The 53,054-nt window shown below is 58.2% G+C and carries 71 protein-coding genes and 1 tRNA gene (1 of these 72 running past the window's edge); 49 read left to right on the plus strand and 23 right to left on the minus strand.

Annotated features, from left to right (window positions below; genetic code table 11):
• Positions 1-2 precede the first annotated feature (2 nt).
• A complete protein-coding gene (tuf, locus tag B8783_RS03195; protein WP_084417748.1) occupies positions 3-1,193 on the plus strand; it encodes an elongation factor Tu in 1,191 nt (396 codons plus the stop codon).
• 133 nt (positions 1,194-1,326) lie between these two features.
• The gene (locus B8783_RS03200) at positions 1,327-1,863 is read left to right on the plus strand and encodes a DUF2059 domain-containing protein (RefSeq protein WP_084418351.1); all 537 of its coding nucleotides are present in this window, start codon (positions 1,327-1,329) and stop codon (positions 1,861-1,863) included.
• A gap of 36 nt (positions 1,864-1,899) precedes the next feature.
• On the opposite strand, the gene B8783_RS03205 is transcribed toward B8783_RS03200, so the two are convergent.
• Positions 1,900-2,295, minus strand: a complete 396-nt coding sequence (locus B8783_RS03205) for a cytidine deaminase (RefSeq protein WP_084418352.1) — start codon at positions 2,293-2,295, stop codon at positions 1,900-1,902.
• Between the two features lie 296 nt (positions 2,296-2,591).
• Between B8783_RS03205 and rpsJ the strand changes: the two genes are divergently transcribed.
• From rpsJ to B8783_RS03345, 28 genes are all read left to right on the plus strand, one after another.
• Positions 2,592-2,912, plus strand: a complete 321-nt coding sequence (gene rpsJ, locus B8783_RS03210) for a 30S ribosomal protein S10 (protein ID WP_018146788.1) — start codon at positions 2,592-2,594, stop codon at positions 2,910-2,912.
• A gap of 1 nt (position 2,913) precedes the next feature.
• Positions 2,914-3,696 carry a 50S ribosomal protein L3 gene (gene rplC / locus B8783_RS03215; RefSeq protein ID WP_084418353.1) on the plus strand — a complete coding sequence of 261 codons (783 nt, stop codon included), beginning with the start codon at positions 2,914-2,916 and terminating at the stop codon, positions 3,694-3,696.
• Complete coding sequence (gene rplD, locus B8783_RS03220; protein ID WP_084418354.1) at positions 3,696-4,340, plus strand: 50S ribosomal protein L4; 645 nt, start codon at positions 3,696-3,698, stop codon at positions 4,338-4,340. The genes rplC and rplD overlap by 1 nt, the downstream gene beginning before the upstream one ends.
• 3 nt (positions 4,341-4,343) lie before the next feature.
• Entirely contained in the window at positions 4,344-4,643 is a 300-nt protein-coding gene (locus tag B8783_RS03225) for a 50S ribosomal protein L23 (RefSeq protein ID WP_084418355.1), read from the plus strand.
• A 9-nt stretch (positions 4,644-4,652) separates the two neighbouring features.
• Positions 4,653-5,483 carry a 50S ribosomal protein L2 gene (rplB, locus tag B8783_RS03230; RefSeq protein ID WP_084418356.1) on the plus strand — a complete coding sequence of 277 codons (831 nt, stop codon included), beginning with the start codon at positions 4,653-4,655 and terminating at the stop codon, positions 5,481-5,483.
• Between the two features lie 14 nt (positions 5,484-5,497).
• Positions 5,498-5,776, plus strand: coding sequence for a 30S ribosomal protein S19 (gene rpsS, locus B8783_RS03235; RefSeq protein WP_084418357.1), 279 nt, complete (start codon positions 5,498-5,500; stop codon positions 5,774-5,776).
• A 3-nt stretch (positions 5,777-5,779) separates the two neighbouring features.
• Positions 5,780-6,169 carry a 50S ribosomal protein L22 gene (gene rplV / locus B8783_RS03240; protein WP_084418358.1) on the plus strand — a complete coding sequence of 130 codons (390 nt, stop codon included), beginning with the start codon at positions 5,780-5,782 and terminating at the stop codon, positions 6,167-6,169.
• Complete coding sequence (gene rpsC, locus B8783_RS03245) at positions 6,169-6,903, plus strand: 30S ribosomal protein S3 (protein ID WP_084418359.1); 735 nt, start codon at positions 6,169-6,171, stop codon at positions 6,901-6,903. Before rplV ends, rpsC begins: the two co-directional genes overlap by 1 nt.
• A 3-nt stretch (positions 6,904-6,906) precedes the next feature.
• Positions 6,907-7,323, plus strand: a complete 417-nt coding sequence (gene rplP, locus B8783_RS03250) for a 50S ribosomal protein L16 (protein WP_084418360.1) — start codon at positions 6,907-6,909, stop codon at positions 7,321-7,323.
• 2 nt (positions 7,324-7,325) lie between these two features.
• Positions 7,326-7,529, plus strand: coding sequence for a 50S ribosomal protein L29 (gene rpmC, locus B8783_RS03255; RefSeq protein WP_084418361.1), 204 nt, complete (start codon positions 7,326-7,328; stop codon positions 7,527-7,529).
• A 9-nt stretch (positions 7,530-7,538) separates the two neighbouring features.
• A complete protein-coding gene (gene rpsQ / locus B8783_RS03260) occupies positions 7,539-7,784 on the plus strand; it encodes a 30S ribosomal protein S17 (protein WP_084418362.1) in 246 nt (81 codons plus the stop codon).
• On the plus strand, positions 7,781-8,149 hold the full coding sequence (rplN, locus tag B8783_RS03265) for a 50S ribosomal protein L14 (protein ID WP_084418363.1): 369 nt from the start codon (positions 7,781-7,783) through the stop codon (positions 8,147-8,149). Before rpsQ ends, rplN begins: the two co-directional genes overlap by 4 nt.
• 2 nt (positions 8,150-8,151) lie before the next feature.
• Entirely contained in the window at positions 8,152-8,469 is a 318-nt protein-coding gene (gene rplX, locus B8783_RS03270) for a 50S ribosomal protein L24 (protein ID WP_084418364.1), read from the plus strand.
• On the plus strand, positions 8,462-9,016 hold the full coding sequence (gene rplE / locus B8783_RS03275; protein ID WP_084418365.1) for a 50S ribosomal protein L5: 555 nt from the start codon (positions 8,462-8,464) through the stop codon (positions 9,014-9,016). Before rplX ends, rplE begins: the two co-directional genes overlap by 8 nt.
• Positions 9,017-9,035: 19 nt before the next feature.
• Positions 9,036-9,341: a 30S ribosomal protein S14 gene (gene rpsN, locus B8783_RS03280; RefSeq protein WP_084418366.1), complete on the plus strand. Its 306-nt coding sequence runs from the start codon at positions 9,036-9,038 to the stop codon at positions 9,339-9,341.
• A 15-nt stretch (positions 9,342-9,356) separates the two neighbouring features.
• Positions 9,357-9,752, plus strand: coding sequence for a 30S ribosomal protein S8 (gene rpsH, locus B8783_RS03285; RefSeq protein ID WP_084418367.1), 396 nt, complete (start codon positions 9,357-9,359; stop codon positions 9,750-9,752).
• 17 nt (positions 9,753-9,769) lie between these two features.
• Positions 9,770-10,381: a 50S ribosomal protein L6 gene (rplF, locus tag B8783_RS03290; protein ID WP_084418368.1), complete on the plus strand. Its 612-nt coding sequence runs from the start codon at positions 9,770-9,772 to the stop codon at positions 10,379-10,381.
• Between the two features lie 5 nt (positions 10,382-10,386).
• Positions 10,387-10,749, plus strand: coding sequence for a 50S ribosomal protein L18 (gene rplR / locus B8783_RS03295; RefSeq protein ID WP_084418369.1), 363 nt, complete (start codon positions 10,387-10,389; stop codon positions 10,747-10,749).
• A gap of 9 nt (positions 10,750-10,758) precedes the next feature.
• The gene (rpsE, locus tag B8783_RS03300; protein WP_084418370.1) at positions 10,759-11,349 is read left to right on the plus strand and encodes a 30S ribosomal protein S5; all 591 of its coding nucleotides are present in this window, start codon (positions 10,759-10,761) and stop codon (positions 11,347-11,349) included.
• 20 nt (positions 11,350-11,369) lie between these two features.
• Positions 11,370-11,564: a 50S ribosomal protein L30 gene (rpmD, locus tag B8783_RS03305; RefSeq protein ID WP_084418429.1), complete on the plus strand. Its 195-nt coding sequence runs from the start codon at positions 11,370-11,372 to the stop codon at positions 11,562-11,564.
• 44 nt (positions 11,565-11,608) lie between these two features.
• The gene (gene rplO, locus B8783_RS03310) at positions 11,609-12,088 is read left to right on the plus strand and encodes a 50S ribosomal protein L15 (protein ID WP_084418371.1); all 480 of its coding nucleotides are present in this window, start codon (positions 11,609-11,611) and stop codon (positions 12,086-12,088) included.
• Between the two features lie 85 nt (positions 12,089-12,173).
• Positions 12,174-13,541 (plus strand): preprotein translocase subunit SecY, encoded by a 1,368-nt coding sequence (secY, locus tag B8783_RS03315; protein WP_084418372.1) that lies wholly within the window; start codon positions 12,174-12,176, stop codon positions 13,539-13,541.
• Positions 13,538-14,107, plus strand: a complete 570-nt coding sequence (locus B8783_RS03320; RefSeq protein ID WP_084418373.1) for an adenylate kinase — start codon at positions 13,538-13,540, stop codon at positions 14,105-14,107. Before secY ends, B8783_RS03320 begins: the two co-directional genes overlap by 4 nt.
• 136 nt (positions 14,108-14,243) lie before the next feature.
• A complete protein-coding gene (gene rpsM / locus B8783_RS03325; RefSeq protein ID WP_084418374.1) occupies positions 14,244-14,612 on the plus strand; it encodes a 30S ribosomal protein S13 in 369 nt (122 codons plus the stop codon).
• A gap of 12 nt (positions 14,613-14,624) precedes the next feature.
• On the plus strand, positions 14,625-15,014 hold the full coding sequence (rpsK, locus tag B8783_RS03330; protein WP_084418375.1) for a 30S ribosomal protein S11: 390 nt from the start codon (positions 14,625-14,627) through the stop codon (positions 15,012-15,014).
• 62 nt (positions 15,015-15,076) lie between these two features.
• A complete protein-coding gene (locus B8783_RS03335) occupies positions 15,077-16,096 on the plus strand; it encodes a DNA-directed RNA polymerase subunit alpha (protein ID WP_084418430.1) in 1,020 nt (339 codons plus the stop codon).
• A 33-nt stretch (positions 16,097-16,129) separates the two neighbouring features.
• Entirely contained in the window at positions 16,130-16,552 is a 423-nt protein-coding gene (gene rplQ, locus B8783_RS03340; protein ID WP_084418376.1) for a 50S ribosomal protein L17, read from the plus strand.
• A 99-nt stretch (positions 16,553-16,651) separates the two neighbouring features.
• A complete protein-coding gene (locus B8783_RS03345; protein ID WP_139792226.1) occupies positions 16,652-18,091 on the plus strand; it encodes a hypothetical protein in 1,440 nt (479 codons plus the stop codon).
• Positions 18,092-18,106: 15 nt separating this feature from the next.
• On the opposite strand, the gene B8783_RS03350 is transcribed toward B8783_RS03345, so the two are convergent.
• A complete protein-coding gene (locus tag B8783_RS03350; protein WP_084418378.1) occupies positions 18,107-19,315 on the minus strand; it encodes an acyl-CoA dehydrogenase family protein in 1,209 nt (402 codons plus the stop codon).
• Positions 19,316-19,402: 87 nt separating this feature from the next.
• Complete coding sequence (locus B8783_RS03355) at positions 19,403-20,131, minus strand: alpha/beta fold hydrolase (protein ID WP_084418379.1); 729 nt, start codon at positions 20,129-20,131, stop codon at positions 19,403-19,405.
• Between the two features lie 167 nt (positions 20,132-20,298).
• Between B8783_RS03355 and B8783_RS03360 the strand changes: the two genes are divergently transcribed.
• Complete coding sequence (locus B8783_RS03360; protein ID WP_084418380.1) at positions 20,299-21,279, plus strand: NAD(P)H-dependent flavin oxidoreductase; 981 nt, start codon at positions 20,299-20,301, stop codon at positions 21,277-21,279.
• 35 nt (positions 21,280-21,314) lie between these two features.
• The gene (locus B8783_RS03365; protein WP_084418381.1) at positions 21,315-21,665 is read left to right on the plus strand and encodes an MmcQ/YjbR family DNA-binding protein; all 351 of its coding nucleotides are present in this window, start codon (positions 21,315-21,317) and stop codon (positions 21,663-21,665) included.
• A 6-nt stretch (positions 21,666-21,671) separates the two neighbouring features.
• On the opposite strand, the gene rnhA is transcribed toward B8783_RS03365, so the two are convergent.
• From rnhA to map, 11 genes are all read right to left on the minus strand, one after another.
• Complete coding sequence (rnhA, locus tag B8783_RS03370) at positions 21,672-22,115, minus strand: ribonuclease HI (RefSeq protein WP_084418382.1); 444 nt, start codon at positions 22,113-22,115, stop codon at positions 21,672-21,674.
• Positions 22,116-22,159: 44 nt separating this feature from the next.
• Positions 22,160-22,741 carry a hypothetical protein gene (locus tag B8783_RS03375; protein ID WP_084418383.1) on the minus strand — a complete coding sequence of 194 codons (582 nt, stop codon included), beginning with the start codon at positions 22,739-22,741 and terminating at the stop codon, positions 22,160-22,162.
• Between the two features lie 28 nt (positions 22,742-22,769).
• Positions 22,770-23,735, minus strand: a complete 966-nt coding sequence (locus B8783_RS03380) for a homoserine kinase (RefSeq protein ID WP_084418384.1) — start codon at positions 23,733-23,735, stop codon at positions 22,770-22,772.
• Positions 23,736-23,744: 9 nt separating this feature from the next.
• Positions 23,745-25,229: a spinster family MFS transporter gene (locus tag B8783_RS03385; RefSeq protein ID WP_084418385.1), complete on the minus strand. Its 1,485-nt coding sequence runs from the start codon at positions 25,227-25,229 to the stop codon at positions 23,745-23,747.
• Positions 25,230-25,440: 211 nt separating this feature from the next.
• Positions 25,441-26,934 (minus strand): spinster family MFS transporter, encoded by a 1,494-nt coding sequence (locus B8783_RS03390; protein ID WP_084418386.1) that lies wholly within the window; start codon positions 26,932-26,934, stop codon positions 25,441-25,443.
• Positions 26,935-27,074: 140 nt separating this feature from the next.
• Positions 27,075-28,010 carry a cyclase family protein gene (locus tag B8783_RS03395; protein WP_084418387.1) on the minus strand — a complete coding sequence of 312 codons (936 nt, stop codon included), beginning with the start codon at positions 28,008-28,010 and terminating at the stop codon, positions 27,075-27,077.
• A 77-nt stretch (positions 28,011-28,087) separates the two neighbouring features.
• Entirely contained in the window at positions 28,088-29,062 is a 975-nt protein-coding gene (locus B8783_RS03400) for a glutathione S-transferase family protein (protein ID WP_084418388.1), read from the minus strand.
• Between the two features lie 101 nt (positions 29,063-29,163).
• A complete protein-coding gene (locus B8783_RS03405) occupies positions 29,164-29,622 on the minus strand; it encodes a hypothetical protein (RefSeq protein WP_084418389.1) in 459 nt (152 codons plus the stop codon).
• Positions 29,623-29,734: 112 nt separating this feature from the next.
• The gene (locus B8783_RS03410) at positions 29,735-31,675 is read right to left on the minus strand and encodes a DEAD/DEAH box helicase (RefSeq protein ID WP_084418390.1); all 1,941 of its coding nucleotides are present in this window, start codon (positions 31,673-31,675) and stop codon (positions 29,735-29,737) included.
• A 152-nt stretch (positions 31,676-31,827) separates the two neighbouring features.
• Positions 31,828-32,562 carry a RadC family protein gene (gene radC / locus B8783_RS03415; protein WP_084418391.1) on the minus strand — a complete coding sequence of 245 codons (735 nt, stop codon included), beginning with the start codon at positions 32,560-32,562 and terminating at the stop codon, positions 31,828-31,830.
• Between the two features lie 168 nt (positions 32,563-32,730).
• Positions 32,731-33,558, minus strand: a complete 828-nt coding sequence (gene map / locus B8783_RS03420) for a type I methionyl aminopeptidase (protein WP_084418392.1) — start codon at positions 33,556-33,558, stop codon at positions 32,731-32,733.
• A gap of 156 nt (positions 33,559-33,714) precedes the next feature.
• On the opposite strand from map, the gene B8783_RS03425 reads away from it, so the two are divergent.
• The gene (locus B8783_RS03425; RefSeq protein ID WP_084418393.1) at positions 33,715-34,566 is read left to right on the plus strand and encodes a TauD/TfdA dioxygenase family protein; all 852 of its coding nucleotides are present in this window, start codon (positions 33,715-33,717) and stop codon (positions 34,564-34,566) included.
• Positions 34,567-34,628: 62 nt separating this feature from the next.
• On the opposite strand, the gene B8783_RS03430 is transcribed toward B8783_RS03425, so the two are convergent.
• Both B8783_RS03430 and B8783_RS03435 read right to left on the minus strand, forming a co-directional pair.
• Positions 34,629-35,063 (minus strand): OsmC family protein, encoded by a 435-nt coding sequence (locus B8783_RS03430; RefSeq protein ID WP_084418394.1) that lies wholly within the window; start codon positions 35,061-35,063, stop codon positions 34,629-34,631.
• An 89-nt stretch (positions 35,064-35,152) separates the two neighbouring features.
• Positions 35,153-36,205 (minus strand): alpha/beta fold hydrolase, encoded by a 1,053-nt coding sequence (locus tag B8783_RS03435; protein ID WP_084418395.1) that lies wholly within the window; start codon positions 36,203-36,205, stop codon positions 35,153-35,155.
• 131 nt (positions 36,206-36,336) lie between these two features.
• Here B8783_RS03435 and B8783_RS03440 point away from each other — a divergent pair, with 131 nt between their 5' ends.
• The 5 genes from B8783_RS03440 to B8783_RS03460 all read left to right on the plus strand — a co-directional run bounded on the left by B8783_RS03440 (position 36,337) and on the right by B8783_RS03460 (position 40,169).
• Complete coding sequence (locus B8783_RS03440; protein WP_139792227.1) at positions 36,337-36,780, plus strand: hypothetical protein; 444 nt, start codon at positions 36,337-36,339, stop codon at positions 36,778-36,780.
• Between the two features lie 209 nt (positions 36,781-36,989).
• Complete coding sequence (locus tag B8783_RS03445; protein WP_169711688.1) at positions 36,990-38,339, plus strand: serine hydrolase domain-containing protein; 1,350 nt, start codon at positions 36,990-36,992, stop codon at positions 38,337-38,339.
• A gap of 24 nt (positions 38,340-38,363) precedes the next feature.
• Positions 38,364-39,137, plus strand: coding sequence for a competence/damage-inducible protein A (locus tag B8783_RS03450; protein WP_084418431.1), 774 nt, complete (start codon positions 38,364-38,366; stop codon positions 39,135-39,137).
• Positions 39,134-39,625, plus strand: coding sequence for a hypothetical protein (locus tag B8783_RS03455; protein ID WP_139792228.1), 492 nt, complete (start codon positions 39,134-39,136; stop codon positions 39,623-39,625). The genes B8783_RS03450 and B8783_RS03455 overlap by 4 nt, the downstream gene beginning before the upstream one ends.
• 106 nt (positions 39,626-39,731) lie before the next feature.
• The gene (locus B8783_RS03460) at positions 39,732-40,169 is read left to right on the plus strand and encodes a hypothetical protein (protein ID WP_084418399.1); all 438 of its coding nucleotides are present in this window, start codon (positions 39,732-39,734) and stop codon (positions 40,167-40,169) included.
• A 5-nt stretch (positions 40,170-40,174) separates the two neighbouring features.
• Here the strand turns inward: B8783_RS03460 and B8783_RS03465 are convergent, their stop codons facing one another.
• On the minus strand, positions 40,175-41,842 hold the full coding sequence (locus tag B8783_RS03465; RefSeq protein WP_084418400.1) for an FAD-dependent oxidoreductase: 1,668 nt from the start codon (positions 41,840-41,842) through the stop codon (positions 40,175-40,177).
• A gap of 86 nt (positions 41,843-41,928) precedes the next feature.
• Here B8783_RS03465 and B8783_RS03470 point away from each other — a divergent pair, with 86 nt between their 5' ends.
• From B8783_RS03470 to B8783_RS03490, 5 genes are all read left to right on the plus strand, one after another.
• The gene (locus B8783_RS03470) at positions 41,929-42,705 is read left to right on the plus strand and encodes an enoyl-CoA hydratase (protein ID WP_084418401.1); all 777 of its coding nucleotides are present in this window, start codon (positions 41,929-41,931) and stop codon (positions 42,703-42,705) included.
• 86 nt (positions 42,706-42,791) lie between these two features.
• Positions 42,792-43,127 (plus strand): hypothetical protein, encoded by a 336-nt coding sequence (locus tag B8783_RS03475; protein WP_139792229.1) that lies wholly within the window; start codon positions 42,792-42,794, stop codon positions 43,125-43,127.
• Between the two features lie 78 nt (positions 43,128-43,205).
• Positions 43,206-43,742, plus strand: a complete 537-nt coding sequence (locus B8783_RS03480; RefSeq protein WP_084418403.1) for a hypothetical protein — start codon at positions 43,206-43,208, stop codon at positions 43,740-43,742.
• A gap of 87 nt (positions 43,743-43,829) precedes the next feature.
• Complete coding sequence (locus B8783_RS03485; protein WP_084418404.1) at positions 43,830-45,041, plus strand: acetyl-CoA C-acetyltransferase; 1,212 nt, start codon at positions 43,830-43,832, stop codon at positions 45,039-45,041.
• 71 nt (positions 45,042-45,112) lie between these two features.
• Positions 45,113-45,199 (plus strand) — tRNA-Leu (locus tag B8783_RS03490).
• 14 nt (positions 45,200-45,213) lie between these two features.
• On the opposite strand, the gene B8783_RS03495 is transcribed toward B8783_RS03490, so the two are convergent.
• The 4 genes from B8783_RS03495 to B8783_RS03510 form a co-directional block, all read right to left on the minus strand.
• The gene (locus tag B8783_RS03495) at positions 45,214-45,540 is read right to left on the minus strand and encodes a hypothetical protein (protein ID WP_084418405.1); all 327 of its coding nucleotides are present in this window, start codon (positions 45,538-45,540) and stop codon (positions 45,214-45,216) included.
• 126 nt (positions 45,541-45,666) lie between these two features.
• Complete coding sequence (locus B8783_RS03500; protein ID WP_084418406.1) at positions 45,667-46,323, minus strand: hypothetical protein; 657 nt, start codon at positions 46,321-46,323, stop codon at positions 45,667-45,669.
• Positions 46,324-46,392: 69 nt separating this feature from the next.
• Complete coding sequence (locus tag B8783_RS03505) at positions 46,393-46,791, minus strand: hypothetical protein (protein WP_084418407.1); 399 nt, start codon at positions 46,789-46,791, stop codon at positions 46,393-46,395.
• Between the two features lie 9 nt (positions 46,792-46,800).
• Entirely contained in the window at positions 46,801-47,097 is a 297-nt protein-coding gene (locus B8783_RS03510; RefSeq protein ID WP_084418408.1) for a DUF883 family protein, read from the minus strand.
• A 171-nt stretch (positions 47,098-47,268) separates the two neighbouring features.
• Between B8783_RS03510 and B8783_RS03515 the strand changes: the two genes are divergently transcribed.
• The 3 genes from B8783_RS03515 to B8783_RS03525 are packed head-to-tail and all read left to right on the plus strand — an operon-like array spanning position 47,269 to position 48,723.
• On the plus strand, positions 47,269-48,045 hold the full coding sequence (locus B8783_RS03515; RefSeq protein WP_084418409.1) for a Crp/Fnr family transcriptional regulator: 777 nt from the start codon (positions 47,269-47,271) through the stop codon (positions 48,043-48,045).
• A 59-nt stretch (positions 48,046-48,104) separates the two neighbouring features.
• On the plus strand, positions 48,105-48,548 hold the full coding sequence (locus tag B8783_RS03520; RefSeq protein WP_084418410.1) for a hypothetical protein: 444 nt from the start codon (positions 48,105-48,107) through the stop codon (positions 48,546-48,548).
• Positions 48,538-48,723 carry a hypothetical protein gene (locus tag B8783_RS03525; protein WP_084418411.1) on the plus strand — a complete coding sequence of 62 codons (186 nt, stop codon included), beginning with the start codon at positions 48,538-48,540 and terminating at the stop codon, positions 48,721-48,723. The genes B8783_RS03520 and B8783_RS03525 overlap by 11 nt, the downstream gene beginning before the upstream one ends.
• 18 nt (positions 48,724-48,741) lie before the next feature.
• On the opposite strand, the gene B8783_RS03530 is transcribed toward B8783_RS03525, so the two are convergent.
• Positions 48,742-49,968 carry a Glu/Leu/Phe/Val family dehydrogenase gene (locus B8783_RS03530; RefSeq protein ID WP_233355661.1) on the minus strand — a complete coding sequence of 409 codons (1,227 nt, stop codon included), beginning with the start codon at positions 49,966-49,968 and terminating at the stop codon, positions 48,742-48,744.
• Between the two features lie 60 nt (positions 49,969-50,028).
• Positions 50,029-50,820 (minus strand): response regulator, encoded by a 792-nt coding sequence (locus tag B8783_RS03535; protein WP_084418413.1) that lies wholly within the window; start codon positions 50,818-50,820, stop codon positions 50,029-50,031.
• Between the two features lie 147 nt (positions 50,821-50,967).
• Between B8783_RS03535 and B8783_RS03540 the strand changes: the two genes are divergently transcribed.
• The 3 genes in view from B8783_RS03540 to B8783_RS03550 are tightly spaced (at most 40 nt apart) and all read left to right on the plus strand, a layout consistent with a single transcriptional unit that may run on beyond the window.
• Entirely contained in the window at positions 50,968-51,168 is a 201-nt protein-coding gene (locus B8783_RS03540) for a NepR family anti-sigma factor (protein ID WP_084418414.1), read from the plus strand.
• A gap of 8 nt (positions 51,169-51,176) precedes the next feature.
• Positions 51,177-51,779 (plus strand): sigma-70 family RNA polymerase sigma factor, encoded by a 603-nt coding sequence (locus B8783_RS03545; protein WP_084418415.1) that lies wholly within the window; start codon positions 51,177-51,179, stop codon positions 51,777-51,779.
• Positions 51,780-51,819: 40 nt separating this feature from the next.
• Positions 51,820-53,054: the 5' portion of a sensor histidine kinase gene (locus B8783_RS03550; RefSeq protein WP_084418416.1), read on the plus strand. It continues 433 nt past the right edge of the window; 1,235 of the gene's 1,668 nt are visible here — the first part of the coding sequence; the start codon lies at positions 51,820-51,822; the stop codon falls past the right edge of the window.

Consider the following 53,054-nt stretch of genomic DNA (forward strand, 5'->3'; position numbering starts at 1 on the left):
CCATGGGCAAGGCAAAGTTTGAGCGGAACAAGCCGCACGTAAACATCGGCACGATTGGTCACGTTGACCACGGCAAGACGACGCTGACAGCAGCGATCACGATGACGCTTGCAGAAGTTTATGGCGGCGCGGCGAAGTCCTATGCGGACATCGACAACGCCCCTGAAGAAAAAGCACGCGGCATCACCATCAACACCGCACACGTTGAGTATGAGACGGAAAACCGTCACTACGCTCACGTCGACTGCCCGGGTCACGCTGACTATGTGAAGAACATGATCACCGGTGCGGCTCAGATGGACGGCGCGATCCTGGTTGTGAACGCAGCTGACGGCCCAATGCCGCAGACCCGCGAGCACATCCTGCTGGCCAAGCAGGTCGGTGTGCCTGCGATGGTTGTCTTCATGAACAAGGTCGACCAGGTTGACGACGAGGAGCTTCTTGAGCTCGTCGAGATGGAAGTTCGTGAACTTCTGTCGTCCTACGACTTCCCGGGCGACGAGATTCCGATCATTTCCGGCTCTGCACTCGCTGCTGTTGAAGGCCGCGACGAGAAGATCGGCAAGGAGAAGATCCTCGAGCTGATGAAAGCTGTCGACGAGTACATCCCGACCCCTGAGCGTCCACTGGACAAGCCATTCCTGATGCCGGTTGAGGACGTGTTCTCGATCTCCGGCCGTGGTACGGTTGTGACCGGCCGCGTCGAGACGGGCGTCATCAAGGTTGGTGAAGAAGTCGAGATCGTTGGTATCCGCGACACGCAGAAGACGACCGTTACGGGCGTTGAAATGTTCCGCAAGCTGCTCGACCAGGGCCAGGCTGGCGACAACATCGGCGCGCTGATCCGCGGTATCGACCGTGAGGGTGTTGAGCGCGGCCAGGTTCTCTGTAAGCCAGGCTCGATCACGCCGCACACGACGTTCGAAGCTGAAGCCTACATCCTGACCAAGGAAGAGGGTGGCCGTCACACGCCATTCTTCACCAACTACCGTCCACAGTTCTACTTCCGTACGACGGACGTGACGGGTGTTGTCCAGCTTCCAGCGGACAAGGAAATGGTTCTTCCAGGCGACAACGTCAAAATGGACGTTGAGCTGATCGCGCCAATCGCGATGGACCAGGGCCTGCGCTTCGCCATCCGCGAAGGCGGCCGCACCGTCGGTGCCGGCGTCGTCTCTTCGGTCAAGAAGTAAGACACCGCCAGCCAACAGGCTGACGCAAAGATCAAAGGGCCGTCTCGGAAGAGGCGGCCCTTTTTTTTGGCTTCCTAAACAAGCTCAATCGCTTTAGATTTTCAGCTCAATCCTAGATAGTTCGAGGTCATTCATGCGCCACTTGTTTGCAATTGCTGCCGGAGCATTTCTTCTCCAAATTCCCGCACATGCTGATCCTCGAAATGATGCTGAGCGGATCGTCGAACTCACAATGGGCGAAGATATCTTCGCGGCCACAGGTGACCTGATGGCAGAGCTTATGGTGGGCAGTATTCAGAATGCGGTCAGGCAGGAAGGTGGTTCGCTGAGTGATGCGGCGGCGACCAATCTGGTAGAGCTTCTAATGAATGAGATGCTGCCAGTTCTGGAGAAAGGCATGAATGAGCGCTCAGTCGATATCTATCTCGACACGCTCTCCCCGGACACGCTCGCAGTTTATCGAGCGTTTCTGGAAACGCCAGCCGGGTTAGAAGTGATCGAGCAAACTGGAACGATCATGAAGGAGTCTGAAAAGCTCGGCGGCGAAATTGCCAACGAAAATATTCAGACCATCCTCAAGGCTGTCGAGGCCCGGATAGAAGCAGATGATTGGCCGGAAGGTACGTTGCCGTCATCGAAAAAAGAGATTCGCGCCATCTTTGAAGATTAGCATTAGAGCGTGAAGGCCCAGGTGCGGGCCGGTATTCTAATCGCGATCCATTTGATGCGCGCCGAAGGCACCTGGCAGGAGCTCGGCCACTGTCATGCTTGTGGTGATGCCGGAAGTGCCTGCGAGGTGAATGACAATATCCGGCCCTGCAAACTCGGCGAGTTTCTGGCGGCACCCTCCGCATGGGGCAACGGGTGTGTCGGCTTCGGCATAGACAAGCACTTCAAGGATCTCGGTTTCGCCTGCGGCAACCATGGCGCTGATAGCGCCGCCCTCGGCGCAGACGCCTTCTGGAAAGGCGGCGTTCTCGACATTGCAGCCGATATGGATGCCAGACGCGGTGCGAATCGCTGCGCCGACTCGGAAACCGGAATAGGGCGCATGGGCATTTTCGCGGACGTCGCGCGCGGCAGTCAGAAGCTCGTCACTCATAAATATGCGATCCTGATGGCTATTCAGGCCAACTATAGGACGTTATGAAGGGGATAATAGCTATCCGGTGCCGTATTCGAGCGCGTCGCCCCCCTCGCTGACAGCTCGCTGTAAAGAATCCGCGCGCAAGTGTTGACGGCACCCCTGTAATCTCATACACCCCGCCCTTCGAAAGGTCGGCTGTGCCAGTTTCAGGCAAACGCTTCCTACCGAACTGAACAATTCGAGCCGAATGCGTCCGGGCGCTCCATTGCGTGCGCCTTGGCGCGACATTCATGTTGACGGGATACCGTACGATGGAAAAACAAAATATCCGGATCAGGCTGAAAGCCTTCGATCACCGCGCCCTCGACATGTCGGCGAAGGAGATCGTATCCACTGCAAAGCGCACAGGCGCTGATGTTCGTGGACCAATTCCGCTGCCGACACGTATTGAGCGCTTCACTGTGAACCGCTCGCCGCACATCGACAAAAAGTCCCGTGACCAGTTTGAGATCCGGACTCACAAACGCATTCTCGACATTGTCGACCCAACTCCACAGACCGTGGACGCGCTGATGAAGCTCGACCTGTCTGCCGGCGTCGGCATCGAGATCAAACTTGAGGGAGCGCGCTAATATGGCACTTCCGGCTTCCCGTACCGGTGTTGTCGCCCGCAAGCTGGGCATGACCCGTATCTTCAACGAGAACGGCCGCCACATTCCTGTGACGGTCCTGTCGCTTGACGGTTGCCAGGTCGTTGGCCTGCGCACCGACGAAGACCGTGAGGTCAGCGTCAATCGCGGCAAGAAGAAAGAAAAAACCACGGTTACCCGCAATGATGGCTACAAGGCTGTTGTGATGGGTGCTGGCGAGGCGAAAGCCAAGCGCACGGCGAAAGCCCAGCGTGAAGCCTTTGCGAAGGCTGGTGTGGCGCCTAAGCGCAAGCTCGTGGAATTCCGCGTTGCTGCAGACGAGATGCCAGAGATTGGCGCTGAGGTCCTCGCGGACCATTTCGTTGCTGGCCAGCGTGTTGATATTGCCGGCGTCTCGCTCGGTAAGGGTTTCTCTGGTGCGATGAAGCGCTGGAACTTCGGCGGTCTTCGCGCCACTCACGGTGTTTCGATCTCTCACCGTGCCCACGGTTCGACTGGCCAGTGCCAGGACCCGGGCAAGGTGTTCAAGGGCAAGAAGATGGCTGGTCACTACGGTGTCGAGCGCGTCACGGTCCAGAACCTCGAAATCGTTCGCACCGATGCAGAGCGCGGCCTGATCCTGGTCAAGGGCGCGATCCCTGGTCATGACGGCGCCTATGTTGAAGTGCGTGATGCAGTGAAGAAGGCGATCCACGCTGATGCGCCTGCTGCCGGATCATTCCGCGGCAAAGATAGCGCAGCTGACAATGCAGAGGCTGGTGAATAATGGAACTCGACGTCAAAAATCTCGACGGCAAGGCCGCTGGCAAGGCAACTGTTGATGAGGCCATCTTCGGCCTGACCGACATCCGCTCCGACCTGCTTCACCGTACGGTTCGCTGGCAGCTCGCCAAGCGCCAGGCCGGTACGCACAAAACCCAGACCCGTGATGAAGTTTCGGTTACGACCAAAAAGTTCATCCGTCAGAAGGGCTCGGGCGGCGCACGTCACGGCTCCCGCAATGCTGGCATCTTTGTCGGTGGTGCGGTTGCTCACGGCCCACGCGTTCGTAGCCACGCTCACGAGCTTCCAAAGAAGATCCGCAAGCTCGCGCTTGCTCACGCGCTGTCTTCCAAGGTCAAGGACGGTTCGCTGATCGTTCTCGACGATGCGAAGATGGATGCGGCCAAGACCAAGGATCTGCTCGGCAAGTTCAAGGCGCTCGGCGTCGAGAACGCGCTGATCATCGGCGGCACGGAAGTTGATTCGAATTTCGCTCAAGCTGCTCGCAACATCCCGAACATCGACGTGCTGCCAGTTGCTGGCCTGAACGTCTATGACGTGATGCGTCGTCGCCAGCTGGTAGTCACCAAGGATGCCCTCGAAGGCATCGGCGCCCGTTTCGAGGCGAAAGCCGGGAAAGGTAAGTAAGCCATGGCTGACGTGAAAGCACACAATTACGACACGCTGCTTGCTCCGCACATCACGGAAAAAGCAACGCTGCTCGCTGAAGAAAACAAGATTGTCTTCTCGGTTCCTCTTTCGGCTAACAAGAAAGAGATCAAGGAAGCTGTCGAGACCCTGTTCAAGGTGGACGTGACCAAGGTCAATACCATCAAGGTCAAGGGCAAGACGAAGCGCTTCCGCGGCAAGCTCGGCTTCCGCTCCGATACCAAGAAGGCCATCGTGACACTGAAAGACGGTCAGTCCGTCGACATCACGACCGGACTGTAGGAGAGCAAGATGGCACTCAAGACTTTCAATCCAACGTCGCCAGGCCAGCGCCAGCTGGTCATCGTCGACAAGTCGGAGCTTCACAAGGGGCGCCCGGTCAAAGCACTGACCGAAGGTCTCACGAAGTCCGGTGGACGTAACAACCGTGGTCGCGTTACCGTTCGCGGTATCGGTGGCGGCGCCAAACGCCTCTATCGCAAGGTCGACTTCAAGCGTAACCGCTGGGACATCGCTGCGACTGTCGAGCGTCTGGAATATGATCCGAACCGCACCGCTTTCATCGCGCTGATCAAGTACGAAGATGGCCTGCAGTCCTACATCATCGCGCCGCAGCGTCTTGCTGTTGGTGACACGGTGATGACGTCGAAGACGGCAGACATCAAACCGGGCAACACGCTTCCGCTGAAGAACATCCCGGTTGGCACGATCATCCACAATGTTGAGATGAAGCCTCAAAAGGGCGGTCAGATCGCACGTTCGGCAGGCACTTATGTGCAGCTTGTCGGCCGCGATGCAGGCTATGCGCAAATCAAGCTGTCTTCGGGCGAGCTTCGCATGGTTCCTGATAGCTGCCTGGCCACTGTCGGTGCTGTGTCCAACCCGGACAACATGAACAAGGTTCTCTCGAAGGCCGGTCGTTCACGTTATCTTGGTCGCCGCCCGAAAGTTCGCGGCGTTGCCATGAACCCGGTCGATCACCCGCACGGTGGTGGTGAAGGCAAGACGTCCGGTGGACGTCACCCTGTCACCCCATGGGGCAAGAAAACCCGCGGTCCTAAAACCCGCAAGACCCAGGCTTCGGATCGTCTGATCATCCGTCGCCGTAACGCGAAACGCTAAGGAGCGAGAGAGTTATGCCACGTTCCGTCTGGAAAGGCCCGTTCGTCGACGGCTATCTGCTCAAGAAGGCAGAGAAGGCTCAAGCTGCTGAGCGTCGCGAAGTTATCAAGACCTGGTCACGCCGGTCGACCATCATGCCACAATTCGTGGGCCTGAATTTCCAGGTTCACAATGGCAACAAGTTTGTCCCAGTTCTCGTCTCCGAGGAAATGGTGGGTCACAAGTTCGGCGAGTTCGCGCCGACACGTACCTATTATGGCCACGGCGCCGACAAGAAAGCCAAGAGGAAGTAGGCCATGGGAAAGGCAAAGAATCCTCCGAAGCAGGCATCTAACGAGTCACGCGCAGTTCTGCGCATGTACCGTTCCAGCCCGCAAAAGCTGAACCTGCTTGCGCAGCAGATCCGCGGTCTTCCAGTTCAGAAGGCAATGGATGAGATGAAATTCTCGCGCAAGCGTGCCGCGAAAGACGTCTACAAGACGCTCTATTCCGCGATGTCGAATGCCGAGAACAATCACGGCCTCGATATTGACAGCCTTGTGGTCGCAGAAGCGCATGTCGGCAAGAACCTCGTCATGAAGCGCATTCGCGCCCGTGCTCGTGGCCGTGCCGCGCGCATCGTCAAACCTTTCTCGCAGCTCACCATCGTTCTGCGCGATTCATCAGTTGAAGCGGAGGCCGCGTAATGGGTCAGAAGATTAATCCAATCGGGTTTCGTCTGGGCGTTAACCGGACCTGGGACAGCCGTTGGTATGCAGACTCTGCAGACTATGGCCGTCTCGTCCACGAAGACCTGAAGATTCGCAACACGATCAAGAACGAGCTTAAGCAAGCTGGTATCTCGCGCATCATCATCGAGCGTCCGCACAAGAAGTGCATTGTCACGATCCACACAGCCCGTCCGGGCCTCGTGATCGGCAAGAAGGGCGCTGACATCGAAGTGCTTCGCAAGAAGCTCTCGAAGCTGACGCAAGACGAAGTTCGCGTGAACCTTGTCGAGATCCGCAAGCCTGAGATTGACGCGACCCTGGTCGCTGAAGATATCGCCCGCCAACTTGAGCGCCGGGGTTCTTTCCGCCGCGCGATGAAGCGTTCGATCCAGAACTCGATGCGTCTCGGCGCACTTGGTATTCGCGTGATGGTCGCTGGCCGTCTTGGCGGCGCCGAGATCGCGCGGACCGAGCAGTATGCTGAAGGCTCCGTGCCGCTGCACACACTGCGCGCCGACATCGACTATGGCACCGCCGAAGCAGCGACGACCTATGGCATCATTGGTGTGAAGGTCTGGATCTACAAAGGCGAGATCATGGAACACGATCCGATGGCACAGGACAAGAAGGCCGAAGATTCCGGCCAGGCCCGTGCCCGTAGCACCAACCAGCGTGGACCGGCTTCCGGCCCGCAAGGCGCAGGAGCTTAACAGATGCTGCAGCCAAAACGCACCAAATACCGTAAGGCCTTCAAGGGCCGGATCACGGGAACTTCCAAGGGCGGTACCTCGCTCAACTTCGGAAGCTTTGGCCTTAAGGCTCTTGAGCCTGAGCGCGTCACTGCGCGTCAGATCGAAGCCACACGCCGTGCCGTGACCCGCGAAATGAAGCGTCAGGGTAAAGTCTGGATCCGCATCTTCCCGGACACGCCGGTAACGGCAAAGCCGATCGAAGTTCGTATGGGTAAAGGTAAGGGCTCGGTTGACCGTTGGGTTGCCCGCGTTGCACCTGGCCGCATCCTGTTCGAGATCGACGGTGTTCCGGATGCAGTTGCCATCCAGGCCCTGAAGCTCGGCGCTGCGAAGCTGCCGATCAAGACCAAAATCGTTAAGCGCATCGAGGGGATCTAGTCATGAAAACCGCTGATATGCGTTCAAAGAGTGGCGACCAGCTGAAAGATCAGCTCGTTCAGCTCAAGAAAGAACAGTTTAACCTCCGTTTCCAACAGGCCACTGGCCAGCTGGAAAAGACGGCCCGCATGAAGGAAGTCCGCCGCGATATCGCTCGCGTCAAGACGCTTCTTCGTGAGCAGGCCAAAGCGGAAGCAGAGGCGTAGGAGAAAGTCATGCCGAAACGCGTAATGGAAGGCGTTGTGGTGTCCACGAAGCAGGACAAGACGGCTGTGGTCCGCGTTGACCGCACCTTCCTCCACCCTGTGATGAAGAAAATCGTGCGCCGCTCGAAAAAATATCACGCTCACGACGAGGCAAATGTTGCCGTCGAAGGACAGCGTGTAACGATCCAAGAGTGCCCACCGCGCTCGAAACTCAAGACCTGGGAACTGGTCGCAAGCGAAGGGGCTGATTCATGATCCAGATGCAATCCAACCTTCGCGTGGCCGATAACTCCGGTGCTCGCCGCGTCCAGTGCATCAAGGTGCTGGGTGGTGCAGGCCGTCGTTATGCCTCCGTTGGTGACATCATTGTGGTGTCGATCAAGGAAGCGATCCCGACAGGTCGCGTGAAGAAGGGTGACGTTCGCCGCGCTGTCGTCGTTCGCGTCGCCAAAGATATCAACCGCCCCGACGGTTCAACCATTCGTTTCGACACCAACGCTGCTGTGCTGGTGAACAACAATGGCGAGCCGATCGGTACCCGGATCTTCGGACCGGTTCCACGCGAACTTCGCGCCAAGAACCACATGAAGATCGTTTCTCTGGCTCCGGAGGTCCTGTAACCATGGCTGCCAAGGTGAAAAAAGGTGACCGCGTTATCGTCATCGCGGGCCGCAACAAGGGCGCAAAGGGTGAAGTGCTGAAAGTGCTTCCTTCCGAGAACCGTGTTGTTGTCCAGGGTGTCAACGTCGTGAAACGCCACCAGCGTCCAAGTCAAATGGACCCAGGCGGCATCAAGACGTTTGAAGCGCCGATCCACGTATCGAACGTTTCGCTCGTGGATCCCCGCGACGGAAAAGCGGTACGGGTTGGTTTCAAGGTAGACGAGCATGGGCGCAAGACGCGCTATGCCAAACGTTCTGGCGAGTCGATCGATGTCTAAGAATTACGAACCACGTCTGAAGACGAAATACAAAGAGCAGATCCGCGAGAAGTTGCAGGAGCAATTCAGCTACTCCAACGACATGCAGGTTCCCAAGCTCGACAAGGTCGTGATCAACATGGGTGTTGGCGAAGCTGTCGCTGACTCCAAGAAGATCAAGACGGCGCTTGCCGAACTCGAGAAGATCTCAGGCCAAAAGCCTGTGCCTACGAAAGCACGCAAGTCGATTGCCGGCTTCAAGCTTCGTGAAGGCATGATCATCGGTGCAAAGGTCACGCTTCGCCGCGACCGTATGTACGAGTTCCTGGACCGTCTGACCAATATGGCGCTGCCACGCGTGAAAGACTTCCGTGGCCTGAATGGCAAAAGCTTTGATGGCCGTGGCAACTACGCGATGGGCCTGAAGGAACAGATCGTCTTCCCTGAGATCAATTACGACGACATTGAAGACATTCGCGGTATGGACATCATCGTCTGCACCACTGCTAAAACGAACGAAGAAGCCAAGGCACTGCTCTCGCATTGCGGCTTCCCGTTCCGGAACTAGCGCTTGAGGACGAAACACAATGGCTAAGAAAAGCGCAATTGAGAAGAACGAGAAGCGTCGCCGCATGGTCGCAAAGTATGCGGCTCGCCGGGCGAAGCTCAAAGCGATGGCGATGGATGAAGACAAGCCCCTGGAAGAACGTTTCCAGGCACGTCTGAAGCTCGCAGCGCTCCCGCGGAATTCCGCACCGAGCCGCGTTCGCAATCGTTGTCAGGTAACCGGCCGTCCGCGCGGTTACTATCGCAAGATGAAGATGTCGCGTATTGCGCTTCGTCAACTCGGTTCGCTCGGCATGGTGCCGGGTCTCGTAAAGTCCAGCTGGTAGGAAAGGAGGACCAAGATGAACATTTCCGATCCCCTTGGCGATCTCCTGACCCGTATCCGCAATGCGCAGATGCGTGGCATGACGAAAGTCGTCTCCCCATCGTCGAAGCTCCGCATCCGGGTACTCGATGTGCTGCAAAGCGAGGGTTACATCCGTGGTTACACGGAAGTCGAGAAAGACGGCCACAACAACGTCGAGATCGAACTCAAATACTTCGATGGCGCACCTGTCATCTCCGAAATCCGTCGGGTTTCGAAGCCAGGTCGTCGTGTTTATTCATCGGTGAATGATCTGCCGCTGGTCCGTAACGGACTGGGCATCTCCATTCTCTCTACGTCCAAGGGTGTCATCTCTGACGCCGTTGCTCGGAACGAGAATGTGGGCGGCGAGATCCTTTGCCGGGTATTCTAGGACGAGGATGAACTGATATGTCCCGTATTGGAAAACTCCCGATCGCTGTCCCGAACGGCACAACCGTCACTCTGAACGGCAACACGATTGAAGCGAAAGGCCCCAAGGGCAATCTTTCCTTCACGGTGTCCGACCTGATGACGGCTGAGCTGAAGGACGGTGAGGTCACCATCATGCCGCGTGCAGATTACGTCGAAGAGGCGAATGCACGTATCAAGGCAAATGATGAGAAGGGTCGCAAGAAGATGACCTTCGCTGAAGCGCTGGACCCAAAAGTCCGCACGCAGTGGGGTACAGCCCGCGCGAACGCAGCGAACGTTGTTGAAGGCGCCTCGACTGGCTTCACCAAGACGCTTGAACTCGTCGGCGTTGGTTACCGCGCACAGATGCAGGGCAATGACCTGAAACTGTCGCTGGGCTATTCGCATGACGTCATCTTCAAGGCGCCTGAAGGCATCAAGATCGAGTCCTCGAAGCCGACCGAAGTGATCGTGTCGGGTGCAGACAAGCAGGCCGTTGGCCAGGCTGCTGCCGAGATCCGTCAATTCCGCAAACCTGAGCCGTTTAAAGGCAAGGGTGTCCGCTATGCTGGCGAATACGTCCGCCGCAAGGAAGGCAAGAAGAAGTAATCGCCATGAAGACGACACGCGAAAAGACACTCCGCCGCGCACAGCGCAACCGCAACAAGCTGCGTAAGCAGGCCAATGGACGTCCACGTCTGTCGGTTGCTCGCTCGCACAAGAACATTTCTGTCCAGATCATCGATGACGAGAAGGGCCTGACAGTTGCTGCTGCGTCCACGCTCGAAACCGATCTTCGCGGCAAGCTGAAGTCCACAAGCGACATTGCGGCTGCACAGAAAGTTGGCGAACTGATCGCCGAGCGCGCCAAGAAAGCCGGTGTTGAAGACGTTGTCTTCGATCGCGGCGGCTACATGTTCCATGGCCGGGTGAAAGCCCTGGCAGACGCCGCCCGTGAGGGCGGCCTGAAGTTCTAGGAGGCCATTATGGCAGACGAACAGGGCAGAGGTCGTGGCCGCGGACGCGGACGCAACGATCGCCAGGAAGAGCAGAGCGAACTCGTCGACAAGCTCGTCGGGATCAACCGTGTGGCCAAGACGGTGAAGGGCGGCAAGAACTTCGGTTTCGCTGCACTCGTCGTTGTGGGTGACCAGAAGGGCCGTGCAGGCTTCGGCAAGGGCAAGGCCCGCGAAGTGCCAGAAGCGATCCGCAAGGCCACTGAAGAAGCCAAGCGCAACCTGGTTCGCGTTCCACTTCGTGAAGGCCGCACGCTTCATCATGATGGCAAAGGCCGTCACGGTGCAGGCAAGGTCGTCCTGCGCGCAGCGCCTCCCGGTACTGGTGTTATCGCTGGTGGCCCGATGCGCGCCGTTATGGAAGTGCTCGGCATCCAGGACGTGGTCGGCAAGTCGACCGGTTCGTCCAACCCGTACAACATGGTTCGCGCAACCTTCGATGCACTGAAAGAGCAGGCAAGCCCTCGCTCCGTTGCTTCGAAGCGTGGCCTGAAGGTCCAGGATATTGTTGGCCGCCGCACCGATGGTGCGTCCGAAGCCGGCATTTCCGAAACCGCCTGATTTAGAGAAGGGATCTGATGATGGCAAAGAAGCAAGCAGACACGATCAAGGTTCGCCAGACTGGCAGCCCGATCCGCCGCAAGCCCGAGCAGCGCCAGACCCTGGTTGGTCTCGGCCTGAACAAGATCGGCCGTGAGCGTGAGCTCGAGAATACACCGGCCGTGCAGGGCATGATTGCGAAGGTGTCACACCTTATTGAAGTCGTAGAAGAGTAGGCGTATAGGGGCGACCCTTTACTGCGCCAGTCAGGATTAGAGCGATGAAACTCAACGAACTCTCCCCGGTACCGGGTTCAACACACAACCGCCACCGCGTTGGCCGCGGTGTTGGCTCTGGCAAGGGCAAGACTGGCGGACGTGGTGTCAAAGGTCAGAAGGCACGTTCAGGCGTGGCCATCAATGGCTTTGAAGGCGGCCAGATGCCGATCTACATGCGTCTGCCAAAGCGTGGCTTCACAGCGCGCAGCTCCAAGTCACATGCTTGGGTCAACCTTGGTCGTCTGACCAAGGCGATTGAAGCTGGCAAGCTGAAAGCCGACGACATCACCGAAGAGACGCTTCTGTCGTCCGGTGTCGTGCGCCGTGCCAAAGACGGTATCCGTCTTCTGGCGAAAGGTGACGCGCCGAAAAATGCAAACATTACAGTGACGGGTGCCAGCAAGGCAGCGATCGAAGCGATCGAGAAGGCCGGTGGCAAAGTGACGCTCACCGCGCCAGTAGCTGCGGAAAAAGCAGAGTAACACCAGCTTTTTCCTCTACACACCTTCACAAACACGATTTCGCCGCCAATGTTGGCGGCGATTTCATATCTGGTAGGAGGGTCACTTGGCCACAGCCGCAGAGCAAATGGCGCGCAACATGAATTTCGGTACTTTTGCCAAGGCGAAAGATCTTCAGGCCCGAATCCTGTTCACGCTCTTCATCCTCATTCTGTTCCGCCTCGGGACATACATCCCTGTGCCAGGGGTGGACCCGAGCCAGTTCGAGCAAATCTTCGCCAACCAGTCTGGTGGGATGCTCGGGTCGCTGAACATGTTTTCTGGCGGCGCCATTGAGCGGATGAGTGTCTTCGCACTCAACGTCATGCCGTACATCACCGCGTCGATCATCGTGCAGATGATGACGTCGGCCATCCCTTCGCTTGAAAAGTTGAAGAAAGAGGGCGAGGCGGGCCGCAAACAGATCAACCAGTATACGCGTTATCTGACCGTGGCGTTTGCCCTGTTCCAGGGCTTCGGGATCGCCATGAGCCTTTCCAGTGTTGCCTATGATGGCATCGCCAGCTGGTTCTTCGTGGTTACGGCTGTATCGACCTTTGTTGGCGGTACAATGTTCCTGATGTGGATGGGTGAGCAGATCACCGCACGCGGCATTGGTAACGGTATTTCGCTGATCATCTTTGCCGGCATTATTGCCGAGATGCCGAAAGCCATCTTCAACCTGTTTGCCAATTCCCGCTCTGAAGGCGTGAACGTGGTCATGGTTCTTGGTGTGCTGGTGCTCGTGATTGCGCTGGTTCTGTTCATCGTCTTCATCGAGCGGTCGCAGCGCCGGATCCTGATCCAGTATCCGAAGCGCCAGTCCGGCAATCAAATGCAGCAGGGGCAATCGTCCTTCATGCCGCTGAAGCTGAACACATCCGGTGTTATTCCGCCGATCTTCGCCATTGCCATCCTGATGCTGCCGCTGACGGCTGTGGGCCTGATGGGCGGCAATACGATGGCGGACCCGAATCAGACCGCTGAAGCCAGCACAGGCATCCTCCAGTGGCTCGCGCTGAACTTCTCGCCGGGGAGCTGGACCTACATCATGACCTACGGTGTGCTGGTCGCGTTCTTCTGCTTTTTCTACACGTCCATCATGTTCAATCCGCAAGAGACCGCGGACAATCTGCGCAAGTATGGCGGCTTCGTCCCAGGCATCCGTCCGGGTAAGAACACAGCGGCCTATTTCGATTATGTCCTGACGCGTCTGACGACGATTGGCGCCGTCTATCTGGTCTTCGTCTGTCTTCTGCCGGAGATACTGAGACGATATGTTCCGGGAATTCCTTTCTACATCGGTGGTACTTCGCTACTGATCGTTGTATCCGTCACGATGGATACAGTGACACAGATACAGTCCCACCTGATCGCGCATCAGTATGAAGGGCTGATCAAGAAATCCCGCCTGGGAGGAAAGCGCAAGAAATGAACCTGATACTGTTTGGTCCGCCCGCGGCAGGCAAAGGTACGCAAGCCAAGCGTCTGGTCGAAGAGCATGGCTATGTACAACTCTCAACCGGCGACATGCTTCGTGCGGCCCGTGCGTCGGGTTCTGAGCTTGGCAACCGCGTTGCAAAGATCATGGATGAGGGCGGTCTGGTCTCGGACGAGATCGTCATCGACCTGATCGATGAGCAGCTCGACAGCCACAAGGGCGCGGCCGGGTTCATCTATGATGGCTTCCCCCGCACGCTTGGACAGGCCAAGGCGCTCGACCGATTGCTTGAGTCGCGCGGCAGCAAGGTGGACCGTGTGATTCGCCTTGTGGTGGACGAGACCCAGCTGATGGCGCGCGTGACGAAGCGTTTCGCAGAGCAGGGACGTAAGGACGACAATCCAGAGACGTTCGCGTCCCGTCTGGAGAAATACAATCAGGATACAGCCCCGCTTTTGCCGTTTTACGCTGAACGCGGTATCCTTCGCGAAGTCGATGGAATGGCGAGTATCGAACAGGTCACCGAAGGCGTCGAGAAGGCGCTGAAAGAGACCGCATAAAGCCGCATTTCACCAGTTGACGCGGTGATTTGCACGACTATAACGACGCTCTTCGTTAAGAGGTCGGGTTCGCGCGCGCGATGCGTTTGTTTTCGTTTCGCGCCGGGCTCGCTTTCGGCAGTTTAGGAGACAGGCCTTGGCCCGTATTGCAGGCGTAAATATTCCAACGAACAAGCGTGTCGAAATCGCGCTTCGTTACATTCACGGTATCGGGCCTACGAAGGCTCGTGAGATCACCGAAAAGATCGGCATCGAGTCACACCGTCGTGTGGCCGACCTGACCGACGCGGAAGTGATCCAGATCCGTGAGTCGATCGATTCTGACTATCTGGTTGAGGGTGACCTCCGCCGTGAGGTCTCCATGAACATCAAGCGTCTGATGGACCTTGGCTGCTACCGTGGCCTTCGCCACCGCAAGCGCCTGCCGGTCCGCGGTCAGCGCACGCACACCAACGCACGTACCCGCAAGGGTCCAGCGAAACCAATCGCTGGCAAGAAGAAGTAGGACAAGACCGATATGGCTCGTGATACGACCCGCGTTCGCCGCCGCGCCCGCAAGAATATTTCTTCCGGCGTTGCTCATGTGAATTCGAGCTTCAACAACACCATGATCACCATCACCGATGCGCAGGGAAATGCTATTTCCTGGTCTTCGGCTGGCACCATGGGGTTCAAGGGCTCGCGTAAATCCACGCCTTACGCAGCGCAGGTTGCTGCTGAAGATGCGGCGAAGAAGGCTCAGGAGCACGGGCTCCAGACGATCGAAGTCAACGTTCGTGGTCCAGGCTCAGGCCGTGAGAGCGCGCTCCGTGCGCTTCAGGCGGCTGGCCTCACCATCACCTCGATCCGTGACACGACCCCAATTCCGCACAATGGATGCCGCCCACCGAAACGCCGCCGCGTCTAGGTTAGAGCCGTCCATCCATTTCAAGACCAAGGAGGCCATGAATGGCCGATACTGCGACCAGCGTGAATGACCGTAACTGGAAAGAACTGATCCGCCCCAACCGTCCAAAGGTTGAAACGGGCCGGGATCCACGCCGTCATGCCAAGCTCGTTATCGAACCGCTCGAGCGTGGCTTCGGCACGACGCTCGGCAACGCGCTTCGCCGCGTGCTGCTCTCCTCGCTTCAAGGCGCCGCAATTACCGGCGTTCAGATCGATGGTGTTGTTCATGAGTTCTCGTCCATTCCGGGCGTGCGTGAAGACGTCACCACGATTGTGCTGAACCTCAAGCAAATCGCCATCGACATGGTTTCGGATACGCCGAAGCGCATGGTCCTGAAGGCTGATGGCAAGGGCGAAGTCAAAGCCGGTCAGATCGAGACGTCGGGCGATGTGAAAATCCTCAACCCAGACCTCGTCATCTGTACGCTGGATGATGGCGCTTCGGTTCGCATGGAATTCACGGTTGCAACCGGCAAGGGCTATGTGCCTGCCGACCAGAGCCGTCCGGAAGATGCGCCAATTGGGTTCATTCCTGTCGATGCGATCTACTCGCCGGTTCGCCGCGTGGGTTACAGCGTCGAGGACACCCGTGAGGGTACGGTCCTCGACTATGACAAACTGTCCCTGTCGATTGAGACAGACGGTTCGATCACGCCAGAAGATTCGGTCGCTTATGCTGCCCGTATCCTTCAGGACCAGCTTCAGCTGTTCATCACCTTCGATGAGCCAGAAGCCGAAGCCTCCTCGTCCACCGAAGAGACCGATCTGGGCTTCAACCCGGTCCTTCTCAAGAAGGTCGACGAGCTGGAACTGTCCGTGCGTTCGGCAAACTGCCTGAAGAACGACAACATTGTTTACATCGGTGACCTGATCCAGAAGTCCGAGGCGGAAATGCTCCGCACCCCGAACTTCGGCCGCAAGTCGCTGAACGAAATCAAGGAAGTCCTCGCTGGTATGGGGCTACATCTCGGCATGGAAGTGCCGGATTGGCCACCAGAAGACATCGAGGCACTCGCCAAAAAATACGACGACCACCTCTAAGAGTCCGCCCGGGAGGGCGCACAGGAGACCGAAATGGCCCATGGAATTGCACATCGCAAGCTGAACCGCACCTCATCGCACCGTAAGGCGATGTTCGCGAACATGGCATCCTCGCTCATCGAACATGAGCAGATCGTGACCACGCTCCCGAAAGCGAAAGAGCTTAAGCCGATCATGGACAAGCTCGTGACGCTGGCGAAAAAGGGCGATCTCGCCTCGCGCCGTCGGGCGATTGCTCAGATCCGTAACAAGGAAGCCGTCCAGAAACTCTTCGAAGTTTTTGGGGATCGCTACAAGGATCGCAATGGCGGTTACACGCGCGTTCTGAAAGCTGGCTACCGTCACGGTGACAACGCACCTGTCGCTGTCATCGAGCTGGTTGACCGCGACGAAGACGCCAAAGGCGCCAAGGATCGTGCCCGTCACGAAGCTGAACTGGAAGCGATGGACGAATAGGTTCGTCTGCCTTTCCCGAATTGAAGAGCCCCGTTGGTCAAAACCAGCGGGGCTTTTTCTTGCCCGATAGGTAAGTTGGACGTTAAGTAGAAATTGGGGTTGTGGAGACGACTGGGTCAGATGGAAGAGGTCGACAGGTTCCGAAAGCGGGTGCGCAGCTATGCTGGGTTCTTCATGGTGGTCGGCGTCCTGCAGATCGTGATGGGAGCTGCGGGGTATCTTCGTGCCGACTATCTGACAGTGTATGAAGAGATCTTCTACTGGATATCCGGTGCCTTTTTCGTCGCCGGGGCAATCATGGCGTGGAATGGGGCGCGCTCTGGCGCGATCTTTATCCTGCTCTGGATCATCCTGCTATTCGTGAACCTGCTCAGCACTGATGAGGTCACGCTGGTCAGTCTTTTCCGGATTCTCGCTTATCTGACGCTCTCGATCCTGATGTGCGTGAACGCTTTCCGGCATTGGCGCGCGGCCCGGAAGACAGGGGCCATGCCGGTTCGAGGGGCTGCGTGGCTGCGATGGGCCGGTCTTGCCATTGTTTTACCGGTTGGCGCACTCTGCGTGTCACTCCTCGCTTATTCCTTGATGCCCCAATCGGTGAGCGTAGCGATCTTGTCGGGTGAGGACATTCCGGATGATCAGCTCGCCTGGATGCGAAATCAGGAATTTCTATATTCAGGAGAGACGCCGCTTCTATTCTATTCTCATGGTCTGGCCTCCATTGCGGAAGACGGCAACTTATTGACCGACCGATTTGTCGGGTCATGGTCGACGGATGCAGACGGGAATCTTGGGTCAGCCTGGGCATCGCTAGGGACGATCTGCGAGGTCGCGCAAACGCAGGTCGCCGGCGTCTTTGGTATTAAGGCCTACAGTATTGAGGCTGTAGGTCTCGAGGAACCTTTCGATATCTGGTTGCCCGTTGGCGACCCCCTTCACGAAAGCTTCCTACAACGTCTGGACTATCTCAATGATCACAATGGCAATGCAGAACTGAAGGCGGCCTGCGCTGAAGATCGAGCGGTAAACTGGGACGAAGTCTCACGCCAAAACGGACTGCCATTGGGATATGTGGATGGTGCCGACCTCAAGTCGTCAACGCTGAACTGGCTACGTGGGGCGAAGTTTCTCACAACCGATGAAACGCCCCTCTGGATGCTCACACATGCCCGGTTCAGGCTGGAAGAGGATGGCATGCTGATGACGGACATGTATTTCGGTGGTTGGGAAGAAGAAGCCGGTGGCCTTGACGCCATCTGGTTTGAGCATGGAGCACTCTGTTCCATCGAGGAAATTGAGGCAGACTCAGATGAGGCCGATATTGGATACAAGCTTGCGGGGCCTGGCGAGCACCGTACCTTCAAGATCATGCTGCCTCGGGCCGATGAGGATACGCCGCGCAAAATTGCCGAGCTTCGCGAATTCACCGATCGCTACCAAACCGAAGCCCATAAGACCGCCTGCGAAACCGGCATCGACCCGACGGGGAGCTCGGCTTCGACGGAAACTGCCGATGGGCAGGGAGAGGCCGCTCCGTAATCCAGAGACTTTCCGTTAAAGCCCGAGCTGGGCCTTGGCGAGGATGTTGCGCTGGATTTCGTTTGAGCCGGCATAGATGGAGCCAGCCCGGTCATTGAGAGATTTTGGCGCCATCGTCACGAAGGCATCCGGGCCAATAAGGCCCTGATTGGTCGGGTGCCGGGTGACGACCGGGCCGCCGGTCTTGGTATGCTCTGGCTGGAAGGGCTGCACGTAGCGGCCAGCAAGATCCAGCCCGATCTCTGTGAGGCGCTGGCTGAGCTCGGTGCCTCTGATCTTCATCATCGAGGCTTTAAGGCCGGGTGAGCCGCCGCCGGACAGCTCAGACATCATCATAAGCTCTGCCGCTTCCAGTGTCGTGGCATCGACTTCTGCCGCCGTCAGCGATTGATCCAGCTCGGGGGAGAGGGCGCCAAGCTCGCGCGCGGCCTTCCGCAGGCCTGCGATCCGCTGCAACAGGCGAGGGCCATAGGATGAGCCACCGCGCTCGAACTCAAGCAGGTATTTGGCGACCGTCCAGCCCTTGTCGACCTCGCCGACGACGTTTGCTTTCGGCACGCGGACATCATCAAAGAAGACCGCATTCTGAATATGTTCGCCAGACAGCATGATGATGGGGTCAACGCGCACGCCGGGCGACGTCATGTCGATCAGCAGGAAGGTGATGCCGGTCTGCGGCTTACCGCTCGAATCGGTGCGCACCAGGCAGAACATCATGTTCGACTCGTGCGCGTGCGTGGTCCAGATCTTGGAGCCATTGCAGATGAAGTCGTCGCCATCCGGGACGGCAGACATTGAGAGCTGTGCGAGATCAGAGCCCGCATGTGGCTCTGAATAGCCCTGGCACCAATAGTCTTCCCCTGACAGGATGCGTGGGAGGTAATGCGCTTTCTGTTCAGCCGAGCCATGCCCGATCAGGGCAGGGCCACACATGCCGATGCCCATGGGCGAGAGCGGCGGCGCGCCAGCCTTGGCCATCTCGACGTCGAAGATGTAGCGTTGGGCGACAGTCCAGTCACAGCCACCATATTCGACGGGCCATGACGGGGCCGCCCAGCCCTGTTGGACAAGAATAGCTTGCCAGGCGAGGGCGGTTTCCTTGTCTGAATAGACGCTGGTCATTCGCGATGTGTACTGGCGCAGTTCTGGCGTCAGCTTGTCGGACAGGAAGTCCTGCACCTCGATGCGAAAGGCTTCTTCTTCCGAGGTAAAGGAAAGTCTCATCTGGCACGCCTCCTGTTTGGAGAACATGTTCGCTGCCACGGTGCGCCTGACAAGCCATGACGCCGCGTCCGCTCACCTCGATGTTTGCTAGTCGGCCCAGAGCGCCTTCAGCAGATTGGACAGGTGATCAGCGCGCTCGACGATCGACCAGTGGCCTGTCTTGCTGTTGCGATGCAGAGGGATGCGAAGCCGGCTGCAGAAGCGCTCAGCGGTCTCGGTCGGCACGAAAGGGTCGTCATCCCCCCAGAAGACCAGCGCGCGAGATGGCAGACGGTCCAGCTCGTCCGTCCATTCGCTTGAGACATTCCGGGCCGAGCGGTAGAGGCGCAGAATCGCCTTGCGCATATCCGGGCTCCAGTGTGCAGTTTCATGCTTCGCCATTGCTGCGGGCATACCGGCAGCGGTAAGGGCGGCGGCAAGGCGTTTGCGCGGTGTTAGCGCCATGACCAGTTCACCCACGACTGGCGTCTGCCAGAGGCGTGCCGTGCGATGCCAATTATAGCTCGGTTCGGGCAAGGCGTTGGCCACGGCCCAGCTGCGTACAAGGTCCGGGCGGAGCATCGCGATGCGGGTGACGAGAATCGCGCCCCAGTCATGTCCGACAAGATCGACCTGAGCTCCATTTCGATGTTGCTCGATATAATCGATCAGCCAGTCGACATACGCCTCCTTTGTGGCGCTGAACTTGGGCGGCAAAGGCGTGGAGAAGCCGGGCAGGGCGGGCGTCAGAAAGGTATCTGGCGGCAATGACAGGGCGCTTAGCAGCGGGTCCCACATGGCGGGCGTGTCGGGTACTCCGTGAATGAAAATCTTCATATCCGCTGGTCCCTCCAGTCGCATTCAATCAGGCTAGGAGCATAATTCTCAGAGCGCCAGAGATATTCTTGATTCCTTCATCGGTTTACGCCCGGTCAGACTTGCGGAAAACCGTGTTGCTGGCGCACAATGGAGCAAACAAACCTAGTCCTTCCGGGAGATACTTTATGAAGACCGCAATCACCGAAATGTTCGGCATCGAGCACCCCATCATCCAGGGCGGGATGCACTATGTCGGCTTGGCAGAGATGGCTGCGGCTGTATCGAATGCAGGCGGATTGGGCATTATCACGGCGCTGACGCAAAAGACGCCGGCCGACCTTGCCAATGAGATCGCCCGTTGCCGCGACATGACCGACAAGCCGTTTGGTGTGAACCTCACCTTCCTGCCTTCGGTGAATCCGCCGGACTATCCAGGCTATATCAAGGCGATCATCGAAGGCGGCGTGAAAGCCGTGGAGACCGCTGGTAACAATCCGGCACAGGTGCTGCCTGTTCTGAAGGATGCGGGCATCAACGTGATCCACAAATGCACCGCGGTCCGCCATGCGCTGAAAGCTCAATCGATTGGCTGTGATGCGGTCAGCGTTGATGGCTTCGAGTGCGGCGGTCACCCGGGCGAAGATGATGTGCCGAACATGATCCTTCTGCCGCGCGCGGCCGATGAGCTTGAGATTCCGTTTGTCTCATCTGGCGGTCAGGCCGATGGACGCAGCCTCGTCGCATCGCTCGCCATGGGCGCATCCGGCATGAATATGGGCACACGTTTCATCGCGACCAAGGAAGCCCCGGTGCACCAGAATGTGAAGGATGCGATTGTCGCGGCCAGCGAACTCGACACGCGTCTGGTGATGCGTCCGCTGCGCAATACAGAGCGCGTGATGAACAATGCTGGCGTTGAGCGTCTGCTGGAGAAGGAAAGGCGCCTCGGCTCGGACATCAAGTTTGAGGACATCATCGAAGAAGTCGCCGGCATCTATCCGAAGATCATGGTTGAGGGCGAAATGGATGCGGGCGCCTGGTCTTGCGGCATGGTTGCTGGCCTGATCCACGACATTCCAACCTGTAAGGAACTGATCGACCGGATCATGAATGAGGCTCATGAGATCATCGAGAGCCGTCTGCGCGGCTTCCTCGGAACCGCTTGATAGAGCTGTCAGCCTAAGTCATTGAGGAAAGCGCCATGAGCCTGTCAGTCGAAGAGCTGAGGCGACTGGCGCTTTCCCTGCCTTATGCCAGCGAGAAGTCGCACTTTGACCGGGCTGGCTTCCGCGTTGATGTTCCCAAGGGGAAGATGTTTTGCACCTTGCTAGAGGCGCAGGCGACGGCAAATGTCTTTTTAAGCGTTGATGAGCAGATGATGCTCGTCGGGGCCGAGCCCGGCATCTTTTCCAGAGTGCCCAATAAATGGGGCGAAAAGGGCGCAACAACGCTCGCCTTGGGCGCATGTGATCAGCCGACGGCGAAGTCTGCGCTCATCATGTCATGGCGTCATGCTGCGCCAGTGAAACTGCATGATGCTCTGGAGCAATAGCCGGCTTTACTGCTCTCGGACCTGATCGACGCCGAGCCGGGCAAGTTCGTCGGCGCGTTCATTGCCTTCGTCGCCGGCATGGCCCTTCACCCAGACCCATTTGATGTCATGGCGCTCGCAGGCCGCCTCAAGCGCTTGCCATAGATCCTTGTTCTTTACGGGCTTCTTGGCCGCCGTTTTCCAGCCATTGCGCTTCCAGCCATGTATCCACTTGGTCAGGCCGTCCTTTACATAGGTCGAGTCCGTGTGAAGCGTGACCTTCGACGGGCGCTTTAGCGCATTCAGCGCTTCGATGGCGGCCATCAGCTCCATGCGATTATTGGTGGTGTCCGGTTCGCCGGCATATAGCTCACGGTAATGGTCGCCGGCCTTCATCACAGCGCCCCAGCCGCCCGGGCCGGGATTGCCGCTACAGGCGCCATCAGTCCATATTTCGATCAGCTTCGACATGGTGAGGAGGGCTCCTGCGGTTTGCGTGGAAGGTCAAGCCAGCGTCAGAAAACGTCTGTGACATTATCGGTCATTTGCTGTCTTGGGCGCACAACTGCAAGGAAAAGGGCTGCGCAAATAAGGCCTGAGGTGGCGCCGATGGCTCCGCCGGTCAGAACTGCGCCCCAAAACGCGCTGCCGCCCATGGTCAGGCCAAAAAAGCCTGTAGGGAGGCTCACCAATACCCCGCCCCAGATCGCGCCCCAGCGATAATAGACGACGTGCCGGGAAATGCCGCGTCCTGGAAAACGTCCGATCGAAAAGGCGAGAACCAGCCAGGTCACAGGGATGACGATGTAGAACACAAACCAGTTGAAGCACGCCATCATGACCGCGAGAAAACCGCCGGCCATGAAGCCGTCGCGTGAGGAAAACCCCACAGTGGAGACGCCCAGAATTGACGAGACCATGTTTACACTAACCGCCACAACCGCGCCGATGAGCGCCACGATAATTGAGGCTGCGACACCACAGAGCAGAGTTGCGAGCAGCACGCGGCGGATCTTTGGCCGCTCCTGATCGGCGTAGGCCGCCGGCTCGGATGGCTTGTTGTCGATGACGACGCCGTTCGGGCCAAATTCCGGCATGATGTCAGGGCCTCTTTCTCCAGCTCGTTTATGCGCCGTAGTCGGCGGCGTTCTGCGCCTTGCGATGAAAGGCGAGTTTTGCGGCATATTCGAGCGGGTTTTTAGGCCTTACGAGGGCGTCGGCGGGTGTTTCCGTCCAGTCGACCAGGCGGGTCATGAAGAAGCGTAGCGCTGCGCCGCGGCAGAGCAGGGCAAGCGATTCGCGCTCGACAGCCTCGAGGGGGCGGACAGATTCGTAACCGGCAATCAGCGCCGCGCCCTTGGAATAATTATATTCGGCCCCGTCCTCGAAGGCCCAGGCATTGAGACAGATGGCAATGTCGTAGGCGAGGGCGTCTGTGCAGGCAAAATAGAAGTCGATGGCGCCGGTGAACGTATCATGCAGGAAGAAAGCATTGTCGGGGAAGAGGTCCGCATGGATCGTCCCGCGAGGCATGGTACGGCTTTGCGGACGGGCATTGGCAATGGCGGTAAGGTCTTCATTGATCAGGTCAGCCAGGCCTGACTGAAGTTCCTCGGCCGTTTCTGACCGGCCCTTCCAGAGACGCGGCCAGCTCGACGGGCCAAGCGCATTGGCGCGGGTGAGTGGAAAGTCCGACAATGCCAGATGCATGCGGGCGAGGCCTTCGCCCAGAGAGCGGCATTGCGGAGCTGTCGGTCGCTTTGGTGAAAGCCCGTCGAGGAATGTCACAATAAGGGCTGGCTTGCCTTCCAGCGTCTGAAGGGCGGCCCCATCGCGCGCGGCGACCGGGGCCGGGCAGGGAAAGCCCTTGGTGTCGAGGTGCTGCTTGAGTTGAATGAAGTAAGGCAGATCGGCCGGGTCTGCCCGTCTCTCGAACAGGGTGAGGATGAACCGGCCGCGGTCGGTCTCAAGGTAATAGTTCGAATTCTCAACGCCCTCGGCGATGCCCTTGAAGGACCGGGCCTCGCCGAGATCATACTTGTCGAGAAACGCTTCGAGCGCCTCGTCGGAAACTGTCGTGTAAACCGCCATGGAGCGGCTTTAGGACGGTAGAGCAATCATGTCACGACGAAGCGTCTTGCCTGCGACGAGATAGTGCACCGATGCCCAGACATAGAGGCAGGCAAAGATCACAATGGCCAATTGAAGACCAGATGCATCCGCCTGCGCGCAAGCTTGCGCGGCGGCCTCTGACAAGTTGCTGGCGCCCTTACACACCTTGATCGAGAGATCGTCATTACCGATGCTGAGAATGCGTCCCTTGATGAAGCTCGACGTCGCGCCAGCGGCGGTCGGGCCGAAAGCAAGGCCAATCAAATTCACGAAGAAGAGCGCAATGGCGACGGACGTTGCCCGCATACGGCTGTCTACGACACCGCCAACCACGGCGTACATCGGGCCGAGGTAGAAGTAGTGCAGCAGGGCGGCCAGCATCAGCGGCGGCATGGTGAGCCACAGCGTGTCCTGCATGAAGCCAAACACATAGAGCGGCACAGACGCCGTCATGCCGATGGCGGGCAACCAGGACAGGGCCTTCGGGATGCGCCTGGCCAGCTTGTCGGCGAGATAGCCAGACAGGAAGACGCCAGTCGCGCCACAAAGCCCGAGGATCAGGCTGTAATAGACCGCAGCCTGCGTCAGGGTGAGTTCATGGATGCGGATAAAGTAAGCCGGGACAAAATGGCCGATGCCATAGCCGGCAAATGAGGCAATGCCTGCGCCGATGACGACGTGAATGAAGGTCGGCTTGCTCTTCAGTATGGAAAGAACTTCACCGAAGTTCGCTGCTTTCGGCTTCACAGCTTGTGGCGGATCGGTGTAGCCGCGCGGCGGATCTTTCATGGTAACGGCAAGTATGATCGCGAAAATAATGCCAGGTAAGCCGACCGCGAAGAAAGCGATTCTCCATCCTTCGAGCGATTGCCAGTCGATCATGTTTGCGATCGACGTCAGACCCCAGGACTGAAGCACGCCATAGACGTTGGAGCCGGTGACGTAGTCATTGATGGGGCCGCCGGCGAGACCCGCGATCATCGCCCCAAGCGGGACGCCGAGCGCGTAGATCGAGACGGCGGTCGCGCGGCTGGACGGCTTGAAATAGTCAGCAATGAGGGACTGGGCTGGCGGTGTACAACCCGCTTCGCCAATACCCACGCCGATGCGCAGGATGAACAGCATGATGAAGCTTGTTGCCATGCCGCAAAGCACGGTCATCACGCTCCACAGGACGAGGGAGGTAATGATGATCCATTTGCGGCTAACCCGTTCGGCCACCCGCGCAATCGGGATGCCGAGTGTGACGTAAAGCAGCGCGAAAGCCAGGCCGCCGAGCAGGCCCATATGCCAGTCTTCGAGGTTCAGCGATTCCTTGATTGGATCGTTGAGGATGGCGAGAATGGCACGGTCGATAAAGTTGAAAATGTAGACCAGAAGCAGGGAGCCGAGAATGTAGGCGCGGAAGCCTTTGCTGCCGAAGCCCTCATTTGGATCTGGCCCTGAAACTGTGCTCGTCGGCGCGAGTGCCATATGCGGTATCCTCCGTCAAAACGGCCCCATCTCGTCACCGATGTGCGGCGAGGCTCTTCTGTTGTCAGCAAAGCAAATCGGGGGCGTCATGGCCAGAGTGAATCGACCCGCGACCCAAAGAAACTTCACATGTGAAATATTCAGGGCAAAAGAAAACCCGGGCCAGATTGAAGCTGGCCCGGGTCTGGAAGTCTTTAGAGGTGGTCGGCGGTTAAACCACTGGTGACCACCTGTCCTTGATGAAGTGACGTCCGGCCATGAAGAAGCAGGCCGCTGCCAGAAGGAAGAAGCAGGCTGTCGCCGCCATGGATTTGCGCAGACCATTGCCATACGCGTCACACAAAGCGCCGCCGGTGGCATCTGTTGGGTCCATCCCGGCACAGAGTTTAGGGTCAAACGTCTTGAACGCTTCGGTCAGACCGGCCGATGCAATTTCGTGGTTCATGAACATGTCAGACATCAGGCCCACGAAGAGCGGTCCGATGCCGTTACCGATAAGGCTGACGAGCAGCAGCAGGACGGCGATTGTGGTCGCGCGTGACCGCGGGCTCACAATGGACGTGCCGATCGAGTACTGCGCACCGAGATAGGAATAGTGGCAGAATGCGGCCAGCAGCCAGAGGCCGAAGGTGATCTCGATTGTCGGGGCGAAGAAGGCCGAGATGTAGGCTGGCACAGCGATCAGCAGACCGACCGCGGGAAGCCATGCGACAACGGCTGGGAACCGGTCCGTCAGTTTTTCGGACAGGAAGCCACCGGCGAAAGTTCCCCCTGCTGCAATAGCTGCGAGCGGCGCGCCATAATAGACGGCGGCATCGCGCACGCCGATATCATAAACGCGTTGCAGGAACGGCGCCTGGAACGTCTGAAGGCCATAGCCAACAAACGCGACCAGAGCGGCACCGATTGAGCCCCACCAGAAGGTTTTCTTGGCGCCAAACTCGCGGAAAGCCTCGAAGATACCAGCTTTCTCGGTTGTACGCGCGCTCGGTGGTTCCGTGTAGCCGCGCGGCGGCTCCTTGATGGTTAGCCAAAGGACGAGGGCGATGACCACACCAGGTGCACCGACAACGATGAAGGCAATCCGCCAGCCACCAACCTGTGACCAGTCAATGCCGGAAAAGAGGCTGCCAAGGCCGATTGTGCCAAGCCAGGCTCCGAAGTCCTCACCCTGGATGCCGGCAATCATGCCGCCGAACACCTGCGCCAGAACACCGCCCAGCGTCACACCCATGGAATAGATACCGATGGCATTCGCCCGACTTTTCACCGGGAAATAATCGGTCAGGATCGAGTTAGCAGGCGGCGTACAGCCAGCCTCCCCAACGGCGACACCCACACGGAAAATGAGGAGCCAGATGAACCCGGCAGCGACACCGCAGAGCGCCGTCATGACGGACCAGATAATGATGCAGCATACGATCACCATCACGCGGTTGGACCGGTCAGCCCACATCGCAATCGGGATACCCATAATGGCGTAGAAGAGGGCAAAGGGTGGCCCCGAAAGGAACCCGAACTGGCCATCAGTCAGGCCGAATTCGTTGATGATTGGCTGTGCTACGACCGTGATCAGCGTCCGGTCGATAAAGTTCAGCGTGTAGATCAGCATAAGGGCGATCAGAACGTAGAAGCGATAGCCTCTCGATCCGAAGCCCGTAATGTGCCCCTGATGGGCCTCAGCTGTAGCGCTCGCGTCGCTCATATGATTCTCTCCTCCTCAACACCACTCATGGGTGCCTCCAGTTGGGTGTTGTTGACTATCATGACGTGTCTGGCAACCCCACATTTGCCAAGTTTCATGCCTCGCTTACCCATCCCGATTTCCCAAGTCCCGCAACAGGATCAGCGAATCGCAACGGGATTGATGATGGCTTGGACCGTTCCCTCCAGCTTGGGAACACCCAGGGAGAAGAAAAATTCCGTTACGTCATCGGCGGCGAGGTCTGCTGTCACCATGTTTTCAAGGATGTAGACGCCGTTCTTGGCCAGTAGTGTCAGGTGAACATCGAAGGGCCGCGCCTCATTCTCGAACGGGATGGCTTCAACGGCCCAGGTGTCAGCGCCGATCGCGACGACGCCGAGGTCTGCGAGGTATTGTGCGCCTTCAACGCCGATGCCGGGCTCTGTCTGGGTGAGGGTTTCGCTATCAGCGGTCGCGGCCATGTAGCCGGTGTGAAACAGGACGACATCGCCCTTTTCGATGGTGACGCCGGCGAGCTTGGCCGCAGCCTCGATTTCAGCCTTGTTGAAGGCCGTTCCATCCGGGACAGGATCTGCGTCGAGCGACTTGGTCATGTCGAGCAGGACACCGCGCGTAGCGATTGGTGGCAGGAGGTGGGTCCCAAACTGTGTGAGGCCCGCTGGTGTCACGAATTCGGCGACAGGCACGCCATTATAGTATTCATGATCGATGCCCATATGGCCGAGACCGTCGATCTGGCTGCCGATGCCGACCCAGACGTCGACGATGTCGTCATTGCCGACTGCCTTGTTCTCGCCCAGCGGCGCGCCAGAGCCATCCGAAAGCTGCAGCACCGTCACGTCATATTCGCGAGGGCCATAGGCGGGCGTATCGCGGCCAGTCACCATGCCGAGCGAATAGGTCTTGCCTTCAACAATCAATTTTGCCGCTTCGGCGGTCTTCTGCGGCGACAGATTAGCGACCGCGCCAAGCCGGTCGTCCGCGCCATATTTTGACGGGTGCCAGCTTTCGTCATCTTGTGCCAGGGCGGGCGTAGCCACTGCTGCCGCAGCGGCGATTCCAATGAGCCATTTCATCAATTGATCCTCCAGAGTTCTTTTTCTTTGAACAGTGGAGACCAATTACAGATGTGTCCAGAGACAAGCCCGGAGCCCTATCCCCGATTGTGAGGGGCGTCCCAGTTCATATCTGGCCCAGCCGGATAAATCCGGGTCGGGTTCACCATATCGTGGCTTTCATAATAATGGCGTTTGGCGTGCATCGCGTTCACGGTGTCCGAGATGCCCGGCCACTGATAAAGATCGCGGGCATAGGGCCAGAGATTTTCATAGTCGGCGATGCGCCGGATGTTGCACTTGAAGTGGCCGTGATAAACCAGATCGAACCGGTAGAGCGTCGTCCAGAGCCGCCAGTCTGCCTCGGTCGGCGTGTCGCCCGTCAGAAACCGCGAGTCTGCCAGAAGCCCGTCGAGCCAGTCGAGCGATTCGAAGAGCGGGTAGACCGCCTCCTCATACTTGTCCTGCGCGGTCGCGAAGCCTGCCTTGTAAACTCCATTGTTCACAGTGTTGTAGACGCGATCATTAATCTCGTCGATGCGATCACGCTGGGCTTCGGGATAGTAGTCGCCTTCTTTGGCGCCGCAGTCGTCGAAGGCCGAATTGAACATGCGGAGAATTTCCGAGGACTCATTATTCACGATGGTGCCGGTCTTTGTATCCCACAGCGTTGGAACAGTGACCCGGCCGGTATAATGCGGATCGGCCCGCAGATAGACTTCGTACAGGAACTTCGATCCGAATAGCTTGTCACCCACAATGCCGTCAGGATCGTTAGCGAAGGTCCAGCCATTCTCGCCCATGAACCAGTGCGTGTAGGAGACATCGATCATGTCTTCCAGGCCCTTGAGCGAGCGCATGATCAGCGCGCGATGCGCCCATGGGCAGGCATAGGCGACGTAGAGATGATAGCGCCCAGGTTCAGCCTTGAAGCCGGCATCTCCACTGGGACCAGCGCTCCCGTCAGCGGTAATCCAGTTACGGAACTGGCTTTCGGAGCGTTTGAAGGCGCCGCCCGTCGAACTCGTATCATACCATTTATCTTGCCAGATGCCGTTATTGAGTAGGCCCATTCCAAGTCTCCTGAAATTGTGTTGCGCTTGCCATGGCAAGGCGGTCCAACTTCAAGCTAGATGACCGGCCGCGTGTTTCCAGCCGCTGTGCGGTATAGGATTTATGCGCTGCGGCGAGGGGGGCTGGAAGCTCTGAACATGACGGCGCTGAAGAGCCAGGCGGCGGTGAAAACGCCGTTTCCGATGATCACGTCCCATGGCCAGACCGGCGACGATCCGCCCCAGCCCTCAGATAGCGCGACAGCCGAGATAAGCACTTGCGCCACAGCCATGACCACCAGCATGCGGTAAAGTCCATCTGGCCGAAAGCGAAACACGGCAGCCCCGAAAAGACCGCTCGCCGGGATGCAAAGAAGTAGCAGATTGGCCGGGTGAGTCTCATCGCCAATCAGGCCAACGGCGCCGCAGACCAAAATCATCAGCAATACACTGAGCACAGCGACCAAGGCGCCAATCCGGTAGGTCACTGGACGCTGGCTTTTCACAGCGAACAGGATGACCGCGCCGGCAAGCAGCAGAAGAATGGTCGCAAATACGAAATCCCCAATAGACCAGTGCACGCGAGTCTCCGTTGCGCCCCAGACGTGCTGATGGCGCTATGGAGCGTTTTATCAGGGCACCTGCCGGGCGTGGACAATCACTATCCCATGCAGGCGCCATGACGGCAAATGGCTACTCTTTCGGGCGCTTTGGCTTCTTGCGCTTTGGCGGCTTGTTGGCTGACGCATCGAAGCGATGCTCATGCTTCTTTGGCTTGGCGCGTTTCGGCTTGTCGGATGGGGCCCGATCAAGATCGGCTGGCGCCGTTGGACGCGGTTTGCGGGCCGGTGCCTCTTCAGGCGACCATTCGGCGCGGCGCGGCGCAGGCTTGCCACCCTTGCGATGTGGTTTCTTTGCAGACTTGCCGGGTTTCGGGCCGGACCAGTCATTGCTGGCAGGGGATGGGCCGCGCGGCGGCGGCGTGTCGCCTTCACGCCATGCCGTGATCGACTTTTCGAGCCGGCCGTCTGGCCCGATTGTGGCAAAGAACGGCTCAACGCTATCAGCCTTGAGCTCAACCTTGGAAACGGTCTCCTCAATCTGGATGGCGCCAACCTGGCTACGGTCGAGACCGCCTGATTTACAAAGCATCGGCAGCAGCCAGCGCGGCTCAGCGCCTGCCTTGCGGCCGACCGAAACCGTAATCCAGACACCATCATCGAAATCATCGCGGCGCGCACGTGGTTCGCGGGGCGCGCGGGGTTCCCGTTTCGGGCCACGGCCATCACGGCTGCCGCCTGAGCGACCGCCAGTGTCTTCCGGCACCGGCATCAGGTCTTCCGGCGCAGAGCGCTTGGCGCGGTGCAGGGCGACAAAGGCTGCCGCAATCTGCTCGGCGCCATGAATGTCGATCAGCGATTTTGCCATCTCGGCATCTTTCGCGCTGACCGGCTCTGACAGGGATGGATGGTTGAGCAGACGTTCATCGTCGCGGCGCTGAATGTCCTCGACGCCGGGCGCGTCTTCCCATGTAGCTTCGACTTTCGCATCGCCGAGCAGGCGCTCAACACGGCGGCGGGCCTTGAATGGGGTGATCAGGACGCTGACGCCCTTGCGACCCGCGCGGCCTGTCCGGCCACTGCGGTGAAGCAGGCTTTCGCGGTTGGCTGGCAGATCGGCATGAATGACGAGATCAAGGTCTGGAAGATCAAGCCCGCGTGCGGCGACATCGGTCGCAACACAGACATTGGCGCGGCCATCGCGCAGAGCCTGAAGCGCATGGGTGCGCTCTGTCTGGCTGAGCTCACCCGACAGCGCGACGACGCTAAGGCCGCGATTATGGAAGCGGGCCAGAAGATGGTTCACATTCGCGCGGGTCTTACAGAAGACGAGGGCGTTTTTGGACTCGTGAAAGCGCAGCACATTGATGATCGCGTTTTCGGTATCGGCGGGCGCGACGGCATGGGCGCGATAGTCGATATCGACGTGCTGGTCGGTCTCAGAAATCGTGTTCACCCGCACCGCATTCTTCTGGAAGCTGGCGGCGAGTTTGGCGATCGGTTTGGACACGGTCGCGGAGAAGAGAAGCGTGCGGCGCTCGTCCGGCGCAGCTTTCAGGATCGTCTCAAGCTCATCGCGGAAGCCAAGGTCCAGCATCTCATCGGCTTCGTCCATTACGATGACGCGGATATCATCAAGGATGAGGCTTGAGCGATTAATGTGATCGACGAGACGGCCAGGCGTGCCGACGACGATGTGCGCGCCGCGGGCAAGGGCGCGGCGTTCATCGCGCGCATCCATACCGCCAACACATGAGACGACGTGAGCGCCTGCTGCCGCGTAGAGCCATTCCAGCTCGCGGTGCACTTGCATCGCAAGTTCGCGCGTCGGGGCTACGACAAGCGCGAGGGGGGCTTCGGCCTTGTCCAGGCGGTTTTCGCCCTGGAGAAGCGACTCCGCCATCGCAATGCCAAAGGCGACTGTTTTGCCGGACCCTGTTTGCGCGGAAACGAGCAGATCCTCGTTCTCCAGCGCTGGGTCCAGCATGGCAGTCTGGACGGGCGTGAGTTCATTATATCCGCGTGCGGCAAGAGCCTGGCCCAGTGCGGGCGCAACGGCGGGTTGTTCGGTCATGATCGGGCTTTCAGAAAATCAAATATAGCCGCTCATTCCCGGCGGCCTGACGAGGTGCTGCCATCAGGGGCTTCACTCATCTGTCGAAGAGGCCCCCATACTCCAATTTCACGCGATTGGCCAAGTATTCCGGCAGAGACATCTGCGAAAGACTAGATCAGCCCTTGTGCGCGGAAGCTGAGAACCCCTGAGCGGGCCGCAATCAGATGGTCGTGGACGGTGATATCCAGCGCATCGAGGGCATCCATAATCTCCCGCGTCATATCGATATCGGCGCGTGAGGGGGTTGGGTCACCGGACGGGTGATTGTGCACGAGGATCAGGCTGGAGGCTTGCAGTTCCAGCGACCGGCGGGCGATTTCACGCGGGTAGACCGGCGCATGATCCACCGTGCCATGGCCCATGATCTCGTCGGCGATGAGCTGGTTCTTGCGATCGAGAAAGAGGACGCGGAATTGCTCGCGGCCTTCATGCTGAAGCTCTTTTTTGACGTAGTCTGTCAGCGCGCTCCAGCTTGAGATCACCGTGCGGGCTTGCAACGTCTCACGGCTTGCGCGCGCGCCAATCTCGGCGGTTGCCTTGAGATAGGCCGCAACGGTTTCACCGACGCCGCCAACTTTGACCAGATCTGCTGGCCGTGCCGCCAGCACACCGCTGAGTGAGCCGAACCGCGCGATCAGCGCCTTTGAAACCGGTTTGACATCGCGTCGTGGAATGAAGGCAAAAAGCAGCGTCTCGAGCAACTCATAATCCTCCAGCGCGCTGGCCCCCCGCTCAACGAGCTTGGTGCGCAGACGATCACGATGGCCTTGCCAGTGCGGCTTTGGCGCGACGGGCTTCGGTGTGTTCGCAAGCCCGAAGAGGGGGGCTTCTTCAACCTGTCTCATGCTTGCTCTCGCAGACTGCCAGTAATGACGACGAAAATTCGTTCGCATTATGTTCCAGATTGCGCGCAGGTCAAGCTTGATCGGCAAACGGGTCGCCGAAAGCGGTATCAAGATCGAGAAGATGCCTGCAGCCGCTGCACCGCTTTACGCGCAGCGGGCTCCGGCGGACTAGACCCGGTCTTCGACCGTGTGCGGCGTGTGCCAGCCTTTTGGCGAGGTCGTGAAGATTTCAACCCCATCCTCCGTCACGCCGACCGAGTGCTCATATTGAGCTGACAGCTGGCGGTCACGCGTCACGGCGGTCCAGCCGTCGGGCAGGATGGCAGCGTCCTTGCGGCCAAGATTGAGCATCGGTTCGATGGTGAAGAACATGCCAGGCTTGAGCTCAGGTCCGGTGCCTGCGCGGGCCGAATGCACCACGTTCGGTTCGTCGTGGAAGAGCTGGCCAAGGCCGTGGCCGCAGAAGTCTTCAACGACAGACAGGCGGTTCTTGGCGGCGATCTTCGAGATGGCCGCGCCAATGTCGCCAAAGCGGTTGCCAGGCTTCACGGCGGCGATGCCAGCCATCAGCGCTTCATAGGTGAGGTCCATCAGGCGTTCGGCTTTGCGCTTGGGTTCGCCAGCGGCGTACATCCGCGAATGGTCACCATGCCACCCATCGACGATCACGGTTACGTCGATATTGGCGATGTCACCATCTTTCAGCGGGCGGTCACTCGGCAAGCCATGGCAGATCACATGGTTGAGCGAAATGCACGAGGCGTGGCGATAGCCGCGATAGCCAATGGTCGCCGACTGGGCACCATGATCATAGACAAACTCGCGGACAAGATCGTCGAGATGTGTTGTCGTGACACCCGGTTTGACTTCGGGCACCAGCATGTCGAGGCATTCGGCGACGAGCCGTCCCGCCTTGCGCATGCCTTCGAAACCGGCCTCATCGTGGATACGGATTTCACCCGTTCGCATGGGCATAATGAGATCTGCTTCAGTCATGGCGTTCGGCCTTCGTCTTGCTTGGCCGGTAATATGGCAGTGATTGGTTTAAACTTCCACCTATCGCGCCGCGCGCGTCGCAGTCGGTGCGCAGGCTTTGTGACTTGGGGTTTCGGCGCTACACTTCAGCAAAACATAAAGCCGGAGGAAATCACCATGACCGTTCACGTCAAATCACACCAGTTTGCCCGCTTCGAGGCGCGTCCATTAACACCGCGCATTGGCGCTGAGCTGCACGGGATTGATCTCAGCCAGTCACTGGATGGCGCAGCTGTGGATGAGATCCGCTCGGCGCTGCTGACCTACAAGGTGATCTTCTTCCGCGATCAGTCGATCACGCGCAGCCAGCATATCGATTTTGCCAGCAAGTTTGGGGATCTCGAAATCCATCCCGCAACGCCGAAAGATCAGGAAGACCGCGAAGTTCTGCGGATCGCCCACAATGCCCAGAACAAGGGTCAGGAGAACTTCTGGCACTCAGACGTCACATGGCGGCCGGAGCCATCACTTGGCTCGATCCTGCGCGCGATTGATCTGCCGGAAGTTGGCGGCGACACGCTCTTTTCTGACATGGTCGCAGCCTATGAGGGCTTGTCGGAAAAGATGCAGGACTTCTGCTGCGGCCTGACGGCGGTTCATGACATTGCTCGCGTCTTCGCGCGCCGTCTTGGCAAAGACCCGAAAGAGCTTCACGACAAGTTTCCGCCTCAGGAACACCCGGTGATCCGCACGCATCCTGAAACCGGTGAGCGCCTCATCTATGTGAACACAGCCTTCACCAGCCACATCAAGGGTCTGTCGAAGACTGAGAGCGACTGGCTGCTGCAACACCTGTACGCGCAAGCCTCGCTGCCGGAGTTCCAGTGCCGGTTCCGCTGGGCGCCGGGCTCGATTGCCTTCTGGGATAACCGCGCCTGTCAGCATTATGCCGCCAGCGACTATTACCCGGCGGTGCGGGTCATGGAGCGCGTCACCATCGCCGGCGACCGTCCGTATTTCGACGCCTGAGCGCCAGATACGACAACGGGGCCATGACGGCCCCGTTGCATAGTCAGGTATTTCGGCTGGCCTTAGGCGAGCTTGGCGTCGAGCGTAATCTCGATGGCGCCGAGCGCCTTCGAAAGCGGGCAGCCTTCCTTGGCTTTCTTGGCAAGTTCCTGGAACTTCGCGTCTTCAATGCCGGGCACATTGCCGGTGAGCTGAAGGGCTGAAGACTTCACTTCGAAGCCGCCTTCAACCTGTTCGACCGTCACGACGGATTTCGCGTCGAGCTTCTCCGCAGGCGTGCCGTTTTCGGCGAGGAAGTGAGAGAGCTGCATCGCAAAGCAACCGGCATGGGCAGCTGCGAGCAGCTCTTCCGGATTGGTGCCGGATTTGCCGCTCTCGTCTTCGAAACGGGCCTTGAATGAGTAGCCGTGATCGCTGAGCGCGCCGCTCTGCGTATCGATGGAGCCTTTGCCTTCACCAAGTGAGCCGGACCAGTGAGCGGTTGCATGACGTTTCATGGGAAAATCCTTTTATATGAATGAGTCCCATCAACGCCTGCGCCGGTCCAATGTTGCGTATTGCTCGGCTCGAAACTGAGGTATTTTGCTCAGACCTCACCCAGAAAGGCCCGAAGCTCCGCGCTTACACGGCTCGCCTCTTCCTGCTGGACCCAGTGACCAGTGTCGGGGAGGAGCGTAACCTCGCGCAAATCTGTGCAGGTCTCTTCCATACTGGCCTTCAACTGCTCAGCTGAGCGCCCCCGGATTACGCTGTCATCCTCGCCAGCCAGAAACATGACCGGGATGTCGATCGTTGCGCCGGTCAGTTCCGGCGTTGTTTCCCAGTTGCGATGGAAGTTGCGGTAATAGTTGATCCCGCCGCGAAAGCCTGAGCGCTCGAACTGCGCGACATAGTAATCGAGATCGGACGGCGACAGCCATTCAGGGCTTTGTTTCACGTCGCCCAGCCGGCCGATCCAGCCACCGGCGGCCATGCGCGGATCGGTGATCTCTGGCGGCAGCGTGGGTGTATCGGGTGAGCGATAGAGGCGTTTGAGGATGGCGCGGGGGTTCGCGTCGAACTCGGCTTCGGCAATGCCCGGCTCTTGAAAATAGAGGATGTAGAAGAAGTTCTCGCCATAGCCTTTCTTCATTGCGGCGATGGGCGAGACCGGGCCGCGGCCACCGTAAGGGACGGACAGGGCGGCGAGCGAACGGAAGCGGTCTGGATGCAATAGGACGGCGTTCCAGGAAACGATGGCGCCCCAGTCATGACCAACCAGATGGGCCTTATCCTCGCCCATCTCGTCGATGATGCCTACAATATCGGCGGCGAGGTGATGGATGTCATAGGCGGCGATGTCTTGTGGCGCGTCGGTTGCGCCGTAGCCGCGCATGTCCGGTGCGACGACGTGATAGCCTGCCGCGGCCAGCGCCCGGATCTGGTGACGCCACGAATACCAGCTCTCAGGCCAGCCATGAACCAGAATAACGAGCGGGCCTTCGCCCATCTCAGCAATCCGCATGTCGATGCCATTCACGCGGATCATGCGCAAATCCGGTTCGCCAGATGTTGGTGGCGTGTTCGCACAGGCGCTGAGTAGAAGGCTGCTGGCGCCGAGGCCATAAAGGGTCTGGCGGCGGTTGAGTGAGAAGGTCATGGGGCCCCGATTTCACTTTTGCCGAGTGATCTTTGCCCGGCGAGAGATTTCGCATAGATGTGAAACTTGCGGTTGCGAGCATACACAGTAATTGTAGTGCAATACATATAAAAATCGGGGAGTCCTCTTTCATGTCCAGAACCATTTTGCGTTCGACCACCATGCTGTCATGCGCTGCATCGCTGGCAATCTTTGTCGCGGCATGTGCCGCAGCGCCCATGCCGGTTGATCGTGCCGGGGTATCTGAAAGCGGGCCGCCGCTCGCCACTAAAGATACAGGCGAATTGGATGGCGGTCAGGCTAGCGGTATGCAGACGCTTCTGGTGAAGGACGGAGAGGTTGCCCAGTACGGCGAGTGTATTGACGCGAATGTTCTGATGCAGGTCAACATGGACGACACCGACTTTTTTGTGCCGGAAGTCGATTTTGACGGCCTTGCGGAGGTAACGAGCAATTACGATCAAGCCGGTCAGTCGGCGCCACTCTACACAGAGAGCGTTCAGTTCAAGGAAAGAAAGGCGCCGTCTGCGTCCAGTGCCCACGGCACCCAGTTGCGGTGGAAGCTGAGGTATTAATGATCTGGCTGATCCAGCCGCCTTCTGCCATTCGCGGATCGATGATCTCAGGCGGCAGTTTGTGTGTGTCGGGTGAGTGAGATGGTCACGGGGCCCCGGATTTCGCTTTTGCCCAGCGATTTTACCCCTGCCTAAAAATGAAACTTGCCGGGCCCAGCATACACAGTAATTGTAGTGCGATACATATAAAACTCGGGGAGTCCTCTTTCATGTCCAGAACCATTTTGCGTTCGACCACCATACTGTCATGCGCCGCATCGCTGGCGATTTTTGTTGCGGCGTGCGCCGCAGCGCCAACGGCAACCGATAGTGCGGGGGTGTCCGAAAGCTGGCCGCCCCTCGCCACTGAGGATGCCGCTGACTTCGATGCGGCTGGACTGGAAGAACTTGCTTCAGCCATGCAGGGCTTTGTTGATGCCGGTCAGGTCATCGGCATGCAGACGCTTCTGGTGAAAGACGGCGAGGTTGCCCAGTACGGCGAGTATGGCGTGCGCGACGTAGAGACCGCGACGCCCGTCCAGCCCGGCACCATCTATCGCATCTACTCGATGTCGAAGCCGATCACCGGCGTCGCGCTGATGCAACTCTATGAGCAGGGCAAATTCTCTCTGGATGACCCGATCACCAAGTTCATTCCGGAATTCGAAAACCTGAAGGTTCTGGACGGCGAGAATGAAGATGGCACGCCAATCCTGGTCGATCTGGAGCGTCCGGCCACGATGCGCGAGCTGATGAGCCATACGGCCGGGTTCGCCTATGGGCTTGGCGGCACCGACTATGCGAACAACCAGTTCCGAGATCAGGAAGTTCTGCGGGCTCCGGACTTCGACACGTTTATCGACAAGGTTGCCGGCATCCCTCTGCTCTATCAGCCTGGCGAGAAGTGGTATTATTCAGCCGCCGTCGATATTCAGGGTTATCTCGTCGAGAAACTGTCCGGAATGCCATTTGGCGAGTATCTCGACGCGAATGTTCTGACGCCGCTCAACATGGACGATACCGGCTTCTTCGTGCCGGAAGCTGACTATGACCGGCTTGCCGATGTGACGACCTATTATGAGGAAGCTGGCAAGTTCGTGCCGTTCTACACTGAGAACGTCCAGTTCAAGGAAAGCACCGTGCCGTTTGAGTCCGGTGGCGGCGGTCTCGTGTCCACCATTGATGACTATGCGCGCTTCTCCCAGATGATGCTGAATGGCGGGTCGCTGAGTGGCCAGCAGATTTTGAAACCGGAAACGGTTGCCCTGATGACGCAGAATCAGTTGCCAGACGACGTTGTTGGTATCGGTTTCGATGGCACCAATGCCAATCTGCAGGCGGGCGAGCCTCACAAATTCGGTCTCGACTTCGGGATCATTACCGATCCGGCGGCGATGAAAAGCCCTGCCGGTACGGGCACTTATTATTGGGGCGGCGCGGCCGGCACGTGGTTCTGGATCGACCCTGAGAACGACCTCTTCTTCATCGGCATGATCCAGCGTTTCGGCCAGTTGCCGGATGAACCAGCAGATTTCCGGACAGATTCGATGCGCCTCATCTACGAAGCGCTTGAAGAATAGGCCGGTGTGATCCAGTTTGCGGCGATGACAAAAAAAACCGTCACCGCCGCAATTTGCCTGATCGGCGACGAGCTCCTGTCCGGGCGCACGCGCGATATCAATACCCAGCAGATTGCGCGCTTCCTCGCGCCGCTTGGCATACCTGTTCGTGAGGTCCGCACCGTGCCTGATGAGCAGGATGAGATCGTCGCGGCCGTGAATGCCCTGCGGGCGCGTTACACCTATGTCTTCACGACCGGCGGCATAGGCCCCACCCATGATGACATTACGGCAGATGCGATCGCGGCAGCCTTTGGCGTCAGCATCGGCCACGACCCGGAGGTTTTCGCAGACCTTCAGGCCCGTTATGACGAGATGGGGACCGAATTTACCGAAGCGCGCCAGCGTATGGCCCGTCTGCCGCATGGTGCGAGCCCGATTGCCAACCCGGTCTCCGGCGCGCCGGGCTTTCAGACCGGCAATGTCTTCACGTTGGCTGGTGTGCCGTCCATCGTTCTCGGCATGCTGCAGGATATCGGACACCGGCTTGAGCACGGCGTCGTCATTCATTCGGTGACCATACGCGCGCCGGGCCTCAGGGAAGGGGATGTCGCAGAGAAACTCTCGCAAATTGCGAACGACGCTGACGGCATCAATGTGGGCTCTTATCCGTGGTTCAGATCGCTTGGCGATAATGGTGTGTCGCTGGTTGCACGCGGCGCGGATCAGGATGCCCTTGAGAAGATGAAGTGGCAGCTCATCGAGCTCGCCAAGGCGGCGGGCTCTGCGCCTGAGCTCGTCGACGGAGAGGGCGATTGACCCGAATGATGACATTCCTGTCGAGAACGCCGGTCATCCTCGGCTTGCTCGTCGCGGCTGTCGTTATCCTGCTCAGCTTTTCGCCGCTGCGCCAATCGCTCGATGGACCGCTGCTAGACCAGATCTTTTCAGGAGATGCGGCCAAGGCTCGGCTCGCTGAATTCTCTGCCGAACAGAGACGCGCCCATTTCTGGGTGACGGTGATCAACGACACGCTGTTCCCGCTCGCCTATGGCGGCCTGCTGATGGGGCTGGCGGTGAGATTTGGAGGGCGCTACGGCAAACTAGCTGCAATCCCGGCCTTGCTGACCATTGTGTTCGATCTGGCGGAAAACACCGTCCAGGCGCTCGCTCTTTCTGGCACGATCAACCTGCTGGGCCTGAAGAGTTTTCTGACGCCCGCGAAAATGGGCTTCCTGCTGATCGCGTTTCTTGTGGCCCTCGTATTTTTGATCGCGGCAGGCTTCCGGCGCATCCGGCAAAGCTGACAGGAAAATATCTCAAATTGACATGAAAATTCTGGTGTCGCCTCTGGACAGGCCTGCCGGTTTTCTTTCAATTTGCCCGAATTGTTTCTGGTTGGGGAAAATTCAAATGATACGATCGATTTTGGTTCTTGGCGTCTCTGCATTGGCATTGAGCGCTTGCGGGAGCGGCGGTGGTGGTGGCGGTGGCAATAGCGACGTCAAAAAGGCTTGCGCATCGATCATGTCTGATCCGGAGCCGGCAGGGGAGCTCGCGGAGAATGATGTGAGTGTCGACGGGTTCTGTGACTGCCTCACCGGCCAGTTGGCTGAAATGCCGGATGCAGACGCCGAACGTATGAGAACGACCATGATCGCGGTCGCGCCTGGTTTTGAAGAAGGTCGCTCAGGCCAGGAAATCTATAGCGAATTGAGGGAAAAGGGCCAGGCTGACGATGCCACACCGGCCGATGTTGAAGCCTACGAAAATATGGATGATCTCGGCGAGTTTCTTGAAGACGTGATCGACGGCATGGCGAGCAATGGCGGGGCGTGCCCGGCCGCCTGAGGCGTCTAGCCCGCCACCTCTGACAGCGCCTTGTGAATGTCGCTGACAACGACAGAGCCTTCGCCGACGCTGGACGCGACCCGCTTAACTGAGCCAATGCGGACATCGCCCACGGCATAGATGCGTGGCCAACTCGTTTCATAGCGGGTCGGCATGCGCTCTAGCGCCCAGCCAGCGCGAACGAGATCAATATTGGCGAGATCCGTCCCGGTTTTGACGAAACCTTTCTCGTCGCAGGTCATGTTCTGCGGCAACCAGTCGGTATGGGGCTGCGCGCCGATGAACAGGAACACAAACGGTGTATCGACCTCTGTCGTCTCGCCCGTTTGCCGGTTGAGGAAGGTTGCGCTGACGAGCCGGTCATTGTCCGGCGCCGCGTCTTCCAGACCATGAAGATCGCTTATCTCCGTTGAAGGATGCAGGAAGATGTTCGGCGTCTCTTCCAGCCGTCTCACAAGGTACTCTGACATTGTCTCGCGAATGTCCGGGCGGCGGTAGAGCAGGTGGACCGCCTTGGCGGTCTGGCTGAGAAACACCGCGCCCTGGCCAGCCGAATTGCCCGCGCCGACAAGCGCAACAGACTGGCCGCCGCAGAGCTGGGCTTCCATTGGCGTTGCGCCGTAATAGATGCCGCGCCCCTCAAACCGTTCGACGTTCGGGATGGGCAGGCGGCGATATTGCGCCCCGGTCGCGATGACGATCGCGCGGCTGGCAAGTTTGCGGCCATCTTTCAGGCTGATGCAGTAATCGTCTCCCAGTTTCTCGAGCTTTACGGCCTGAGCGGGTGAGGCGATCCGCACGCCGAATTTCTGCGCCTGAATCGCGGCGCGGGCCGCGAGTTCACGGCCTGAGACACCCATTGGGAAGCCAAGATAGTTTTCGATCTTGGAGGAGGTGCCGGCCTGTCCGCCAGGGCCGTCCGTGTCTAACGTTACAACGCTGAGGCCTTCCGAGGCCGCGTAGACCGAGGCGGCAAGGCCTGCTGGGCCAGCGCCGACGACAACGAGATCGACGCAACTTTCATCGGGCACAAGATCAAGACCGAAGGCCTCCGAGAGTTCGGCGATGTCAGGCCGGCTCATGATGCGCGAGCGCCCACGTATGACGACGGGCAGGGCGTCTGCCTCAATCTCGCGCGCTTGCATGATCCGCTTGGCCAGTGGGTCTGTCGCCGGATCGAGCCACCGATGCGCGATCATATGCTTGGAGAGGAGGTCACGCGCTGCAAAGACATCCCGGTCATGCGCATCGCCGATCACGATGACAGCGCCATGTTCAGCATCCTGCGCAAAGGCCCGGCGTGCGGTCAGGGTGCGCACAAACACATCAGAAAGCGATGAGTTTTCAACGAGAAGCCGCTGAAAGTTGGGGTGCGTAATGTGAAGAATTTCACCGGCCGCGCCCATGGCTGTGCGTGAAAGCGACGCTTGCCCGGTCAACACGCTGATATCGCCGGCAAATTGCCCGCGTTCCATCCAGCCCACCCGCTTCTCGCCGTCCGGTGTCTCGATAAAGATATCCGTATGCCCGGACAGGGTGATCAGACAGTCGACCTGGCTGTCGCCTTCTTCGATCAGAGGGGCACCCGCGTCATGATGCCGGACCTCTCCAAACGCCTTCAGCTTCTCCAGGTCTTCGTCATTGAAGGTGTAGTTCACATTGGCTGGGGACATGTTGCTCAATCCGCCCTTGGTGTTTGGCTGCAGGGCAGGCTAAGACCCATCCGAAGCGAAATATGGCACCGGAGTGGAGGAATACCATGTCAGAAGAGATCGTAATCGTAGAAAAAGATGGCCCGATCGCCATCGTCACACTGAACCGTCCGGATGCGCTTAACGCGCTCAGCCGCGCGCTTCGTTCGCAGATCGTGAAGACGTTTGCCGAGCTTGCAGAAGACGAGACGGTCCGGGCTGTTGTCCTGACGGGGGCGGGCCGCGCCTTCACCGCGGGCGTCGACCTGAAGGAAGCCGGTGAGTCCGGCTTTGCGCTTGGCGTTGATGGCGGCGATATCGACATCTCAAAGGCGCTCGCAGCCTATCCGTGGCCGATCGTCGGTGCGATCAACGGTTTTGCGATCACGGGCGGTTTTGAGTTGGCGCTGATGTGCGATGTGCTGCTGGCCTCCGAGAACGCCAAATTCGCCGACACCCATGCGCGTGTCGGGATCGTGCCGGGTTGGGGGCTCAGCCAGAAGCTGTCACGCATGATTGGCACGAGCCGCGCCAAGGAATTGTCGTTCACGGGCAACTTCCTTGATGCTGAAACAGCAGAGCGCTGGGGGCTGGTAAACCGGGTCTACAAGGCTGACGAGTTGCTGCCGGCGGCCATCAAGATGGCGCACGAAATGGCGAGCTGCGACCCGGTCCTGCTGCGCAAGTACAAGGCGCTGATCGATGACGGCTTCGCCCTGCCTTTCGGCGACGCCATGAAGCTTGAAGTCAAGCGCTCTGCCGAGCACGCCGCCAGCGTGACCGCCGAGGGTGTCGAGGAGGCCAGAAAAGCCGTCACTGCGCGTGGACGTGGCCAGAACGGATGAACTGGCAACAAATAAGGTGTCAGCGCGTTAATGGATCAGATTGGCAGCGCCAAGGCTGTAATGATGACCACACGATGGAGATTGCAATGACTTTGAAGTTTACGACAATCGGACTTGCTGCCATTGCGCTCTCTGGCGCGGCGATGGCGCAGATCGCGACCAGCAATGAACGCGGCGCAACTGGCGCCTATGCAGAGGACATCGACTCCTCGTTTACAGCCGAAACCCGTTTTGGCCCACGCACCGCACTCGATGATCTGCGGGCTGGCGTCGATCGCGAGCGGGAAGCGCGCGAAAAATTGCGTCAGCGGCAGATGCTGGACTCCAGTTTGAGTGAAGATGAGAACGAAGAGACGGTGGTGATTGCGCCGGAAGCGGACGTTTCCATCGAGAGCGAAACCGCCGTCGCAGATCCGGAATAGATCGAAGACTAATCGTGTGATCCGGCGCCTGGAAAAGGTGGCCGGATCATATTCTGTCCCGCCAGACCGGAGTTCCTGATGTCCATTCGCTACCTGTCAGTCGCTGCAGTGATAGCTGTCTCTGCGGTCGGGGCTGCGCAAGGGCAATCGAACTCAACCTATGTCGCCAATGATCCGTACTCCAGCGACTATGAAGTTGGCAGCTGGAGCGCGTCGGATCGTGAGCGCCAGCCTGACTATCTGCAACAGCAATACATGGCGTCTGACGAATTGCTGGGCGGGCCCGTGGCCCAGCCTGGAGAGCGCGATTACAGGTTTGGAAGTCAGGGCGGATTGGCAAATGTATCTGCGTCCACCGACGCGATCAAAATTGTCGAGACTGATGCACTTGCTCAGCGAAACAGGGCCGTCGTTGATGAGCCAAAAACATTGACGGCTGGCATGCCGGTTAGAACGCCGGACGGCGACCTGATTGGCTCAGTCGCTATCGTGCACCACACTGATGATGGCGAAGTCAGAAGCGCGTGGGTGCGAAGTGCGCAATCGACGTCAAACCTCATCGAAATCCCATTGCAAAATCTCGAATTTGAAGCCGGTTACGCCATCGCTGGCTAAGCGTGCAGAAAACTTCATTATAGTGCGCTCTTGTCATGGCGCCTCTTATTGGCTGTAACCCCTTCCAAACCCCGGAAGGAATTTTCTATGAGATACGTCGTTATCTGCTCACCGCTTCGCCTGCCTGTTGGTGGATTTGGCGGCAGCTTCAAAACTGTTCAGGCGCATGACCTTGCATCGCACATCGTCAAGGAATTGATGTCTCGCACCGGCGTGCCTGCTGAGGCAGTGGAAGATTGCGTCTTCGCGCAGTGTTATCCATCGATGGAAGCGCCTGCGCTGGGCCGCGTTGTGGCACTGGATGCGGGCCTCACGACTGGGACAGGTGGTATCCAGATTGACCGGCGGTGCGGGTCAGGCCTCCAGTCAGTGATCTATGCGATCATGCAGATCGCCACAGGCGCCAGCGACGTGATGATCGCAGGCGGCGCGGAAAGCATGTCAAATGCCCCGTTCTTTTCCACCAAGATGCGCTGGGACATCAAAGGCGATGGCCTGATGCTTCATGATGCTCTGACCCGTGGTCGATACACAGCGGGTGGCAAACATCACCCCGTTGAAGGCGGTATGATCGAAACCGCTGAAAACCTCCGCCGCGAATATAATATCAGCCGCGAGGCGCAGGATGAGTTCTCTGTCAATTCGCACAAAAAGGCCGCTGCGGCCCAGGAAAGCGGGAAGTTCGACAAGGAAATCGTCCCGTACACCGTGAAAGGCCGCAAGGCCGATACCGTCGTCTCCAAGGATGAGCATATCCGTCCGGACTCCAGCATGGAGAAGCTCTCGAAGCTGCGGGCGCTGCGCGGCAAGGTTGATCCTGATGCGACGGTTACGGCGGGTAATGCGTCCGGCCAGAATGATGGCGCCGCCGCCTGCATCGTCTGTACGCGCGAGGCAGCGGACAAATACGGCCTGACACCGCTGGCGAGACTCGTGTCCTGGTCTGTTGCTGGTGTCGGACCGGAAGTCATGGGGATTGGCCCGGTGCCGTCCAGTCAGAAGGCGCTGGATCGTGCAGGCCTGAAAATTTCGGACATCGACGTCATCGAACTCAATGAGGCCTTTGCCTCTCAGGTTCTGGCCTGCACCACGGCGCTCGGTTTTGAGAAAGAAGACTATGAGCGGCTCAATCCAAATGGATCGGGTATTTCGCTCGGCCACCCTGTCGGCGCGACGGGTGTCAGGATTCTGACGACGATGCTGTACGAAATGGAACGTCAGGAAGCCAAATACGGCCTCGAAACCATGTGTATCGGCGGCGGGCAGGGGCTCGCGGCGATTTTCGAGCGCGTCAGCTAGTTGTTTTGGGCGCTTGCAGCTGGTCTGCGAGCGCCCTATTAGCCGCATCTGTCAATTTCAGAACGATGTTTGCGGGCGTGGCGAAATTGGTAAACGCAAGGGACTTAAAATCCCTCGGCCGTATGGCCTTGCCGGTTCAAGCCCGGCCGCCCGCACCACGTCACCGTAATTACTAGGAGATGGCAGCGTTCTGCCCGGTCTCATAGGACGCGATCAGGTCGTCGACCTCTGCCTTGCATTCGGGAATATCGCGCAGGGATTGCGCCGATAGGATTAGGGCCGAATTCACGTCTCCGGAATCGCTCTGGATTGGCAGTGCAAACTCGCCAGTCTCATAGCCAAAGTCAGATTGTACCGGAATGAGCGGGGCGCCCACGCGGCAAGCGTCTGACACCATGTCCTGCTCTGCAGATGTGAGCGAAACATCCTGAGCCATCGCAAAACCGCTCATGGCGAGCGACGCTGTGGCGACGGCAAAAAGTTTGACTGTTCTGGTCATAAGAGAGCTCCGCATCTTTGAATTCGGATACTCTTTAAAAACGCCGGTCTCGCAGCTTGGTTCCGCTGGAACGTGCCAAGATTAAAGCCCTGTTAGGTTGTTCCTGACGGCGGCTGATTCGTTTGCCTATCCGGTGTGGACCAGAACATAGACGAATACCGAGTAAAGCACGGAAAGCGTTACGAATTTTCCCGCTGCAGCCAACATGAAGGGCCGCAGATCCTGCCAGCTGGTATCCCGGGCAATATTGGCGACTTCTTCGGCAATTTCACGCGTCACATCATCCATCTTGTGGCCGGCGAGCGACAGAATGATCCGGGTCGTTCGGCCCGTTTCAATCGCTTCGGCTTCTTCCAGGACCTGCTTGAAGACGAGGGCCGCGACCGTCTCGCCAATGGCTTTCCGGGGGCGCCAGGAATATTCCCGCAACTTGCTGAGAACCAGCCGGGCTGTCGGAAAGGTGACAATTGCGTCGCGTAACAGGAAGACGGCAATCAGGACGACGATTACCGCCGAGAAGACACTATGAGAATAAAGGCCAAGGCGATATCCGAGCCATGCGCCGATCAGCAAGAGCGCCTTGATGAAAACGGATTTCACAAAGGTGGTGATGCTTTGGCGCAGATATTCCTCGGCATGCCCACGGATGCGCTCTCGCGCATCGAGGGCGGCCTGATGAATGATTTTCTTTTTCTTGCGATTGACCGCAGTCGTAATCGCCTTGCGGCCAAGGCTCACGCCCGTGGTCAAAGCAGACACGACGAGAAAGGCCGCTCTCAGCATGAGGCAGCCTTTCTGTCATGGATGTATGCCTGACGGCATCTGTGTGATTCGAGGTCGGGCATGCGCCCTTTAGATCAGCTCGTCGATGATCTTTTGCAAGCCTTTCACAGCCTGATCAGGATTGCTGACCACAAAATACCCGGCGGCCAACGCCATGGTGGCGGCCGCAATCGGACGTTTCTCAACCAGCGAAGCGATCGTGTCGAAAGGCAACTCAGCCAACATATCGGCTGTCGCATTCTCAAACTGGTCCAACTCTTCCTCGGTGGACTTGCCTGGCTTCAGGAACACCACAGTGCAGATGCAAGCGATGGCCATGAGGATACATGCGACGGTCACCGTCGCCCACAGCAGGCCCATCACTGGAATGAGTGCCAAAACACCGGCAATCGTTAAAGCCGTAGTGCCGGCGAAGCCAAAAAAGACCGCGCCGGCACCAGCAATAATTCTAAGTTTTGCTACATCCATCGTAGGGGGCTACTTACGCAGCGCCGCGATCAATACGCCGGTACCGAACGCGATGCCGACGGCTGCGAGTGGGTTTTCGCGAACTTTCGTTTCAACGAAATCCTTGGCATTGCCAGCTTCCTTGGATGCCTTCGAAGCGTAATCTTTCGATTTTTCGACGCCTTTCGAGATTTCCTGGCTCGAACGGCCCTTGATGTATTTGCCGGAATTATTGGCAAACGACTGAAGGTCCGAGCGCAGCTGGGAAATATCTTCTTTCAGCGCGTCATAGTCGGAAGAGGCTGCTTTTGCTGCTGATTCTGTCAATTTGATAGATCCATTCGTTTTTGAGGCAGATGTGCGAGTTGCCATTGTGAAACTCCATTCATGTCGTAAATTCAACTAATCAACGGCGCGCGCTTGCAATTGTTCCAGATTAGGTTGGATTGATGCGCAGGCGTGCGTAAATTTTGTATCGCCGACAGGGTTGAGGGAGCGATGAGCGTGTTCAAGAGAAGATTGGCGCAGTATGCGCAGCTCGGAGAAGACGCTTGGTCGCTTTTCTACGAGCTGGACCAGCAGGAAGAAGTTTACAGGGCCGGCGAAGACCTGATCCAGGCAGGGGAGGAAACCAACAGGGTCTTCATCCTGCAGAGTGGCTGGGCCATTCGCTATCGTCTGCTGGAGGATGGCCGTCGTCAGATCGTCAATTTCATGTTGCCAGGTGACGTGTTTGACCTTCAGGCCCTTGCAGACCTTGAAGCGGATCATTCAGTGACGGCCATCACCGATTGTCACGTCGCCGTGATTGCTTCCAGGCCCTTCATAGAGATGCTGCAGCAATCAGCGAGACTGGCATCTGCGTTCTGGTGGTCTGCTGTCCAGGAAGAGTCGATCCTGCGCGAACAGATTGTGCGGATCGGGCGGCGCTCGGCGAGAGAACGCATCGGCCACATGCTGCTGGAACTGCATCGGCGATATGTTGGCGCGACGGGAGAGGATGTTGATCAGCTCACCATGCCTCTGACGCGTGCGGATATTGCCGACGCGCTCGGTCTCACACCCGTCCACGTCTCGCGAACCATGTCTGCAATGCGCCGGTCAGGCCTGATAGCTGAGGATCGAGGCGGCGAAGTTACGCTGCTTGATCGCGAGCGCCTGATGCGTCTGTCCTTCTTCGATATCGACTACCTGCATTTGAAAAAAATAAATCTTCTCAACCCGGAAGCACGTTCAAACGGCCAAGATAAAATTCAGCGGGCTAATCTAGATTAATGCTAGCGCCGTCATTGAATTATAATAACTGAGTTTTTGATCAGTACGCGATTCCTTCTTTGACAGACCTTTCTACCAATTCTGGATCGCTGCTTCGTCGGCTGCGTCGTCTCGGCTTGATCCTGACCGGCGATCAGACACTGGCAGATGGCATCCTGGAAGCGGCCTTCCTGCGCGCCAGACCGGCGGTGCAGGCGCAGCGGAATATCTCTCCTCAGGACATCTTCAAACTGGCTTTTGATGCCTTCGATGACGCGATCCATCGCAAGGGCGTGGTTGTGATCCTGACGACATCGCGTGATGAGGATGGCTCGCTGAACGGTCGTGTCCGTAGTCTGACTTACGTTGAGCGGGTCGCTGTCGCGTTGATCCTTGTAGAGGACATGTCGCCACATGATGCGATGGTCCTGTCTGGACGACCGTCGCAGATTTTGGAGAATTCGCTCAATTCTGCTATCAAAAAACTGGATGGAATCAGGGCCTCAGGGACCAATGGATACTAATAAGAAAGATGTCAGTAAGCTAAAGCGCGTGCTGTCCGAAATTCAACTTTCTTCGCCGGATACCGGCCTCGAGAAAGCCTGGAAGGCGTTGGGCGAGATAGAGCCGATGGAGCCGGCCACTCAAAGTGAAGAGCTGGCAAAAGCAAAAGATACGCCGGATCTGTCGAAATCCTGAATGTGGGGCAGGGGGCTTTTAGTCAAACAGGCCCTGGCTATTTGCAATCGCATCAAGATCGCGCAAGGCATAGACCGTCGCGGCAAGACGCCAGTCGCCTTCACATTCAGCCAGCGTTGCCGCGGCTGATCCTGCAGCAGTCGCCAGCCGGTCTTCCCACATTGCCTGCATGTCGATCTTGTCGCTGTCTTCTGTGCGCCGGTCCTTCATCCATTCAAGATAGGATGCGGCCACGCCGCCTGCGTTGAACAGAATATCCGGACCAACGGCAATGCTTCGGCTTTTCAAAACATCGTCTGCATCTGGATTGACTGCGGCATTGGCGATCTCGAGCAGGAATTTGCAGTTGAGATTTGTCGCATTGTCGGTGCGCACGGCATCGGACATCGCAGCCAGGCACAGTATATCGCAATCGACAGATAGAATGGCCTCAGACGCGTCACTGTAGTTAAGGCCTCCATCGCGTTTCTGGCTGGCGATGTCTTCGATATCCAGGCCCTTGGGATCAGTTATTGTGCCGCTGCTATCGGCCATGGCAACAATGGTTGCGCCAGCTGCCGCCGCATCTTCAGCAAATTCCATCCCGGCTTTACCCATACCCTGAACGGCAATCCGACTGTTTTGCAGATCCAGGCCAAGGTCGTTCTGGAGGTGTTTAAGGATGAAAACCGCACCGCGACCCGTTGCGCCCTTGCGAAGCGTAATCCCGCCCGCGTCTTGCGGTTTTCCAGTGACGGCGCCCTTCGCGTCTTCATCATCCATTGAGCGTTGTAGCCCTGCGATCAACGCTTCCATATCATCCGGGGTCGTCGCCACGTCAGGGGCTGCTATATCGTGATCGGGCCGAAGCGTGTCTGCAAACAAATCGCCATACGCATCGGCCAGCTGATGGCGCTCATTCTGTGAGAGGGTCGCGGGATCAACCCGAACCGCGCCCTTGGCTCCGCCGAACGGCAAGTCCAGAAGGGCGCACTTCAATGTCATCAGCAGACCGAGGCAGTTGATCTCATCGGCATTCGCGTGTGGCGAAAAACGTATGCCGCCTTTTGTCGGGCCCTTGAGGGAGTTGTACCGGCAGCGCCACGACTGGAAATACTCCAGCTCGCCATCATCCTTTTTGAGCGTCAGTTCGCGCTCGATCAGATCGGAGGGGAGGGAGAGAAGTCGCCGGATTTTTGAGAGATCATTGTCCGCATCAACCGCGCGGTCCAAGCGATAAAGGGCGCCCTGAAGATAGTTAGACATCATGACTTCCCGGTGCGGGCATGGAAATGCCGCCGGACATGTCCGGCGGCATCCTGAAATTTATTCGGCGGCAACCGACTCCGAAGACGGGTGGAAGAACAGCGCCTGGCCGATGGCGGCCTTTACTGTGTTTTCCTGGAAAGGTTTCGGGATGAGATAGGTCGGCTCTGGCCGTTCACCCGTGAGAAGCCGTTCCGGGAACGCCGTGATAAAGATGATCGGAACATCAAGCTCTTCGAGAATCTCGTGCGCGGCATCAATGCCCGAGGAGTTATCTGCAAGCTGGATGTCACACAGGATCAGGCCGGGCGGATTGGCGCGTGCCATCGCAACGGCTTCAGTGTGCGTCGTTGCGTTTCCGATAACTTCATGACCGAGTTCTTCGACAAGGCTTTCCAGATCGGCAGCGATAATCGGCTCATCTTCGATGATGAGAACCTTGGTAGACAAGGTCGCTTCGATGTCGGTGTGAGCCTTCGCGATAAGCTGCTCGACCTCTTCGGAGGTTTTACCGAGAATTGTAGCCGCTTCGCTGACCTGAAAGCCCTCAAGCGCGGTCAGAAGAAACGCCTGGCGCTCAATCGGCGCGAGCGCTTGCAGACGGCTCTCTGGACTGGCGGCTGAATCCTCCGCGCGTTCCAGGCGGGCGCCTGTCGATCCCCAGATCGCATGGAAAAACCGATACAACGCCTGACGGGGTGGCAGATCACGACTGACTTGCGTCGGATCCTCTGCCAGCGCTGTCAGTGATGCTCGAATATACGAATCGCCACTCGCCTGGCTTCCCGTCAACGCGCGCGCGTAGCGCCGGAGAAAAGGCAGGTGTGGACCGAACTGTTCGACAAGACTCATTAATTTCCCTCGCAGATTGGCGTCTGACCTATAACTTGTGTTGAATCGAAAAGTTGCAACCAAATGAAAAAAAACTCTGTGCGTTGGAACTTTCCATCTCCGCACGTCTTATCATTTGTTCAAGACACGGCTGCTACCCGGGGAAATATGAGCTATAAAGCGAGTTACTCAGATATGAATCAAAAGCCAGACGCCGATGCGGACGAGGGCCGCTCGCGCAAGTTGCGCCAAAAACGGATCGGCGACCAACTTCGTCGGCTGTATGACGACGTGACCAGCGAACCAGTGCCAGACGAGTTTCTGAGCCTGCTGGAACAAGCCGACAATTCTTCGAAAAACAAGAAATAGAGACTGTTTTGACAACGCCGACCATAGACGATCAGGCCTTCAAAACAGAACTTGCCAGCCTGATTCCCCATCTTCGCGCATTTGCGCGCAGCCTTTGTGGCAACGCCACAGCCGCCGATGACCTGGCCCAGGAAGCCATGCTGAAAGCGTGGAAAGCCCGCGCCAGCTATCAGGCCGGTACCAATCTGAAAGCCTGGACCTTCACGATCCTGCGCAACCTGTTCTATTCCGAAAAGCGCCGCAGCTGGCGTCGTCAGCAACTCGACCCGGAAGTTGCAGAAGCGACACTGGTGTCGAACGATGATCCGTCATCAGCCATGGACTTGCTCGCCCTGAGAACCGGTCTGGCCGTGCTTCCGGAAGACCAGCGAGAAGCGCTGATTCTGGTCGGGGCAGGCGGACTGTCTTACGAGGAAACCGCCGAGATTTGCGGGTGCGCCGTGGGAACGATCAAGAGCCGCGTCAGCCGTGCACGCAAGGCACTTGCCGAGATTGTAGAGAACACGAAATCTGGCTTTGCAGGCGACGGCACATTGCGTGCTTCAGAAGCGTTCGACGATATCATGAAGCAGGCCGACGAGCTTTCGCGTGGACAACCGGCAGACGTCTGAACAACCTTCCTCTTTTCGTAGAGGTTCACTACGGCTGCGATTGCTCATAACAATCGCAGCCGCACTGACTCCAATTCTCATTTTTGCCGGGTTCCGCTCCTACTTGAATGCGCAGGATGCCCGCGCCGAACGCCGCAACAATCTGACTGAAATCTCGGACAGGGCGATCGATGAAGTCGAACAGGTTCTGTCGACGGTCGATACACTGCAGCAGATTTATGAAGCCGATATTGTCGCCGGGGACTGCCGTGGGGTTTTCGCCACCTTGTCCCCGCGTGTGCCGCAATTATCCAACATTGCGTACTTTGACAGTGAAGGCTTCACACAGTGCTCTGCTTTGACGGAACGGCCAACTCTCAAAGTGGCCCAGCCGGAAGCGTTCGAACAGTTGAAGGCCGGCAAGACGACGATCCGCACAGACGCTTTCTTCGGACCGCAGAGCCAGACCTGGCTGTTTTCTGTGTTGCGCCGGGTTGAAGACGGTGACGGTCAGTTTCGCGGTGCCATGGCTTTTCCACTGCGTACAGATGAACTGATCCGCACCATACGCCTGACGAACCTGCCTGATGACGTGGAGCTGGCCCTGTCCGATGGCGATGGCCAGGTCTTTGGCAGTACCCGCATCGTTGGTATCAGCAATACATGGATCAAGGCAGCCACCGGGGACCCCGATGGCGAGCTCTTCGTGCTGAAAACCAAAGATGGCAGGTCGATTGACGTGGTTGTTCGGGCCATTGTCGATGGCCGGATTTACGCCGTTATCTCCAGACCATCCCCCGGACTGTTCAGCGAATTTACGCTTCAGCCGCTCGAGTCCGTCGGCATTCCTCTGCTGTCATTCTCGCTCGCGCTCATTGCGGCCTGGCTGGCGGTGGACGGACTGGTTCTGAAGTGGTTGTCGCGGCTTCGCAGGCTGGCGCTGATTTATGGCGAAGGGCACTACAACTTTCGCATCGGCGAGGAGTTTGCGAACGCGCCAGATGAAATTTTGTCGTTCGCTCTGACATTTGACCGGATGGCGAACCGCATCGCCGATCGTGACAGTTCCTTGCGCGCGGCGATCAACACGCGCGACGCCGCGGTGAAGGAAATCCATCACCGCGTGAAAAACAACCTCCAGATCGTGGCGAGCTTTCTGAACCTTCAACGTCGCCAGGTCTCGGACCCGGCCGCAAGGCAGGTTATCTCCGCAGCACGGCACAGGATTGATGCGCTTTCGATTGTGCACCAGACGCTCTATCAACATGAGCGGCTTGAGACGGTCCACATGAGGCC

Source organism: Henriciella litoralis, from assembly GCF_002088935.1.
Taxonomy (GTDB): domain Bacteria; phylum Pseudomonadota; class Alphaproteobacteria; order Caulobacterales; family Hyphomonadaceae; genus Henriciella; species Henriciella litoralis.

Bases quoted from the DNA above. Each gene is read 5' to 3' on its own strand.
- tuf (WP_084417748.1), top strand. From the start codon at position 3: ATGGGCAAGGCAAAGTTTGAGCGGAACAAGCCGCACGTAAACATCGGC.
- B8783_RS03200 (WP_084418351.1), top strand. From the start codon at position 1,327: ATGCGCCACTTGTTTGCAATTGCTGCCGGAGCATTTCTTCTCCAAATT.
- B8783_RS03205 (WP_084418352.1), bottom strand. From the start codon at position 2,295: ATGAGTGACGAGCTTCTGACTGCCGCGCGCGACGTCCGCGAAAATGCC.
- rpsJ (WP_018146788.1), top strand. From the start codon at position 2,592: ATGGAAAAACAAAATATCCGGATCAGGCTGAAAGCCTTCGATCACCGC.
- rplC (WP_084418353.1), top strand. From the start codon at position 2,914: ATGGCACTTCCGGCTTCCCGTACCGGTGTTGTCGCCCGCAAGCTGGGC.
- rplD (WP_084418354.1), top strand. From the start codon at position 3,696: ATGGAACTCGACGTCAAAAATCTCGACGGCAAGGCCGCTGGCAAGGCA.
- B8783_RS03225 (WP_084418355.1), top strand. From the start codon at position 4,344: ATGGCTGACGTGAAAGCACACAATTACGACACGCTGCTTGCTCCGCAC.
- rplB (WP_084418356.1), top strand. From the start codon at position 4,653: ATGGCACTCAAGACTTTCAATCCAACGTCGCCAGGCCAGCGCCAGCTG.
- rpsS (WP_084418357.1), top strand. From the start codon at position 5,498: ATGCCACGTTCCGTCTGGAAAGGCCCGTTCGTCGACGGCTATCTGCTC.
- rplV (WP_084418358.1), top strand. From the start codon at position 5,780: ATGGGAAAGGCAAAGAATCCTCCGAAGCAGGCATCTAACGAGTCACGC.
- rpsC (WP_084418359.1), top strand. From the start codon at position 6,169: ATGGGTCAGAAGATTAATCCAATCGGGTTTCGTCTGGGCGTTAACCGG.
- rplP (WP_084418360.1), top strand. From the start codon at position 6,907: ATGCTGCAGCCAAAACGCACCAAATACCGTAAGGCCTTCAAGGGCCGG.
- rpmC (WP_084418361.1), top strand. From the start codon at position 7,326: ATGAAAACCGCTGATATGCGTTCAAAGAGTGGCGACCAGCTGAAAGAT.
- rpsQ (WP_084418362.1), top strand. From the start codon at position 7,539: ATGCCGAAACGCGTAATGGAAGGCGTTGTGGTGTCCACGAAGCAGGAC.
- rplN (WP_084418363.1), top strand. From the start codon at position 7,781: ATGATCCAGATGCAATCCAACCTTCGCGTGGCCGATAACTCCGGTGCT.
- rplX (WP_084418364.1), top strand. From the start codon at position 8,152: ATGGCTGCCAAGGTGAAAAAAGGTGACCGCGTTATCGTCATCGCGGGC.
- rplE (WP_084418365.1), top strand. From the start codon at position 8,462: ATGTCTAAGAATTACGAACCACGTCTGAAGACGAAATACAAAGAGCAG.
- rpsN (WP_084418366.1), top strand. From the start codon at position 9,036: ATGGCTAAGAAAAGCGCAATTGAGAAGAACGAGAAGCGTCGCCGCATG.
- rpsH (WP_084418367.1), top strand. From the start codon at position 9,357: ATGAACATTTCCGATCCCCTTGGCGATCTCCTGACCCGTATCCGCAAT.
- rplF (WP_084418368.1), top strand. From the start codon at position 9,770: ATGTCCCGTATTGGAAAACTCCCGATCGCTGTCCCGAACGGCACAACC.
- rplR (WP_084418369.1), top strand. From the start codon at position 10,387: ATGAAGACGACACGCGAAAAGACACTCCGCCGCGCACAGCGCAACCGC.
- rpsE (WP_084418370.1), top strand. From the start codon at position 10,759: ATGGCAGACGAACAGGGCAGAGGTCGTGGCCGCGGACGCGGACGCAAC.
- rpmD (WP_084418429.1), top strand. From the start codon at position 11,370: ATGGCAAAGAAGCAAGCAGACACGATCAAGGTTCGCCAGACTGGCAGC.
- rplO (WP_084418371.1), top strand. From the start codon at position 11,609: ATGAAACTCAACGAACTCTCCCCGGTACCGGGTTCAACACACAACCGC.
- B8783_RS03320 (WP_084418373.1), top strand. From the start codon at position 13,538: ATGAACCTGATACTGTTTGGTCCGCCCGCGGCAGGCAAAGGTACGCAA.
- rpsK (WP_084418375.1), top strand. From the start codon at position 14,625: ATGGCTCGTGATACGACCCGCGTTCGCCGCCGCGCCCGCAAGAATATT.
- rplQ (WP_084418376.1), top strand. From the start codon at position 16,130: ATGGCCCATGGAATTGCACATCGCAAGCTGAACCGCACCTCATCGCAC.
- B8783_RS03350 (WP_084418378.1), bottom strand. From the start codon at position 19,315: ATGAGACTTTCCTTTACCTCGGAAGAAGAAGCCTTTCGCATCGAGGTG.
- B8783_RS03355 (WP_084418379.1), bottom strand. From the start codon at position 20,131: ATGAAGATTTTCATTCACGGAGTACCCGACACGCCCGCCATGTGGGAC.
- B8783_RS03360 (WP_084418380.1), top strand. From the start codon at position 20,299: ATGAAGACCGCAATCACCGAAATGTTCGGCATCGAGCACCCCATCATC.
- B8783_RS03365 (WP_084418381.1), top strand. From the start codon at position 21,315: ATGAGCCTGTCAGTCGAAGAGCTGAGGCGACTGGCGCTTTCCCTGCCT.
- rnhA (WP_084418382.1), bottom strand. From the start codon at position 22,115: ATGTCGAAGCTGATCGAAATATGGACTGATGGCGCCTGTAGCGGCAAT.
- B8783_RS03375 (WP_084418383.1), bottom strand. From the start codon at position 22,741: ATGCCGGAATTTGGCCCGAACGGCGTCGTCATCGACAACAAGCCATCC.
- B8783_RS03380 (WP_084418384.1), bottom strand. From the start codon at position 23,735: ATGGCGGTTTACACGACAGTTTCCGACGAGGCGCTCGAAGCGTTTCTC.
- B8783_RS03385 (WP_084418385.1), bottom strand. From the start codon at position 25,229: ATGGCACTCGCGCCGACGAGCACAGTTTCAGGGCCAGATCCAAATGAG.
- B8783_RS03390 (WP_084418386.1), bottom strand. From the start codon at position 26,934: ATGAGCGACGCGAGCGCTACAGCTGAGGCCCATCAGGGGCACATTACG.
- B8783_RS03395 (WP_084418387.1), bottom strand. From the start codon at position 28,010: ATGAAATGGCTCATTGGAATCGCCGCTGCGGCAGCAGTGGCTACGCCC.
- B8783_RS03400 (WP_084418388.1), bottom strand. From the start codon at position 29,062: ATGGGCCTACTCAATAACGGCATCTGGCAAGATAAATGGTATGATACG.
- B8783_RS03410 (WP_084418390.1), bottom strand. From the start codon at position 31,675: ATGACCGAACAACCCGCCGTTGCGCCCGCACTGGGCCAGGCTCTTGCC.
- radC (WP_084418391.1), bottom strand. From the start codon at position 32,562: ATGAGACAGGTTGAAGAAGCCCCCCTCTTCGGGCTTGCGAACACACCG.
- map (WP_084418392.1), bottom strand. From the start codon at position 33,558: ATGACTGAAGCAGATCTCATTATGCCCATGCGAACGGGTGAAATCCGT.
- B8783_RS03425 (WP_084418393.1), top strand. From the start codon at position 33,715: ATGACCGTTCACGTCAAATCACACCAGTTTGCCCGCTTCGAGGCGCGT.
- B8783_RS03430 (WP_084418394.1), bottom strand. From the start codon at position 35,063: ATGAAACGTCATGCAACCGCTCACTGGTCCGGCTCACTTGGTGAAGGC.
- B8783_RS03435 (WP_084418395.1), bottom strand. From the start codon at position 36,205: ATGACCTTCTCACTCAACCGCCGCCAGACCCTTTATGGCCTCGGCGCC.
- B8783_RS03440 (WP_139792227.1), top strand. From the start codon at position 36,337: ATGTCCAGAACCATTTTGCGTTCGACCACCATGCTGTCATGCGCTGCA.
- B8783_RS03445 (WP_169711688.1), top strand. From the start codon at position 36,990: ATGTCCAGAACCATTTTGCGTTCGACCACCATACTGTCATGCGCCGCA.
- B8783_RS03450 (WP_084418431.1), top strand. From the start codon at position 38,364: ATGACAAAAAAAACCGTCACCGCCGCAATTTGCCTGATCGGCGACGAG.
- B8783_RS03460 (WP_084418399.1), top strand. From the start codon at position 39,732: ATGATACGATCGATTTTGGTTCTTGGCGTCTCTGCATTGGCATTGAGC.
- B8783_RS03465 (WP_084418400.1), bottom strand. From the start codon at position 41,842: ATGTCCCCAGCCAATGTGAACTACACCTTCAATGACGAAGACCTGGAG.
- B8783_RS03470 (WP_084418401.1), top strand. From the start codon at position 41,929: ATGTCAGAAGAGATCGTAATCGTAGAAAAAGATGGCCCGATCGCCATC.
- B8783_RS03475 (WP_139792229.1), top strand. From the start codon at position 42,792: ATGACTTTGAAGTTTACGACAATCGGACTTGCTGCCATTGCGCTCTCT.
- B8783_RS03480 (WP_084418403.1), top strand. From the start codon at position 43,206: ATGTCCATTCGCTACCTGTCAGTCGCTGCAGTGATAGCTGTCTCTGCG.
- B8783_RS03485 (WP_084418404.1), top strand. From the start codon at position 43,830: ATGAGATACGTCGTTATCTGCTCACCGCTTCGCCTGCCTGTTGGTGGA.
- B8783_RS03495 (WP_084418405.1), bottom strand. From the start codon at position 45,540: ATGACCAGAACAGTCAAACTTTTTGCCGTCGCCACAGCGTCGCTCGCC.
- B8783_RS03500 (WP_084418406.1), bottom strand. From the start codon at position 46,323: ATGCTGAGAGCGGCCTTTCTCGTCGTGTCTGCTTTGACCACGGGCGTG.
- B8783_RS03505 (WP_084418407.1), bottom strand. From the start codon at position 46,791: ATGGATGTAGCAAAACTTAGAATTATTGCTGGTGCCGGCGCGGTCTTT.
- B8783_RS03515 (WP_084418409.1), top strand. From the start codon at position 47,269: ATGAGCGTGTTCAAGAGAAGATTGGCGCAGTATGCGCAGCTCGGAGAA.
- B8783_RS03525 (WP_084418411.1), top strand. From the start codon at position 48,538: ATGGATACTAATAAGAAAGATGTCAGTAAGCTAAAGCGCGTGCTGTCC.
- B8783_RS03530 (WP_233355661.1), bottom strand. From the start codon at position 49,968: ATGTCTAACTATCTTCAGGGCGCCCTTTATCGCTTGGACCGCGCGGTT.
- B8783_RS03535 (WP_084418413.1), bottom strand. From the start codon at position 50,820: ATGAGTCTTGTCGAACAGTTCGGTCCACACCTGCCTTTTCTCCGGCGC.
- B8783_RS03540 (WP_084418414.1), top strand. From the start codon at position 50,968: ATGAGCTATAAAGCGAGTTACTCAGATATGAATCAAAAGCCAGACGCC.